Origin of the sequence: Streptomyces montanisoli, assembly GCF_017813245.1 — a bacterium.
GTDB lineage: Bacteria > Actinomycetota > Actinomycetes > Streptomycetales > Streptomycetaceae > Streptomyces > Streptomyces montanisoli.
This window is the reverse complement of the sequence record NZ_JAGIQL010000002.1, coordinates 1-55885: the sequence shown is the minus strand read 5'-3', so window position 1 is coordinate 55885 and position 55885 is coordinate 1. Positions and strand designations below refer to the sequence as shown.

The following is a 55885-nucleotide window of genomic DNA, read 5'->3' as shown; positions in this document are numbered from 1 at the left end:
CCGCCACTGGCGCGGGCGGCCTGGGTGGTGCGGGCGCCGCGGCTGGCGATCTGTGTGTGGCAGGCGCTGAGCGTGACCGTCGTCGTCTCTGCCGTGCTCGCCGGGCTGGCCCTGATCGTGCCGACCGTACCGGTCAGTGGCAGCCTGGCCGCGCTGCTCCAGGCGTGCGCCCTCATGCTGCGTGAGCGGTACGCGACACCGGGTGGCGCGGTGGTGGCTGCGAGCGGCATCTCCCTGGCGTTGGTGCTGTTGGGCCGGGTCGGCTGGTGCCTGGCGGCGGGCCTGCTGCGGGCCCGCGGCGCGCGCAGCCGGCATGCGGCGGTGCTGGCCATGGTCGGACGGACGCACGTCGATCCAGGGGTGACCGTGCTGGACGACGACCGCCCGGTCGCGTACTGCCTGCCCGGCCACGGTCACCGGATCGTTCTGACCTCCGCCGCGCTGGCCGTGCTGGAGCCCGAGGAACTGGACGCGGTGATCGCTCATGAACGGGCCCACATCCGTCAGCGCCACCATCTGATCCTGGTCGGTGCCGAGGCGCTGGAGCGCGCGTTTCCCCGGGTGCCGCTGTTCGCCGTGGCGGCGGAGCAGACGCGGCGGCTGGTGGAGATGGCCGCCGACGACGCGGCCATCGCCCGTACCGGGCCGCTGAGCTTGGCCGCCGCCCTGGTGGAGCTGGCCGGGTCGGTGGCGCCCGCGGCATCCCTGGCGGCCTCCGGCGGTCACGCGGCCGGCCGGGTGCGGCGGCTGCTCGCCGGTCACCGGCCGCTGGGGCGTGCGGCCGCGTGGGGCGGAGCCCTCGTGGCGGGCGCACTGCTGGCGTTCCCGCTCGTTCTGGCCGCCCAGCCCGCGGTGGCGGCGACCGGCATGAATAGCTGTCCGCTGCGTGAAGCGCCGCGGTCGCGCAGCGTCTCGCCTGAGTGTCCCGCGGCGTTTCGCGGGTGTCTGGTATGTTCGCCACCGTCACCTAAAGCGCATAGGTATTCGGGATGATCGGGCGATGACCACATCGGGCAGGGCTGGGAGCGGGCAGTGTCCCGCTCGCCGGGCTGCCCATCGCTCTTCGCCGCCTCCCGGGATCCACCGATATCAGCCCGGCGTGCTCCCCGGACTCCGCCGATGGCGCTGATGTCCGTACGCCGCCAAGCCGCCGCCCCGCAGCGCCGGCAAGGGCTTGCGGTCCGGGTGCTTTGCCTTGTCCTCGCCGCTGTGGCCACCGCGACTCTGGCCTGCGGGATCGTCGCGGCGTCTCCTATGACGGGCGTCGCGGGCACGAGCCACTCGGCCCCGAGCGTCTCGGTGCAGACACCGTGTGCAGGAGCCGCCAGCGCGGCCGCCGAGGCTGTCGCCATCGGGATTCCGGACAATGGCGCGATCTGCGGCACCTGTGTCGGTGACGGGCACTCCTCCTGCGACGAGTTCGTCCGTGACGCCGCGGCTACGACCTGGAGAGCGCCACATCAGCCTCCCGCCCCCGACCGTGGGGGGTCCTGTGCCGAAGTGCCGGGCACGTATCGTTCTACCACCGGCTTCCCGGCTGACGGTGTCTTCCGGCCGCCGGACCTTCATCTGCTGCAACGCCTGCTGGTGTAGGGCACCGCGGTGGAACAGGTGTCTCGCGCCCCGTTCCGCCTCGTGTTTTCGACCCTCACCGAACGAGCGACAGCATCGCCGCGCCGGAGCGCGCGGCGGCGGGAGGCCACACCCATGGGTTCCAATTCGAAAGCTACGAAAGCGGACCGCCGCGCCCGCATCCAGGAGATGCGCCGCGCCGAGCAGTCCCGCCAGAAGCGCAACCGCCTCATCACGATCACCGCCTCTGCGGTGATACTCGCCGGACTCGCTGGCGGAGGCTGGTATCTGAGCCATTCCGTCAACGAGAAGAACCAGGCGAAGTCCGCCCTGATCAGGGGCGAGAAGACCTGGTCTCACCTCAGCCGGACTCACGTACAGAAGACGGTCGACTACCCCATGAGCCCGCCGGCCGGCGGCGATCACAACCCGGTCTGGGTGCCCTGTGACGCGAAGGTCTACACCCGGGAAGTGCCCAAGGAGAAGGCCGTGCACTCGCTGGAACACGGCGCGGTGTGGATCACCTACACCAGCAAGGCGTCGAAGGCTGACGTCGGGCAGTTGAGCAGGAAGGTGGCGAAGACGCCGTATTCGTTCATGAGTCCGTACAAGGACCAGTCAGCGCCGATCACACTGACCGCCTGGGGCCACCAGATAGGCGTGAACAAGGCGTCGGACCCGCGGGTGAACGAGTTCCTGAAGAAGTACGTCCAGGGTCCGCAGACGCCTGAGCCGGGCGCGTCCTGCAGCGCCGGCGGAATGCAGTGACCGATGGCCGCGGCCTCATCCGCTGGCCGGCTCCGCCGCAGCGCCATCACGACATGGTCTGCAAGCGGTACGACGGCTCCCGACCCCCGACGCCGAGATGAATGAGCTGCGCAAGTCAAGTGCAATGCGGCTCGGGTTGTCCCGGAGCCGCACTCCGGGACGGCCGGGGTGCAGCTCCTGACGTGCTGGTGCGGCTCCTGGTTCACTCACCGGCCATGCCGAGAGCTTCGGCCCCCGCGCCCGGCAAGCAGCCGCCGGGCGTGGGAGCCGACCGGGTCAGCCCGTGCAGCGGTCGAGGAGAGGCGAGGCGGCCAGCACCGTCGCCGTGCCGCTGAGCGCCCAGGTCAGTCCGGCAGTGGCCAGGAGACTGGTGAGCACCGGCCGGGGGCCGATGCGGTCGAGGACAGCGGTGCCGGTCTCCAGCTGACGGATACGGGCGTCCAGGAGCCGGGCCGATCCCATCGCCGCGGCCGGGGCCATGGCCGCCCAGTCAGGGCCGTCCACCGTCTTGATCAGCGCACTGGCGACGAGCCCGGTGCCGCAGGCGCGGATTGCGCGGCGGTCTGCGGCCAGCTCCTGTCCGTCGGCGTACCGCTCAGTGAGCCGCCCCAGCACGGGCAGGAAAAAGTACCGTCCCGTCAGTACCCGGGCCAGAGCAGCCTTGAGCGGGTCCCGGCTGCGCACGTGGGCATGCTCGTGGATGAGCACGGCGAGCAGTTCTTCGGGCGAGAGCCGGGCCACCAGGCCGGTGCTCACCACGACCCTGGGGTGCAGCAGACCGTAGGTGAGCGCGAATGGGTGCTGGTCCGCCACGGCCGTGACCTCTCCGACCAGGCCGGTCACGTGGGCCGCGTGAAAAAGGGCCGCCGGGGCTTGCGTGTGGAACGTGAGCAGGGCGCGGCGGAGAGCGGCGGTGGCGCGGGCCGTGCGCGCCGCCGAGACCCCTGCCAGGGCCGCCCCGGCTATCAGCACGGTCAACAGTGCGGTGGCGGGCAGGCGGCTGGGGCTACCGGTCCACAGCCCAGAGACGCCGTGCTCGGCAATGCCGCGGATCAACAGGCCCGCCGCGCAGCAGGCGCTGAGCATGACGGCGGCCCGGATGGTGCCCGCGATGCCCACCAGCGTCCAGAACGCCCGGTTGCCGGCCGGCGGGCGCAGCGCGGTCAACGTCTCTCTTCCGGCTGATCCAGCAGGCGCCGCAGTCGCTTCTTGGCTTCCGGGTCGGCGGCGGAAGCGGTGACGAAGTGCGCGAAGGCGGCGTCTCCGTAGCGCCGCAGCACGTCCTGCACGGCGAGGCCTGCCTCGTCGTCGGCCACCGGCGCGTAGACGAAGCCGCGGCCACGGCGGATGCGTTTCAGCGCGCCCTTGCCGGTGAGGCGGGACAAGACGGTCATCACAGTGGTGTAGGCGAGTTCATTCTCGCGGGTCCGGTTCAGGGCGTCGAGCACCGTGCGCACCGGCAGGGGCTCGTTCGCCTGCCACAGCACGTCCATTACCTGTCCCTCCAGCGTTCCCCTGGTCAATGGTCCGCCCCTCCCTCCACCTGCTGCGCCTCTACCGTAGTCAAGCAGCCTGCTCACGGGTGCGGTCAGCCGTGGGGGTGGGGCTGCCGGCTCAGGCCCGGGGCTTGGTGGCCGTGCCGATGATGTGCGACGTGCGTGGCATGAGCGGCGAGGGCGCGAAGCCGAAGTGGTCGATTGCCTCGATGGTGAATCCGGCGGCGCGGATGGCCGCCTCGGTGTCCCGGTTGGGGTGACAACCGCCGCCGATCCGGCGCCAGAGCGGGGTGATGGCATCCTCCAGCAGCCCGCCGACGCGGTGCGGCGAGCGCACATGCTCGTAGAAGCGCAACTGGCCGCCCCGGCGCAGTACCCGCGAGCCTTCGGCCAGGGCGGCGGCCTGGCCAGGCACGCTGCACAGCACGAGCGAGAAGACAACGGCATCGAACCCGCTGTCAGTGATTGGGAGTTCACCACAGTGACCCGCGACGACCGTGACGGTTGCTGACGCCTTCGTGGCGGCTCGTAAGGCGGCGGCACGCAGGGTGTCGTCAGGTTCCACGGCGACGACCTCGGTGACGGCGTCCGGGTAGTGCGGGAAGTTGCTTCCCTGGCCGGCACCGACCTCCAGGACCCGGCCGGTCAGTCCGTCGAGCAGTCTGCGCCGGTGCGCGACGCCGCCCCGCCTGTCCGCCTGGACGGCGAGTTTGAGGTACTGACGCGCGAAGCGCGGATGTTGCAGTTCCTGTCGGGTGGCGGTCGCGTCCGTGTCCATGATGGATCCTGTACTGGCCGGTGGGTCAAGGGTGTGGTGACATCAGCGGCCGGAGGTGGGCGCTTCTGCCGGGCGGAAGTCTCAGTACTCCAGGTCGACCTTGCGTTGGAGGAACTCCTCCCGCTCGATCTCGCCGGCCGCATACCGCTTTCGCAGCTCCTGCTGAGCCCCATCCAGGGCGAAGGGGGGCGTCTTCGAGCCGGTGGCTGCGGCGGGCCGCGTTCGATGCCGACGGGTCGCCACCACGGCGGCCATGACGAGCACTGCCGCGAGAACAAGCCACGCGGCCAGAGGACCTGATGCATCGCACATGGTCTGCACCTCCTGCACCTCCCGCACGTTCTGAACCCGGTGCCCAGCCCGCGTCGAGATGAACCGAGCTGCGCGTAAGTCTATCTACTACGGTTACGTAGTAAATCACTTCCCACCAAGACGGACAAGAAGGTGGGTGGAGCGGGCGTCACTCACCGCCGAGCGTCCGGGCGCAGACGCTCCACGAGTCGCCGTATGCGGTCCGGCGCAGGGTGACGCACAATGAGTCACCGGACCCAGCGGGGGCAGTGCCCACCGGCAAGCGCAAGATTCCGCGCGGGCAAGGACATATCGACACGGACAATGAGAACGGTGGGACATGCGCGATGCGGCCGGCCGGGAGATGCCCGGATGGCGATGGCTGCCGTTGCGGGTGGACTGGCAGGACCGTGACCGGCACCGTTGGGCGGGGCCGCTTGCGGCGGCCGGCCTTGTGGCGGGCGCGGTGCTGGCGATCTTCGGACTGCCGCCTGTCGATCTGCACAGCCCGCTGCACTACGCGGGTGTGATGGCACCGACGTGCGGTGCCACGCGCGGTGTGCACGCGGCGATGCTCGGGCACTTCGACGAGGCGTGGCGCTACAACCCTTTCAGCCTCGTCCTCGTCGTCGCGGCCCTGGTGGCAGTGTTTCGTGAGGTTGCCGGTCGTCTCCGGGGCCGATGGCTGAACCTCCGGGTCATCCACCGCCGCGCCGCGGTCGTTACCGGCGTCTGCCTCCTCTTGGCGCTGGAGGCCAATCAGCAGGCGCATGCCGACCTGTTGCGCACTGGTCCTCCCGGCGCCGCACCGTCCGCCTGGCTGCTGCTGCCTGTCACGCTGGTGTCCGCCGGGGTCGTGCTCGTCCTGACGCTGGTGCTGGGCCGGAGGTCCGGTCGCACCTGACGGGGGGGACCTGTCGGCCGTCGCCGCGCCCAACGGGGCGCGTGAGCGTGCGCGGAGTGCCCCGCCGCCGGTAGTGACTGCCCGGTAGACGCGGTGACAGGACGCGGCGGTGGAGGACGGCATCTTCGTCAGCCGCGCCGCGCCGGGCCTGCGCTGCAGCTCAGTGACACCACGGACTGCCAGGGCGGGTGGCGACGAGGATCGGGCAGCCGGCGACGGTTGAGTCCGCGGGCCAGCGGCGATCGGTGGCCGGCTGGGTGAACGCGGCGGCGTTGGCGACGGCGTAGTAGTAGAGGAGTACGCCGATGGACGAGATTCCCAGTGGTGAAGTCAGGTCAGTGCGGTGACTGGCCGTGGGGGAGTCACGCTGCCGTAGCGAGGCACGTGGCCTGCTGACTTGAAAGGTTCGGTGGTCGCGTATCAGTCCGGGCGCTTGTATCCGAAGCTGCGCCGGTTGGAAGCCGACGGGCTGCTCGTCTCCGAGCAGCGGGTGGTCGACGGCCGTGCCCGCCGGGTGTACCGGGCCACGGACGCCGGAGAGCAAGCCCTGGAAGAGGACCGCAGGGCGCTGGCGGAGCTGGCCCGCGAGGTCCTCCGGTGGTGAGGACACCCCTGCCTGATGCGCTACTGCCGGCCGACGGATCGGTGGGTCCCGGATCGCCGCGCGGGTCGGACGGTCGTTGCCCCGCGTGACCGTCGCCACGCCGTGGTCGTAGCGCTCCACACGCGGATTCCTGAGTTGATGTGTTGTTCGACGCGCGGACCGAACCGGCTGGGTGCCGAGGCCCGCCACATCGCCCAGGCGAAGCGCGAAGCACTGTCAGTCGTGGGGCGGCAGATGCCGGAGCTGGTGGTCGGCGACGTTCAGCGCCTCGTCGACCAGGCGGCGCAGGTGCCCGTGGCGCAGTTGGTAGATCACCCGGCGCCCGTCCTTGTGGGTGGTCACCAGGCCGGCCAGGCGCAGCCGCGCCAGGTGCTGGCTGACCGAGGTGCGGCTGGCGCCGCACGCCCCGGTCAGGGTCGTCACGTCGGCCTCGCCCTCTCCCAGGCGGCGCAGCAGTGTCAGGCGGGTCCTGTCGGCCAGGAGCCCCAGCGTCTCCACGGCCACGGCCATACGCTCGCCGTCATGCCGCAGTTGCGAAGCGTGCGCATCTGATAGGTGCATGCGTGCGTCCATATGCACATAATGGGTTGAGAGGCGGGGCGAAGTCCAGTCCACCCCAGCCGCCCCGAGCCGAAAGGTGCGACCAGCCGTGAGCGAGCAGAGCGACAGCCACGGGCCGCACGGCCACGACCACGACCACCACCCCCACGACCGCGGCGAGCGTGGACACGACCACCGCGACGGCCGGTGGGCACGGGTGCGCCACCAGCTGAAGCACTTGGTCACTCCGCACAGCCACGAGACCATGGACAAGATCGACTCCGCGCTGGAGACCTCGCGTGAGGGCATGAGCACCCTATGGCTCTCCCTGGGCATCCTCGGCCTGACCACGGTCATCCAGGCCGGCATCGTGGTGTTGTCCGGGTCGGTGGCCCTGCTCGGCGACACCATCCACAACGCCGCCGACGCCATGACCGCCGTCCCGCTCGGCATCGCGTTCGTCCTCGGCCGTCGGGCCGCCAATCGGCGCTACACCTACGGCTACGGCCGCGCCGAGGACCTGGCCGGCATCGCCATCGTGCTGACCATCGCCGCCTCGTCCGCTCTCGCGGCCTACGAGGCCGTCGACCGGCTCCTCAACCCGCGCGACGTCACCCACCTGTGGGCGGTGGCCGTCGCCGCGGTGGTCGGATTCATCGGCAACGAGTGGGTGGCCCGCTACCGCATCCGCACCGGACGCAAGATCGGCTCCGCCGCGCTTGTCGCCGACGGCCTGCACGCCCGCACCGACGGTTTCACCTCTCTGGCCGTTCTTCTGGGCGCCGGCGGCGTCGCCATCGGCTGGCGCTGGGCCGACCCGGTCGTCGGTCTGCTCATCACCCTCGCCATTCTCCTGGTCCTCAAGGACGCTGCCCGCGAGGTCTACCGCCGCCTGATGGACTCCGTCGACCCCGCCCTCGTCGACGCCGCCGAGCAGGCGCTGCTAGGCGTGGACGGTGTGCTCGACATCGGGCAGGTCCGGATGCGGTGGATCGGCCACGCGCTGCGCGCCGAGGCCGACATCGTCGTCGACCCGCACCTGACCGTCGTCCAGTCCCACGATCTGGCCGTCGCCGCAGAGCACGCCCTCATCCACGCTGTGCCGCGCCTGACGGCCGGCACTGTCCACACCGACCACCTTCCGTACGGCAACGACCCGCACCGGGGCCTCGCCCACCACGGAGCCTGACCGGCGGCCGCCTCGTCATCAGTCGCCGTCGTCACCCCTCCCGTTGGCCGGTCTCGCCGGGCGGGGAGGACCTCGCCCGTCCAGCAGGCGAGGCGGCATGCGAGCAGGCAGGTGCCCCGCCGTCACATCCTCCCGGTACGGCGATCGGCAGGTAAAGTCAGTGCTCGTGGGGGCCGGGCCGGTGGACGGGGCCGTGGACGTCGTCGCAGTGCGGGTTCCGGTCGCCTTCGGTCGCGGCGCTGATCATCAGGTCAGGATCGCCAGCGGAAGGGGGCGGACGCGCCGATGCCGACGCGGCACGGCTGTCCGCAGGCAGTGGCGCCGGCCGCGCCGTCGAGCGGAAACCACCCCGAGCATGCTCCACCACAGGATCCACAGACCTACCGGACAGGGGCGGGCCCGCCGGTGCCGGCGGCTGACCAGGTCCGGGGTGTGACGGGACGGGACCGGGGGGGTGCGCGCCGACCCTGGACCTCACGAGCATACGTGGCAGACCTTGGCGGCGCGTAGCCGCCGGGCCAGCGTGTGCACCAGCAGCGCGACGGAGGCCACGGCCAATACCGGCTGCACCGGCGCGAAGTAGGACAGGGCTCCGCTGACGCCGATGGCCAGCACGACCAGCTTGTTGCAGATCGGGCAGCCGACTGCGAAGGCGGACAACAGGCCGGCGCCGAGGGCTCTCTTGGTGCGGGGACGCTCGCGCGCCGCCCCATCGGAGGCTTCGGGGGGTCGGCCGTCCACGCGCACATATGTGGCCACGAGGAGCCCCTCGAGTGCGGAGCTCACCAGCCAGACGGGGTAGTTTCACCACAGCACCGGAGTCATCCGCGTGTAGAAGGGGGTCGGCACCACGCCTGTCGGGACGCCGATGATGAACGCCACAATCACCGTGATCGCTGCCGCCGCGGCCCACCTGCGGGCTGGCCAGGTACGCAATGGAAGATCCTCCTGAGGATCGGGACGCCGCTCGGGCAAGCCGGACGGGTCGCCCAGCGACAGCTTCGGGCAGCGGCCTGATCTTACGTTAACTCGCTAAGTAAATTAGTAGCAATGGCGACTCGACCACTCGTGTCGTCGCGTCGTGCGAGGCCTCTGATCCGATGCCTTTCCTTCCAGGCGTCGGCTGACTGCTGTGTGAGTAGGTGTTTTTGAACCTTCACCACGGCGGTGACCACGGTGCCCGGCCCCATCCGCTACACGTACCTATGCTGGCCATCGCTCGTCGTGATGGGCGCTGCTCACTTCGACCACAGCACACGTCAGGTTTCCGAACGGGGCGCTGATGGCGTCGGGGAGGGGTTGGGGCATGTCAGCGAAGCTCTGCGCTGGTCTCCGTGGAGTGGTGAGAGGTGATGACGTTCAGGTAGGTGGGCAGGTCGGTGATGTGGGCAAGGTTGTCGCCGGCGGGGGCGAGGCTGTCGGGCCGGTGGGCGGGGGAGATCAGGACGGCGTGCATGCCGGCGGTGCGGGGGCCGGTGACGTCCTTGGTCGGGTTGTCGCCGGCGAAGAGGATCTCGTGCGCGGGGACGCCGCAGGCGGCGCTCACCGCTTGGTAGAAGTGGGGGTGGGGCTTGCGCAGTCCGAGCGTGCTGGACAGGACGAGGGCGTCGAAGCAGTCCTCGATGGCCGCGGCCCGTAGGGCGCTGCGGCGTGCGGTCTCGCTGTGTTCGGTGTTGCAGGCCAGTACGCATAGCAGGCCGGTGGCGTGTATCTGCCGGATGGCGCGGGCTGTCTGCGGCTCGATGGGAGGGGTGGGCAGGGCGGCGAGGACGGATGCGGCCGCGTCCACCGGATCGGGTATGACTGCCCCGCAGAGGGTGGCGGCGTGGCGGAGTGTGGCGGCGAACGGGGTGTGCCTGTTCACGGTCCGGTCGGTGTTGCGTGTGTGGCGGCGGACGGTGTCGAACACGGCTGGGAAGCCGGCGGGTATGCGGGTGTGAGGCAGGTCTGTCAGGACGGTGGCGGTGTGGGCGCCGTCGGGGTTGGGCCCTGCCGGTGCGAGGGTTCCGCTGAAATCCACCGCGAGAGCGCGGATGTCCATTCCGGTTTCCTTCGTGTGGTGGGTGCGGCTCGTCGGCGGGCGGCGCGTGCGGGTCAGTGCTCGTGCGGGCCGGGGCGGTGGACGGGGCCGTGCGCGTCGTCGCAGTGCGCATCGGGGTCCGTCTCCTGCGGCTGGCGGGTGATGTCACGGAGCGGGGCCTCGGTGTCCTGCGTAACGTGGTCGACCTGCAGCGTGGCGTGGCCGATGCCGTACTCGTCCAGCAGGAGGTGCTGCAGGGCGCGGCGCACGGCGTGGCAGTCGCCGCCGGAGGGGACCAGTACGTGCGCGGAGAGCGCGTTTTGGCCGGAGGTGATCTGCCAGACGTGCAGGTCGTGTACTTCGACGACGGTGTCCTGGGAGGCCAGGCGGTCGCCGAGTGCGTCAGGGTCCATGCCGGCGGGGGCGGCTTCGAGGAAGACGCGGCCGGAGTCGCGGACCAGTCCGTAGCCGGCTCTGAGCATCAAGGCCACCACCAGCAGGGACGCGATGGCATCCGCCCGTCCGAAACCGGTGAACAGGACGACGGCGCCGGCGATGGCGGTGGCGATGAAGCCGAACAGGTCGGTGAGGATGTGCTGGTAGGCGCCCTCCACGTTCATGCTGGTGCGGTTGGCCTTGGAGATCGCCCAGGTCGCCGCCAGGTTGATCACCACGCCGACCAGGGCGGTGATCAGTACGAGGCCGCCGGTCACCTCGGGTGGGGCAAGGAGCCGGCGAATCGATTCGTAGGCCAGCCATACCGACAGCAGCAGCAGGGTCAGGCCGTTGGCCTGGGCGGAGAGGATCTCCACCCGCTTGAGGCCGTAGGTGTACCGGCCCTTGGCGGGGCGAGCGGCCAGTCGCATCGCGACCAGCGCCAGCACGATCGAGGCGACGTCGGTGAGCATGTGCGCGGCGTCCGAGACCAGGGCCAGGGAGTTGGCCAGGACGCCGACGATGACCTCGGCGCACATGAACACCGCGATCAGGGTCAGGGCGAGCGTCAGCCACCGCCGGTCGGCATCTGCCGCCACCCCGTGCGCGTGCCCGCTGTGCCCGCCGCCGTCCGGGGCGGCAGAACCTTCGCCACCGTGGTCGTGGTCGTGCGTGTGGTCGGCCATGGCAAGCCCCTGGAATCGTGGTCGTGGTGCGACTGAGCGCTCAAGTCAACCGCGCCATTGCGGCTTTCGCCAAAGGCTGCAATGGACACCGTTACCACTGTCACCTGCGCGGATGCTCAGGCTGCTCTTGACGGGAGCCGATGCCACAATCCGAGAGTCCTGCTCACGCGATGTTGCTGTTGGCAATGGTCACCAGTGCAGCCTTTGCCCCGGGGAGCGCAGGTATGGTTCGCTCCCCTCAACCACGCCGAAGCAGCTGCGGATCACCGATCACCCCCGGGGGGGGCCGGGACGACGACGCAGAAGGCATCCGCAGGCCCGTCCACCGCCCAGGACCCCACCAGCACCGACATCCGCGTTATCCGCCACACGCTCCTCCTTACGACAGGAAGCACTTTCCATGACGCCCGACACCGGCTACCACGGGCCGCCGGAACTGACCGTCTCCCGCATGCTCACCACCTGGCACCCCGATCCGGCCGTGTTGCTGGCCCTCGCGGTGATCGCGGCCGGCTATCTCATGGCCGTGGTCACGGCACGCCGCCGCGGCCGTGCCTGGCCGCTGCGCCGCAGCACCGCGTTCGCGGCCGCACTCGCCACTACCGCGCTGGTCACCGTGTCGTTCATCGGCGTCTACGCCGACACCCTCTTTTGGGTACGGGCCGTCCAGCTCACCACCCTGTTCATGATCGTTCCGCTGTTCGCGGCGCTGACCCGGCCCCTCACCCTGGCCGCCGCCCTGCTCCCGGCCCGCCACACCGCCCGGGCCCGCAGCGCCTTTTACAGCCGTCCGGTGCGGGCCCTGGCCCACCCGGCCACCGGCGCCGTGCTGTTCATGGGACTGCCCTGGGTGGTGTTCTTCACCGGCTGGCTGCCCGCCATGCTGCAAAGCCGCACGGTCGACATCGCCACCGCCGTACTGCTGGTCGCCGTCGGCTTCCTCTACTACTGGGGCCGCCTGCAACTGGACCCGGTCCCCAGCCGCTACTCACCGCTGGTCTCCCTCTTCGTCGCGTTCGCGGAAGTCCTCCTCAACGCCGTCCTCGGGCTCCTCCTCATCTACGCGATGGGCGCCGGCATCGCCCACGGCTACTACGCCGGCCTCAACCGCCCCTGGGGCATGTCCCTCTCGCTCGACGAGCAGACCGGCGGCGGGGCCTACTGGGTCCTGGGCCACGCCATCGGCATCCCTTACCTCGCCATCGTCTTCCGCCGGGCCGTGCGTCACGACCAGCGCGCCGCCGCCGCCATCGACGCCACCCTCGACCGCCACGCCCCCGCGCACACCCGGGAGGACGCCTCCAGCGAGATGATGCGCCCCTGGTGGGAAACCGACCCCGCCGTGGCCCACCTCGGACTGAACACCCCCCGCAAAGTGACCGGCACCGCTCCCAGGTCCCCCAGCTGAACCACCCCACCGGGCATGTACAGCTTTTTCTGAATTCAGAAAATCCTGTACAGTCGTGGGGTGCTGACTGTTGCCACCGACATCGAGGTGCTGGCCCGCTTCGGCCGCGCGCTCGCCGACCCGATCCGCTGCCGGCTGCTGCTCGCCCTACGCGACGCCCCCGCCCACCCCGCCGACCTCGCCGACACCCTCGGCATTTCCCGCACCCGATTGTCCAACCACCTCGCCTGCCTGCGCGACTGCGGCCTCGTCGTCACCGTCCCCATCGGCCGCCGTACCCGCTACGAGCTCGCCGACGACCGCCTCGCAGCCGCCCTCGACCACCTCCGCGCCGCGGTCGTCGCCGTCGAAGCGGACCGCACCTGCCCCGACGCCGACGAGAAGGGCTGCTGCTGAGATGACGGCCCTACCCCTCGAGCCCTCCCCGGCCCGTCGCGACACCCTCGCCAGACGGGTAAGGCTGCTGGTCGCCGCGACCATCACCTACAACGTCATCGAAGCGATCGTCGCCATCGCCGCCGGCACCGCCGCCTCCTCCACCGCACTGGTCGGCTTCGGACTCGACTCCGTCATCGAGGTCTCCTCCGCCACCGCCATCGCCTGGCAATTCTCCGCCCGCGACCACGCGGTACGCCAAGCGCGGGAGAAGACCACGCTGCGGATCATCGCCCTCTCCTTCTTCGCGCTCGCCGCCTACGTGTCCGCCGACGCCCTGCGGGCACTGACCGGCACCGCGCAAGCGGACCACTCCATCCCCGGCATCATCCTCGCCGCCCTGTCACTGGCCGTCATGCCGCTCCTGTCCAGCGCCCAGCGCAAAACCGGACGGGAACTGGGCTCCGCGTCCGCGGTCGCCGACTCCAAGCAGACCCTGCTGTGCACCTACCTCTCCGCCGTGCTCCTCGTCGGCCTCATCCTCAACGCCACCCTGAACTGGACCTGGGCCGACCCGATCGCCGCTCTGGCCATCGCCGTCATCGCGGTGAAGGAAGGCCGCGACGCCTGGCAGGGCAAAGGCTGCTGCGTACCGACCGCCACCACAGTGACCCCCTCCACCGGCCTCGAGACAGACACGTGCGGATGCCGCCGTGGCTGCGACTGCTGCGACTGAACCAGCACCGGTCGCCCGCAAGAACGCTTGCCGTGCGTCCGAGACGCCGGCGTCTCGGACGCAGGTGCACCACCGTCCGCTTCGCCGTTGCAGCAGGGAGGTGAAGCTGGAGGCAGCCCGACCCGAGGGGTCGCCGGTAGGCAGATGGGGTGATGGCTGCCCTCCGTTCGGGTGACTCTGACTGCGTGGCACCCCGCAGCGCGCCGATCATTGCCGTGACGGTTGCCCATTCAGGGTGCCGCGCGGCAGGGATGGGAGGGCGAGCACGGCATGCGGATCGGCTCTGCTGTCCCTGCCTGCCGCACGATGTGCGCTGCGCTCATGCTGGGCCTTTTGGTGTTGCTGCACGCCCAGCTCACTGCGGGCGCCCGGCATTTGGCGCTGGAAGAAACTGCCTGCCCGCATCCCGTGCTGACGGCGGCTGCCCCCACTGATGCGGGCGACCACAGTCCCCAGCAGGCGGTCACCATCCCGCTGGGAGCCGGACATCACGAGCACGATCCCGCCCTGCGGGACTGTCCAGAATCCGCCGGCACGCTCGCCCCGCGTTCCCCGGATCGCGCCGCGTTGTCGACTGCTTCTCTCCTGCCTGTCACCCCGCTCCCCTCCCACGGGCCTGCCCCTGAGCACCGCTGCGCTCCTGAGGCCGCCGACGCCCGCCCGGCGCCGACTGGTCCCCGGCAGATCCTGCGCTGCTGACCGGTCCTGGCCTCGGCCCGCGGCTGGTTCACCACGCGCGCAGGGTCGGTGTCGCCGCGCCTACAGACCGCTGCCCCACTCGCAGGAGCATCATGCCTATCGACCCCCACCAGGCAATCACGGCGCTGGTACGCGCTGAAGCCGTCAGAATCGCCAGCCACACGGCCACCGAGCCACCAAACACCACCGTCGCCCCCGCCGCAGCACCCACACAGCACGGACCGGATGCCGCGGCGTCCATCTCGCCGGCGGCCATCGCGGCCACCTGGTCACGCCTGCTGCGCAGGGTCTGGCCTGCCGCCCCGCACTGACCAGCCGGCGACCGCCCGCACCCTCACGATCGGGCCCGGCCGCCATCCTTCTCAGCTCACTTACTCCCCGCACTCCGGGGCCCTTCGCAGCGAGCTACCCACGCATTCCCCGCCTTTGCGGGGCCGCGCCGCGGCCCAGACCGGCTCGCGGCATCCTCATCCCACCCTTTCCCCCGGCAGGCCGATGACACCCCGGGGGTGATCTACGGAGAAGTCACCCGTGTACCGCGTTCTCTACCAATTCGACCCCATCGCCGTGGCGACCACGCGGCCGGCACAGATGTGGCGGAGCATCGACTCCCGACTCCCCAAGGACATCGCCCGCGCCGAGACCGGGCCCCGCGTCCTATGGCGCCGTGAGGACGAGTCCACCATCCAGGTCCAATACCCCACACGGCCGAAGCCGGCCTGGCTCCTTCCCGGTACGCGCGCCTTCCCGCAGGTCGTCGACATGCACGTCCTGCTGGCCTCCCTCGCCCAAGGCCAGGTCTGGGTCTTCGACCTGGCCGCTCAACCGGTCCACCGCGTCAGCAAGCCATCCCACCCGACGGGCCATGTCGACCAGCGCGTCCCGGCAGGCCAGTGGCTGACGGCGAAAGACGCCGAGGGCACATCGCGCGCCAGCCGCTCGGGTTTCCGCGTGCTGCACCTCGCCGAGCAGAACACACTGCGGCGCGGCAGCACCACCATGCCCAGCCTCACCCGCATCCGCGGCATCTTGGAGGTTGAGGACACACAAGCGCTGCGCGTCGCCCTGGAGGAGGGCATGGGCCGCGGGAAAACGCAAGGAGCGGGAATGCTGTCGCTCACCTACCCGCCCCGGAAGCTGCGACGCCCCCGGGCAGCAGGAAATCCGACACGACGAGCGCCTGCAACACCGTGAAGAGCGCGATCAGCCGGCTGCGATGTGCCGCGCAGCCCCAGTCGCCCCCGAACGGGGACAGAACGCCCGATCCGCCTACCGCACTCACCTCTCACGGGGCGGCCACTCGGAGGCGGGCAGGGTGGACGCCGCACGCAGGTGTCAGCGGTCTTGTAGTTCTCCCTGGAGGTGGCCTGGAGAAGTCCCCACGTGTGCGGTCCGGGGGATGCTCGACAGCTCGGTCCCGGGACTTGGTTGACGGTGTCTCTCGTGATGCTTGGCGGCCCCAGGTGATGGTTGACGATCAGCGGGGATCGGCGACGTAGCGGGTGGCGGGACCGCCTTTGAGCGGGTGGGTGGAGATTTCGAACTCGCCGTCGAGGACACGGAAGCAGGTCTCCTCGATGACTACGGTGACGGTCTTGCCGGCGTGCGCGATGCCAGGGCGGAGCTTGTGCCGGGCGACGACGAAGGTGCCGTCGGCTCCGACGCGCCGGACGGCCCGCCGCGGCTGAGCGGGAGGCGGTGGCAGCGGTGTGGTGGCAACCCGGGCGCCGATGGGTTTTGCGCGGCGCTGGTGCGGAATCGGGGTGGCCAGTGTCTTGACCAGGAGTCCGGTATGAATCACATACATCAAGATGCCGTCGAAACGCAGGGTGACGTGCTTGCCGATCAGATCGGTGCCAAGAGCGACGGGCATCTGCCCGAGCGAGACCACGCCGTCCTTGGTGGTCTTGCGATCGACTTCGACCACGGTCGCGGGAGCCAAGGGCTTGTCTGCGCTGACGCCGCCCTGCGGTTCGGTTCCGCCGAGGCGGCCGCCCCGCACGACCAGCCCTTGCAGGTCGGCGTCAGTGAAGATCCCAGACGGTGACGGTCCGACCGACCAAGGCCGGGCTGAACTTCAGGCTCCGTGCCTGCGGCAGCATCACGCCCCGGCTGGGGCTGATCACGGCCTCGCGGTGCACGCTTCGAGCAGGAGCCAACGGGCCGGTCAGGGCAGCAGGGGTCCGGTTGTGAGCGGGAGGAGGGCCCCGCCGGCGATACCGAGGAGCAGGGAGAGCGTGGCGGCGGTGTAGGCGCTGGCAGCCGCCCACCGGCCGAGGACGGTGTGATCGCCGACGGTTGCGGGCCGGCTGATGGAGAACACGGGAGCGAGCCAGCGCAGGTAGTAGAAGAGCGAGGCGACGGTGTTGGCGACGGCGAGAGCGGCCAGCCAGGTGTAGCCGCCGTTGACAGTGGCGGTGAAGACCTCCAGTTTGCCGAGGAAGACGCCGGTGGGCGGGGTACCGACCAGGCCGAGCAGGCAGACGACCAAGACCCCGGCCAGGCCCGGGCGGTCGCGGGCGAGGCCGCGGTAGTCGGCCAGAGTGTGGGCGTGAGGGAGTTCGGTGGCGACAGCGAAGACCGCGATGTTGGTGGCGGCGTAGGCGGCCAGATAGACGAGCAGTCCCCTTTGGGCCACGTCGGTGCGGGTGGCGACTGCCAGGGCCATGAGCAGGTAGCCGACCTGGCTGATGGTGGAATACGCGAGCAGGCGTTTGACGGAGGTCTGGAAGAACGCGGCGAGATTGCCCAGCGTCATGGTGACGGCGGCGAGGATCGCGAGCAGCAGGGGCCAGTTGACGCCGCTGCCGGCGAGGGCCTGGTGCAGGAGGCGGTAGACGGCGATCAGTGCGCCGATCTTGGGCAGTGTCGTGACGTAGGCGGCGATGGGCGTGGGCGCACCGTCGGTGACGTCCGGCACCCAGAAGTGCGCGGGTACAGCACCGGCTTTGAACAGTAGTCCTGCCAGCGTGGCGATCAGGCCGACGGCGACGAGTCCGTACGGGGCGGCGGGTAGTGCGGCGCGGAGTTGTCGGTAGAGGGTGGCGTGGCCGGCGCCGTAGAGCAGCGCGGTGCCGGCGAGCATGGTGGTGCCGAGCAGGGCGCCCATCAGGTAGTACTTGAGCGCCGCTTCGGTGCCTCGGGCATCTTTCGCGAAGCCGGCCAGCGCGTAGGCGGGGATGCTGGCGAGCAGGTAGGCGGCGAACAGCATCAGGAGGTCGTTGGCGCCGATCATGGCGAGGGTGCCGCCACCGCTCAGCAGCAGCAGGACCCAGTACTCGGCTTCACGGCGGTGGCCCCGCACCGTTTCCACGGACATGGCGATGACCAGCAGCAGGGCGCCCAGAACGATCAGGCGGCCGACGTCGGTCGCCGTGTCGATGGCGAAGGTGTGGGAGAAGACTGTTTGTTCCCTGCCACCGGTCATGGTGAGGGCGGTCGCGATCAGCGCGGTGGTACAGGCCGCGGCGGCCAGTACCGCGACGATCCACTGGCGGCGGCGCGGCAGCCAGGAACCGGCGAGCAGGCCGAGAACGGCGGTGCCCAGCAGAGCCATTTCGGGGATGAGCGCGGTCAGGTTCTCGTTCACCGCGCCACCAGCCCGATCACGGCGCGGCTGGCCGGTTCGATGACATCCAGCAGCCAACGCGGTACGACACCGATGGCCAGCGCCAGGGCCAGCAGGCTCACACTGGAGATCGCCTCGCTGCTCCGCAGGTCCGTTACCCCGGCGGCGGAGATCGCCTGCGGCAGGCGCGGTGCGCCGAGGAACATGGCTCGCAGAGCGCGCAGGAACAGGGCGGCGGTGATCAGGATGCCGGTCACGGCGATGGCGGTGGCGATCGCTTGGGAGGCCAGCGAGCCGGTGAAGATCTGGAACTCTGCGATGAAACCTGAGAATCCGGGGATTCCGAGGCCGGCGAACGCGGCGACGGCGGTGACCGCCGCGAACCGCGGGGTGTGTGCCGCCAGACCGGAGTAGGCGCCGATCGCGTACGTCTGCCCGCGGTCGTACAGCACGCCGCTGAGCAGGAACAGCGCTCCGGTGATCAGTCCGTGGCTGATCATTTGGGTGACCGCGCCTGTCACGGCCAGGGAGCGGGCTTGGGCATCGCTGCCGGCGAGTGTGCCGGCGGCGCCGATCGCCAGGACGATGTAGCCCATGTGGTTGACCGAGGTGTAGGCGATCATGCGTTTGAAGTCCGTCTGCGCCAGGGCGACGAGCGCGCCGTACACCACCGACACGACACCGATGATGGTGATCACCAGGGCGTAGTGGCGCCAGGTGCCGGGCAGCAGGGGCATGGCGATCCGCACGAAACCGTAGGTGCCCATCTTCAACAGGACCCCGGCGAGGATCGCCGAGCCGGTGGCGGGCGCGTCCGTGTGGGCGGGGGGCAGCCAGGTGTGGAACGGCACGGTAGGTGTTTTGACCGCCAGTCCCACTCCGATGGCCAGGAGCACGAGGCCCGCGTACAGGCCACGCCCGGCCAGCGGGTCGGTACGGGTGAGATCGACGATGTCGAAGGTGTGCGGATCGGCGGCCAGGTAGAGGCCGATGAAGCCGAGCAGCAGGGCGAGGGAGCCGGTGAAGGTGTAGAGGAAGAACTTCAGCGCCGCCGCCCGCGCGCGTTCGCCGTGCCCCCAGCCGGCGATGACGAAGAACATGCCGACGATGGACAAGTCGAAGAAGACGAAGAAGAGGATCAGGTCAAGGGCCACGAACAGCCCGAGGCTGACGGTCTGCAGGAACAGGAACAGGCATACGTACGGGCGCACCCGCCGGGTCTCGCGCAGCGAGTACACGGCGACGGCCAGGAACAGCAGGCAGGTCAGGGCCACCAGGGGCAGGGACAGGCCGTCGACGCCGACGTGGTAGCCGACCCCGGCGCCGGGGATCCAGCGCACCCTCTGTTCGTACTGCATGCCGCCGTGGCTGTCGAAGCCCACCCACAGGACGATGACCAGGGCAAGATCGACGGCAGCGGTGACGATCCATGCCCAGGTGTACGCCAGGTCGGGCAGTGTGCGAGGCCACAGCAGCAGCGCCGCGCACACCAGCAGCGGCAGGAAGGTGACGATACTCAGCACAGGAATTACCTCACCAACAGCACGATCAAGGTCAGCGCCGCGAAGCCGACGGCGGCTTGGGCGTAGTACTGGTGCAGCAGGCCGGTCTGCGGGCGGCGCGCCAGGCGGCCCAGGTTCCGGGCTCCGGCCGCGACCGCGTGTACGGCGGCGTCTACGCCGCCGTCGTCGAGCCGCTGTGCGATCCGGGCCGCGGCGAGAGCGCAACGGGCGATCTGCCGCACGGCACCGTCGACGACCCGGTCGTCGAAGACGGCCAGCGCACGCGCCAGGCCGAGCAGCGGCCGCACCACCACGACGTGTGCGGCTCGCTCCAGATACAGCCATTGCCTCGCTCCACGCACCACGGCGTGCCAGACCGGTACCGGGCGGGAGCGGGCCCGCCACCTCCAGGCCAGGCCGGCTGAGGCGAGCGCGACCGCGGCGGACACGCCCAGTTCCCACGGCGCGGGCGCCGGCTCGTGGGGCGCTGCGAGCAGTCCCTTGAGCCATGCTGCGGGACCGGGCAGGGAAAGGACCCCCAGCACCGCCGCGGCCATCGCGAGCACGCACAAGGGCGCCGCAACCGCGCGTGAGACGTGCCGCGTGCCGGGTTGCTCGGTGTCGTAGCCGGCCTCCACCTCATCGGGCAGCGGCCGTGTGACATACCAGGCTGCCTTGACGCTGTAGACGGCGGATACGGCCGCGGCCGCGAGCCCCACGACGTAGAGGCCCGTGTTGTCGGCGCGGGCGGCGGCGAGGACGCCGTCCTTGGACGCCCACAGCGACAGCGGGGGCAGGCCCGCCAGCGTCAGAGCACCGATGAGGAAGCAGGCGCCCACCAGCGGGTAGCGGCGGGCGGCGCCGCGCAGCGCGGGCAGCTGTTTGGTGCCCAATGCCGTCAGCCACGCCCCGGCGGCCAGGAACAGCCCTGCTTTGGTGGCGGCGTGTGCGACGAGCTGCGTGGTGCCCGCGGCGATGCCACCGGTGCCGGCGGCCAGGACCATGAACCCGATCTGCGCGGACGTCGAGGCCGCGAGCAGCTGCTTGAGGTCGCGCTGGGCGACCGCGACCACACCCAGCAGCAGTGCGGTGGCCGCACCCGCCCATGCCACGAATGGGCCGGCCCAGCCGGTGACGGTCAGCAGGGGGTGCAGACGCAGCAGCAGGTAGGCTCCGGCGACGACCATGGTCGCCGAGTGCAGGAGTGCGGAGACCGGGCTGGGGCCCCGCATGGCACGCGACAGCCAGAACGAGAACGGCAGTTGCGCCGACTTGCCCAGCGCCGCGGCGACCACGCCCGCGGTGACGACGTGCAGCCAGGGCGAGGCCGTGCGCGGCAGCGCGTCCAGACGCAGGGAGCCGATACCGCCGGCCAGAGCGGCGCCGGCCGCGAGATACAGGCCGAGGTCGGCTGCGCGGGTCGTCAGGAACGCGACGTCAGCCGAGCGCACCGGCTCGGACCGGCTCCACCAGTGGCCGATCAGCGCCCAGCTGGTGGCGCCCATGACCTCCCACGCCATGAGCAGTACCGGCAGGGTGGTCGCCGTGACGGTGACCAGCATGGCTCCGGCGAAGAGGAGCATCAGCCCGAAGAATCTGCCCCGGTTCTCCTTGGTGCTGAACTCGCCCGCTGTGAAGGCCAGGACAGCCGTGGTGATCGCGGCAACAGTGACCACCATGACCGCGGACAGACCGTCCACTGCCAGTCCCGCCCGCATCCCGGCGAACAGCGGCGCACTCGCCCGCGGCCGTGTCACCGCCGAGGCGACGGCCAGGCCCAGCGTCGCCAGGGCCGCCGCCGTTCCGAGGGCGGGGGCCGACCGGTTGACGCGTGTTCCCGCCGAACCGAGCAACGCACCTACGCCGAGAGGGAGGGCGATCAGCAGCCAGAGCAGCACGCTCATCCCTTCAGCTCCTCGGCCATATCGGTCATGTCGACCTGCCGGGAGCGGTAGATGGCGGTGGTGACGGCGAAGCCCATGGCCATCTCCACCGCCATCGCCACCACCGCTGAGACGATCACCACCTGGCCGCTGGGGGCGGCCGGGGCGAGGAAGCGCCAGAAGTCGGCGCCTGCGACGATGATGCCGCCGATCATCAGCTCGATACCCATCATGATCATGACGATGGACTGCTGGGACAGCGCACCGAACAGGCCGACGCAGAACAGTCCGGCGGCCAGGACTAGGACCAGCTCGAAGGTCATCGGCCCACCCCGCCACCGGCCGGGTCCCGGGCGGGCCGCTGGTCGAGGTCGTCGCCGAAGCGGTCGTAGCGGCCCCGGCGGGTGGCGAGCACCGTAGCGCCCACCATGGTGGCCAGCAGTACGAACCCCAGTGTGACCATCGTCAGCATCTGAGGGCCCATCAGCGCCATGCCGGCCTGGAACGTCGTGTCCCGCGGCAAAGCTCCGGCATGTCCGGGCCATGGCACCACAAAGATCCCGGCCACCAGCGCGGCGAAGACGACGCTGCTGATGACGAGGGCGCCGCGCTTGTTGTGCAGCATCGACATCGGCATCAGGCCCGCGGGATTCATCATGTAGGCGATCATGAATACGGCCATGATCACCATTTCCATGACCATCATCAGCACGATGACCATGCCGAGATACGGCAGCCCCAACACGGTCACCACACCCCCCACGCACACCAGGGACGCGAGCAGGGCGAAGGTCACCCGGGCCATGGAATTCAGCGTGAAGACCAGGACACCGAAAACAAGGGCCGGCACACCCAGGAACACGAGCAGAACCGTGCTTGTCACATCCATGACGTGAACCCTTCGTTCCTCATCGGGCCAGGTCGACCAAGGCCGGCACCAGCGTTTGTGCGATCGTCAGCGGAATGAGCACCACCCAGGCCAACTCCACGTACCGGTCCGCCCGAACCAGCGGCAGGCGCCTCACTGCCACCACCAGGACCGCGAGCACGGCCAGCGTCTTGATCAGTGACCACGCCCACGCGGGCAGGAGGGGGCCGGCGCCGCCGCCGAGGAAAAGCGGCACAGCCATCGCCGCGCCCGCGGCCAACCACAGCCACCGACCGGCCTGCAGCAGCAGCCACTCCACCCCCGAGGCATCGCTGAGCACCCCGCCGGCCAGGTCGCGGCCGGTGGGATAGGCGAACGGGCCCAGGAACCCGAAGGCGAGCACCCCGGCCAGGTAGACGACGAAGGCGACCGGCATCCACACCGCGTACCACAGTCCCTGCTGGGCGGCGGCGATGTCGCCCACCCGCAGAGACTGCGCGCCGGTGGCCGCGGAGATCAGCGCGAACATCAACGGCAGCTCGTAGGCCAGGCCAAGGGCGAGGAAGCGGTAGCCGCCGACGAGGGAGAAGGCCGCGTTGGGCCCCCAGCCGGCCAGCCACAGTCCGGCCCAGGTCAGTACCTCCATGGCGTTGAACCACAGGACCCCGACCGACAGATCGGCCACCGCCACATTGCCGAAGGGGATCACCAGCGTGGAGAGCACAGCGGCCACTGGCACGATGGCAATACCCGCCCTCCACAACAGCACATCAGGGGCCGGCAGCCGCCGCGGCTGGGTCAGCAGCGCCCGGGGCAGAGCGAGGAAAGGCCGCATCGCGGCCGCAGGGCCGGCGCTCCGGCCCGCGTCGCGGGCATCGAGGACCGAGTTGGCGGCCACCGCGAGCGCCGCCAGGCAGAAAAGCATCGCCGGAGCGGCCAGCAGCGTCCACCATGCTCCCGACTCAGTCATGGGGTGCCCTCACCTCCCGTCGGGTGGGCAGCAGTTCGTCCATGTCGGGGTCGAGACTGGCCACGATGAGGCGGGCCGCGGCCAGTTCCGCACCGGTCAGCAGCGCAGGCAGCACAGTGACCAGCGCGGCCGATGGCGGGTGCTGCGCCCTCCATCGGCCGCGGGGGCTCTCCTCTGCCTCTGCCGCCTGGAGGCGCGCCGGTTGGTCCAGACGTCCCAAATCGCGGCGGATGTCGGCCAGCCACTGGCGGTACCGGTCGGTGACATCCCCGCCGGCCCGGGCCGCCGGGCCGCTGACCCCGGCCTGCTTCCCGCCCTGGGTACTCAACTCGCCGATTCCGCGGGTCGCCCAGGCCAGAGTCCGGGATCGGCCGACCCGGCGGGTGAAGCGTTCGAGCCGGGGCGCCATGGCGGGCCCGGGGGCGCCCGCGAGCAGGTCGTCGCGCAACCGCCGGGCGACGACGGTCTGAGCGGGCCAGCCGGCCACCGACAGCAGCCGGGAGAGGCTGTCCAGATGCGCGGCCGACCGCCGACGCGCCGCCTCTCCCGCCGTCACCGGCTCACCGGCGTCCGCTTGTATCCATGGCTGCGCCCAAAACGGTGCGGCCCCCTCACCGCCGGGTGCAATGGGATCCGCGAGGTTCGCCTGCTGGATGACATCGCCCTGAAGCACCAGATGAACGGTCAGCCCGCTCGGCCAGTCGGCCAGGAACGGCCCGAGTGGCAGGTGGAGCTGGTCAAGTGTCAGGCCGTCGCGGTCCTCGCCCACTCCGGCCATGGACAGCCCGCCCGGCATCTCCATCCCGCCGTGTCCGTGAGGGCCATGCCCGTCGTGAACACCGCCGGGGCCCTCTTCGCCCTTCGCAGGCCGGCCGCCGTGCCGGTGCGCGCCGGCAGACGCGCGGATCCGATCGAGCTGTCCCTCCCGGGAACCGAGCTGAGCCCGGCCGGAGTCGAGCGCGGCCTGGACGGCGTCCGCGCCGGGGGCGCTGACTCTGGCAGCGGGCGTGGGCAGGTCCTGCCACAGCCGCTCCAGTGGCGCCCGCAGGCCCGGGCAGTCCGGGCCTGCGACGAGGAGGAGATCGGCCTGCGCGGGGCTCGCCGCGAGCGGCCAGTCCCGCAGCCGGAGTTGCCGTTCGGCAGCCAGCCGTGCTGCCGTCCCACCCGGCAGGACGGTCAGCAGTACACGCGGTCGCGCGGCAGCGGCACGCAGAGACATGGCGGTCACGTCCACCGCAACGCCCCCTCTCGCCAGGCGTAGACCACCCCGGCGAGCAGAATCGCGAGGAAGACGAACATCTCGATCACCGCGCTCGTCCCCATCACGGAAATCACACGGGTCCACGGATACATGAACACCATCTCCATGTCGAAGGCCAGGAACAGCATGGTCACGGTGTACCAGCGCACATGGAAACGGCTCACCGCGTGCTCCACCGGCTCCAGCCCCGAGCCGAACGGTGCGGCATCCACTGGCGTCGAGGACAGGCGCACCGCCCAGGACGCCCCGTACACGCCGAGGACGGCGATCACCGCCACACCGAGAAGAGACAGTGCCGCCGTGACGCCGTTCATCCGGGCATCCCGCCCCAGCCATCGGTATTCAGACGCCCGCCGCGCCCCAGGATTGGCTGCGCGGTTTCGCCAGCGCTGCCTGCGGCACGACCCCGCTCCGTCATATCCGCCGCCCCTTCCGTTCGTTGCCGGACCCGTCACGTACCCCTCGGGACACGCCTGCGCCCACTGAGGTTCTCGGCTGCCCTGCCCACGAGAGGGGTGGCACGCCCGCGCGCGGACAGAAAAGTCACTGCGGACACGGACGAATCGGGACGTTCATTCGAGCCCGGCGACCACGGGCGAGGTCCGTCAGGTGCGACCGACGAGCTCGTAGCCCGCCTCGTCCACGGCGGCGCGTACCGACTCGTCGTCCAGCGGTCCGTCGGAGGTAACGGTGACCTCGCCGGAGTCCGCGACAGCCTTGACCGCGTTGACACCGCCGAGTGCGGAGATCTCCTGAGAGACCGCGCTCTCGCAGTGGCCGCAGGTCATTCCGGACACCTTGTAGACGGTTGTCACGCCACCGCTGTGCGTGTCGGTCGCGGCCTTGCTGGTGCAGGAACCGTCCGAGCTGCAGCAAGAGCCGGTGCTCGCCTGAGAAGTCATGGCTACTCCATGGCATGTGAAGTGGGCAGGGCAGAGGAGACCGATGCCGACGGTCTCCCCGTCTCGGGTGAACGTTATACCCCTGCGGGGTATAACGCGACCCCGCTCGGCTCAGAAGTCGGCCGTGGTCGCCGGCGCTCGACCCTCGTGGGCAGCCTGCATCCAGGAGGTGGGCAACGGGCGATGGTGCGGGGGAGTGCGCGCTGCCGGCGTCGTGCTTGCGAGCCGATGCGGTGGCGGTCTTTGTGCGGCGGACTTTGTCGGGCATCTGTGCGATGACGAGAAGCTTGTATGGCGCCGGCGCCTACAGTGATTGAGGGGCGCGGCCCGATGAATTGCGAGTTGCGCGCGCAACGGTCCGAAACACCGGCGCGGCTTTCACTCCAATGGCTTGCCGGTTGTGACGGGTGGTCAATATCCGGGTACGATCACGGCATGGTCACGGTGCGGCTGCCATTCGGTGCGCGGCGTACCCGCTATTCGGCGGGCGCGCGGCGTTCACTGTGGCTGTTCGTGGCGCTGCTCGGTCTGCTGTATACACATGGCTTGAGCCCCGAAAGCGCCGGCGTTCATCTCCTCCCCACCACAGCGGTCGTCGCGGAAGCGAGGGCCGGGGCTGTGACGGTCGGCGATTCCGCGCAGTCGACGCTTCCGGTCCATGAGCCCGGCAGCCACGGAGCCGGCCATGCGGACGGCACCTGTGTGTCAGGGCAACCGCCCCAGGGCGCACAGCTCGAAGCGCCTTGTGCGTCGCCCCTGGACCTGAGCTCCGCGGGCTTCGTCAGCCGTATGCCAGATTGCCACCGCCTCTTCGGCATCACCCCCGCGCTTCTCGCGCGGTCCGCGCCTGCGCAGTCAGTGATCCTCCTGATCTAGCCCTGAGCGCATTTCGAACTGGTAGTCGTTTTCTGTGGTTGCTCGACGCTGCGCTTCTTTTCGCTCTCGAGCGCCCGGCCACCGGTTCCTGGCGCACCCTGAAACGTTGCCCCACCGTGTCATGCGCGATCGCGGGCGACTGGCGGCGCCTGAATCATTCTCGCCAACGGCTTCGCGGGACTTCTGCCTGTCCACGTCAGGACGGTTCAGCTCGGAGGAATTGTGTCATTCGCTGCGCACGCCATATTTGTCATGCCCCGGCGCCTCGCCTCGTGCGGCTTTGGTGAGGCGCTACCTACGGCTTTCTTATGTCCGGCGCGCTCAACGAAGCGCGGCATGTCGCCGGAACATTGCCGGCACGTCCCGCGCTTCACCTTGCCTCTCCCATGCTCCGGTGCACGCCCGAAGCCGCACTGTTCCGGCCCCTGCGCACGAAGGCCGGCCGCCGCATGCCCACCAACACCGGCCAGTGGCGCAACTAGAGGCCGCGAGAGCGGCTGGACGCAACGACCCCCGCGTCACCAGGCGCGGCGCTGCCGCTTTGCCATCCGCACCGCCGGCAGGCAAGCAACCACCTCGACCGAACGGAAACCATGCACTCCCTCATCGCCACCGATGTGGCTCAGTCGGCTTCTCGAGCCGACCTGTCCGGGCTCGTCGGCAACACGCCCCTGCTCCGCGTGTCCGAGCCCCTGTGCCCGCCCGGACGTGGCTTCTGGGCGAAGCTGGAAGGCTTCAACCCCGGCGGTATCAAGGACCGTCCCGGCCTCTACATGGTCGAGCGGGCACGGGCTCGCGGTGATCTCCTCCCGAACGGCATGATCATCGAATCGACCAGCGGCACCCTCGGACTCGGCCTCGCCCTGGCCGGCCTGGTCCACGACCACCCGGTCACCTTGGTGACCGATCCGGGTCTCGAGCCCTCAATGACCCGGCTCCTGACCGCTTACGGCGCGCGGGTGGACACGGTCGCCGAGCCGCGCCCGACGGGCGGTTGGCAGCAGGCCCGCCGTGACCGCGTCGAGCAGTTGCTGTCCGAGCATCCCGGAGGGTGGTGCCCGGACCAGTACAACAATCCCGACAACGTGGCCGCCTACACCCCACTCGCCCTCGAACTCGCCTCTCAGCTCGGCCACATCGACGTACTGGTCTGCAGCGTCGGCACCGGAGGCCACTCCGCTGGTCTGTCCGGTGTGTTGCGCCAGCTCTACCCGGACCTGAAGGTCGTCGGCGTGGACACGGTCGGCTCGACGATCTTCGGGCAGCCTGCCCGGTCCCGCCTGATGCGTGGCCTGGGCTCCAGCATCTATCCGCGCAATGTCGCCTACGAGCGCTTCGACGAAGTGCATTGGGTCGCGCCGTCCGAGGCCGTGTGGGCGTGCCGTCAACTGGCGGCCTCTCACTACGCCACGGGGGGCTGGAGTGTCGGCGCCGTCACCCTTGCGGCGAGCTGGCTGGCACGCACGCACGATCCGCGGACCCGCATTGCGGCGATCTTCCCCGATGGCCCGCAGCGCTATCTGGGAACGGTCTACGACGACGAGTACTGCGCCTCGCACGGCCTGCTCGACGCGCCGTCCCCGGTCGAACCCGAGGTGGTGGGGCGGCCCGACGAGAAGGAGGTCGTCCGCTGGTCGCGCTGCACCACGGTGCTCGACCCCCTGGCCCGGAGGGACGCCGCGGACGCGGAGTCCCTCCGTCTCGTGGACCCTGCCGCTCCCGACCCATTCCTCACGCGGGACGGAACCACGATCACCGGAGCCAGGACGGAGGAGCGGTGAAGTCCGTGCTCACGCAGGCGCGTTCCTACGACCGCAGCGTCCAGCTGCTGCTGCTGAACCAGTTCACGATCAACCTCGGCTTCTACATGCTGATGCCCTATCTGGCCCAGCACCTTTCGGGAGCCCTCGGACTGGCCGGATGGCTGGTCGGACTGGTCCTGGGTGTCCGCAACTTCAGCCAGCAGGGCATGTTCCTCATCGGGGGAACGCTGGCCGACCGGCTCGGCTACAAACCACTGATCGTCGCGGGCTGCGTCCTGCGTACCGTCGGCTTCGCCGCTCTCGGGTACGTCGACTCCGTGCCGGCGCTCCTCGCCGCGTCCGCGGCCACAGGGTTCGCGGGTGCGTTGTTCAACCCGGCCGTCCGCGCCTACCTCGCAGCCGACGCGGGGGAGCGCAGGGTGGAGGCGTTCGCTCTGTTCAACGTGTTCTACCAGGCCGGTATCCTGCTGGGCCCGCTGGTCGGGATGGCGCTCACCGGCATCGACTTCAAGATCACGTGCCTGGTATCCGCCGGGATCTTCGCGGTGCTCAGCGCGGTGCAGATCCGCTCCCTGCCTGTACGCCGCGCCGAGGCCGTCAGCCGGATGGGCGACAGGACGAAGGAGACCGTTCGGGCCCAGTGGCGCCGCGTGCTGGCCAACCGGCCCTTCCTGCTGTTCTCCGCTGCCATGATCGGAGCCTACGTCCTGTCGTTCCAGGTCTACCTGGCGCTGCCGTTGGAGGTCCGGCGCGTTGGCGGCGACGGGGAGTTCGGGACAGTGGCCGTGGCACTGCTGTTCGCTGCGTCGGGACTCGCCACCATCGCCGGGCAGACGAAGCTCACCGCCTGGTGCAAGGAGAACCTCGTCCCGGGCCAGGCACTGGCATGGGGCCTGGCGACGATGGGCGCGGCCTTCCTCCCCCTTCTCGCCGCGACCGCCCTTCCCGTACCAGAAGGCGGCGTCGGACGGTGGGCGCTGGCCGCAGTGCCGCCGACGCTGGCTGCCCTGCTGCTGGCTCTCGGCACGATGATCACCTATCCGTTCGAGATGGACACCATCGTGCGGCTCTGCCGTGGACGCCTCGTCGCCACCCATTACGGCTTGTACAACACCATCTGCGGCATCGGCATCACGCTCGGCAACCTGCTCACCGGGGCGGCACTCGACACCGCGAGGGCCGCCGGCATGTCGGCGCTGCCGTGGATCGCCCTGTCCGCCCTGGGCTTGGCCTGCGCAGCCGCTCTGCACGGCTTGCACCGCACCGGCCGACTGGTAGCACCCGCCTCTGAGGCACAGCCCGCGACGGCCTGACCCGAGCGGCCGGTCGGTTGGGGCGGGACCGGCGCGATGCGTCCTCCCCGCCCCGACCGACCGTGCTCACCGATTTGGAGCGCGCATGTCCCTGCCTGGCCTCCCCGCCCACACCCCCGTGCCTCTGCGGCCCTTCCGAGGAGTCCGCTACGCCCCAACCCTTCCCGGCACGCTGTCTTCGGTCGTCAGCCCGCCGTTCGACGAGATCGGGCCGGCCCAAGCGCGTGCTCTGCGCTGCCGACCGCACCACATCGCCCGCCTGCTGCACGACCGCGATCCGCTCGCGGCAGCCGACCAGCTGACCCGTTGGCTGCAGAGGGGAGTACTTCGCCGCGATCCCCGGCCGGCCCTGTACGTCTACGAACAACACGCCGGCCGGCGCAGGGTGCAACGCGGCCTGATCGGGGAACTGGACTGGGCCGGCCACACGCCCGGTCCAGTGCTGCCCCACGAGGACGTCGACGCTCACCTGGTCGTGCAGCGCGCCTCCATGCTGCGGGCGCTGCGGGCCCAGCTGGAGCCACTGCTGCTCACGCACCGCACCGCAGACGGCACCGGAACGCAAGCCGCTGACCGCCTCACACAACGGCCGCCCACGGCCACCGTCCGGATCGGAACCATGACGCACCGGCTGTGGGCGTGCACCGACCCGGACGAACAGACGGCTCTGACAGTCGGATTGGCGGGCAGGCGCTTCCTGATGGCCGACGGGCATCACCGCCACGCGGCCTGCCTGCGGCTTCACGAGCAGGAAGAGGATCCGTCGCCCTGGCGTCATGCCTTGGCCCTCCTGGTCGATTCCACGAACCTTCCGTTGCGGCTGACCGCGATCCATCGGGTGATCCCCGGCCTGGAGGTGGACAAGGCCGCCGCTGCCGCGGCCGATATCGCCCGTGTTAGGCCGCTGCCGGCCGGAGCGTTCTGGCCCGCACCCGGCGAGGTGGTCATTGCCGGAGCCGGACGGGCGTGGGCCGTCACCGAACCCGACCCGACAGCCCTCCAAGGGGCATTGGCAGGCTGCCCACCGCAGTGGCAACAGCTTCCCACCGCCGTAGCGGACAGGCTCCTGCTGGCTCACGCATGGTCGGTATCTGATCTGGGGTGCGCCGTACAGTACGTGCACGATGCCGAACAAGCGATTGCTGCCGTAGCCGCGAACGGCAGCGGCACCGCTGTCCTGCTGCCGTCGATCACCGAGGACACGGTGCGCGGCTTCGCGACTGCCGGCGTGTGCCTGCCGCGCAAGACCACATCCTTCTGGCCGAAGCCCGCGGCGGGACTCGTGCTGCGCGTACCCGAGTGCGGGTGACCGACCGGCCGACTCCCGGAGCCGGCACCCGAGAACGCGGCGGTGAACGCATCCCCCACACATCTGCTAAATCACTTAGCAGTATCGTGTTGCTTCGTCAGGGTCCCCGTAAGGAAGTGAGAGGCCGTGTCCGTGAAGGCAGAGAAGGCGAAGCCTGCCGTGCCGGTGATGGGCAGCCCGTTCGAGAACGCCGCGGCGGCGCCGGCCCACACGTGCCGGCGGGCGCTGCTCGCAGGCGGTACCGCCGCCACCGTCATGTCATTCCGCCGCCAGTGAGTAGCCGCAAGACGCTGGTCCGGCGGAGCGCTCTCGGCGTGGGAGTCGGCGCGCTGCTGCTCGCCGGCTGCGGTACCGGCACGACGGATGCAGGCGGCGGGTCAGGCACCAAGGGCGCCGCCGCCGATCCTGGATCGGCGGCGGTCACCAAGTACCCCGTGGGCAAACGTCCGTCGGCCCCCACGCTCAGTGGGACGACCATCACCGGCAAGCGGCTCGACACGGCCGACTGGCGCGGGCGCGTCATAGTGATCAACGTATGGGGCTCCTGGTGCGCCCCCTGCCGCGCCGAGGCCCCTGGCCTGCACCGTATAGCGCAGGAGACACGGAAACTCGGGGTGGAGTTCGCCGGCATCGACACCCGCGACAACAATCCGGCCGGGCGCGCCTTCGAAGCCACGTACAAGATCCGCTATCCCAGCTTCGCCGACCAGGACGGGCGTCTGGTCGCCCACTTCAACGGCATCATCCCCATCAGCGCGGTGCCGAGCACCGCGGTCATCGACCGCCACGGACGGGTCGCGGCCAGCATCGTCGGGGGAGTCAACTACACCACGCTGCGTTCCGTGGTGACGGCCGCAGCCAACGAGGGAAAGCCGAAAGGGACAGGCAAGTGATACTGGCCGGCGCGATCGCGAACACCGTGGGCTCCGGTCCACTGCTACTGGCGCTCCTCTTGGCCCTGGCAGCAGGAGCGCTCTCGTTCTTCTCCCCATGCTGTCTGCCGCTGGCCCCCGCCTATCTCTCGTACGCGGCGGGTCTCAGCGGAACGGACGGGAACGAGCGGACAGGTTCGCGCGGCCGCGTTCTGGCCGGCAGCGTGCTGTTCACAGCGGGTTTCGGCGCAGTGTTCGCGAGCTACGGAGCAGCCTTCGGGGGGATGGGCGCACTCCTGGTGCGGCAGCAGCGGCCCATCGCGATCGTTCTCGGCTCTCTGACCGTACTGCTGGGTCTCAGTTTCTCCGGCCTGCTGTGGCGCGTCCCCCTACTCGGTGGAACGTTCCGGCCGCGCTGGCGTCCTCGTGCGGGCCTGGCCGGAGCCCCACTGCTGGGTGCGCTGTTCGGGATCGGCTGGACGCCCTGCATCGGCCCTACCCTTGCCGCCGTGCTTTCGCTGTCCGCCACCAGCGCCAGCGCGAGCCGGGGAGCGGCGCTCTCCCTCACATACAGCCTGGGGCTCGGGTTGCCCTTCCTGATCGCCGCGCTTTCCGTCGACGGCGCGGTCCGCCGCTTCGGGTTCGCGCGCCGCCATGCGAGAACACTCACCCGCGCCGGCGGCGTATTTCTCGTCCTTCTTGGCATCCTGCAGATCACCGGCCTGTGGACCGACCTCATCTCCCGCCTGCAAGGAACCATCACCGGTTTCCAGCTACCGCTCTAACGGCACGACACGACCTCACGTAGGGGAAGCTCCGCTCACCCGGTTTCGAGTGCCTACTCGCAGTCACCCCGGACTCCACGCGCTCAGGTGCCCTCGTTCTGGCATCGGGCCCGCGTGGTTACACCCCCGGCGGGTATCCTGATCGACGACGAGAGAGCAGTGCGACAGGAAGGCGGGACCGACATGCGGGGAGCGGCGGGAGGCGACGCGCCTCGCACTGCCGCGCTCCGGCGGCCCGCGGCACTGCTGGCCCTGCTGTGGCTGCTCGTCGCGGTGGTCGCACATCACAGTCTTGCCAGCCCGTCGATGACGTCCGCGATGCACCACGGCGTCGTCGCCTCAGTGACTGCTGAGCCGGCGACGCATACCCCGGACGATCACTCCCACTACTCCCACCACGAGACGGACCCCACCGCATCGTGCGCGCCGTCGGACGCGGGGCATCCGGCGGGCGGCATGGGCCACTGCTCCTCGTATGACATCCGGGCCGGTCAGCACCTCGCGCCACCGCCGCTCCTCGGGCGCGGGCAGCACCTTCGAGCGGTCGCACAGCCAGCTGCCCCGCCCGCCTCCTTCGTCGGTGAGCGTTCGCCGCCCGATCTCTTCGTCCTCTCTGTTCTGCGCACTTAGGCCGGGCCTCACCCCCACGGTCACCTTGGGCTGCGATGGCCCTGCCACACGGCGTGATGCGCCGCGCACACAGAGGACACGAATCCATGAACGCGATCAACCGACGCTCCGTGCTGCTGGCCGGAGCGGGTACGGCGGGAGCAGGCCTGCTCGCCGCCTGCAGCGGTAAGAAACCGGGCAGCCAGGGCGGGAAGCCCGAACTGGTGAGCCCGTCGGGTTCGGCGGTGGCCGCCGCCGCTGACAAGCGGACCGGCACCGGTAAGGAACGCACGGTGCGGCGCACCGCCACGGCCGGCACCGTCGACCTCGGCGGCAAGACGGTCCAGACCTGGAGCTACGACGGAGAGCTTCCGGGTAAGGAGATCCGGCTCACCGCCGGTGACACGCTCGTCGCCCACCTCGCCAACCACCTCCCGGAGAAGACCTCGATCCACTGGCACGGCGTCGCCCTGCGCAACAACATGGACGGCGTGCCACCGATCACCCAGCGGGCGGTGGCGCCCGGTGCGTCCTTCACCTACCGCTTCGTCGCGGACGAGCCCGGCACGTACTGGCACCACCCGCACGTCGGCGTGCAACTCGATCGGGGCCTGTACGGGCCGCTTATCGTGGAGGACCCGCACGAACCGCTCAAGTACGACGACGAGTGGGTCGTCGTACTGGACGACTGGCTCGACGGAGTCACCGGCACTCCCGCCCAGGCGCTCGCCGCTCTGCAGAAGGGCATGGGAGGCAGCGGCTCCCCTTCCCCCTCCGGCAGCATGGACGGCATGGAGGGCATGGACCAGGGCGGCATGGGCGGCATGGACATGGGCTCCGCGTCGCCTTCCCCGTCCATGTCCTCGCGGATGCCCGGCATGGACGGCAACCCCTTCATGCTCATGGGAGCCACCAGCAAGCTGCTGGGCGGTGACGCCGGTGACGTGAAGTACCCGTACTACCTCGTCAACGGCCGCACACCAACCGACCCGGTGTCCTACCGGGGCAAGCGGAACCAGAAGGTGCGGCTGCGGATCATCAATGCCGGTGGCGACACCGCGTTCCGGGTCGCACTCGGCGGGCATCGGCTGACGATCACGCACACCGACGGCTATCCGGTCGAGCACGAGCAGGTCGACGCGCTGCTCATCGCTCCTGGGGAGCGGTACGACGCGCTGGTCACCCTGAAGGATGGCGTGTTCCCGCTGGTTTCGCTGGCGGAGGGGAAGAACGCCTCCGGAATGGCGCTGGTACGCACCGGCTCGGGCCGGACGCCGTCTCCCACGGCGCGACCCAGGGAGCTCAACGGCCGCATCCTGGCCTCCACCGATCTGCGGGCGGCGGACAGCGTCCGGCTGAAGGCGCGGAAACCCGACGTCACGCATCGTGTCGAGCTGACGGGAAGCATGGGGAAGTACGACTGGGCGATCAACGGCAAGCGCTTCGATATCAACAAGGCGGCCGCCAACGCCTTCCTGGTGCAAAGCGGTCAACGGGTCCGCCTGCAGTTCGTGAACGGAACGGACATGTGGCATCCCATGCACCTGCACGGTCACACCTACCAGGTGGGTAGTTCAGGGCCACGCAAGGACACCACGATCGTTCTGCCACGGAAAACCGTGACCTGCGACTTCGATGCGGACAACCCGGGCCGATGGCTGATGCACTGCCACAACGTCTACCACGGCGAGAGCGGGATGATGGGGCTGGTTGCCTACGAGGCGTAACAGTGCTGGCGAGGCTCAAGGGACCGTCTTCGCGCCCGTCCGGCTCCGTTGCGCGCAGCGGTAGTTCCTGCAACGTCCCGCCGCGTTGTACTAAATACCTTAGTGCAATACGGTAGCGATCTGTCGTCGGCTGAGCGTCTCACCCGTCCCCCCGGCGGGCGGCGCTCGGTCGACGGCTTCACCGGCGCGGGCGGCTGGGCTGCCTCGTCGGGCCGCTGTCCGGCGGGTGGTTGCGTTGTCAAGATGGCATGCGCTGAATTACTAATTTACTTAGCGGTTTCGTCTATACTTCACGCATGGAATTCGCGTATCTGCCCAGCCCGCCGACTGGCGTCGTCCACCTGGGTCCGATTCCCTTGAGGGCGTACGCCTTCTGCATCATCGTCGGTGTCTTCGTGGCCGTATGGGTCGGCACCCGCCGCTGGACATCGCGCGGTGGCAGCAAGCACACCATCGGCGACGTCGCAGTGTGGGCAGTGCCGTTCGGGATCGTGGGCGGTCGGCTCTATCACGTCGTCACCAGCCCGGACGCCTACTTCGGCGAACATGGGGACCCGATCCGCGCGCTCTATGTGTGGCAGGGTGGGTTGGGCATCTGGGGAGCGGTCGCGTTCGGCGCCCTGGGCGCATGGATCGGCTGCCGACGACTCGGTGTGCCGCTCCCGGCTTTCACCGATGCCATCGCCCCTGGCTTGGCGTTCGCCCAGGCGATCGGGCGCTGGGGTAACTGGTTCAACCAGGAACTGTACGGAAGGCCCACCCATCTGCCGTGGGGGCTGACGATCGACCCGGCACACAGGCCGGCTGCGTCCCTCGACGTGGCGACTTACCACCCCACGTTCCTGTACGAGTCCCTCTGGGACATCGGAGTGGCTCTGCTGGTGATCTGGGCGGGTCGTCGCTTCGCTCTGGGCCATGGCCGGACGTTCGCCCTCTATGTAGCGGCATACACCGCCGGCCGCTTCTGGATCGAGTACTTGCGGATTGATCAGGCCCATCACTTCTGGGGTCTGCGACTCAATGACTGGACTTCGATCCTGGTGTTCACCGGAGCGGTGATCTGCCTCATGGTCTCGGCTCGGCGGCACCCGGGCGTGGAACGGCTGCCAGAAGCACACGTGGAGACGGCGGCCCCTCAAAGAGAAGAGGTACACACATGAGCGACGGCAAGGCCAAGAGCACCCAGCTCAAGATCGCGAAGATCCACACCAAGTCCCGGCCGGTGCGGATCGTTGGATGGTCCCTGTTCTGGCTCAGCGCTGTCGTGGTGGTGCTGAACTGGATCGAGGAGTTCAGCACTCTTGAAGCCCTCCCGGGCGGCCACTCTGCTTACTACCTGATGGCGGGGATCGCCGGGGGAGCTGCAGGACTGTGGGCGACCGGCGTCTTGGACGCCAAGTAGCGACCCGCTGGGCGATCGCGGTCCGTGACACACCGACCGCGGTGAGGGGCTGATGGCTGTATGCGTGGTCGAAACCGTCTCCGTCTCTCGAGACGCCGCACTCCGCACCAGTGGTCGGCGAAGACCAGGGTCGGTGCCGGACACATCGGTCAGACGCGGGCACCGCAGGTGACCCATGCCGCAACGACGACGCTGCCTGAACCCGCAGCGTCCGGCTACTATGGGCCTGCGTACAGCGGCGGACAGGGAGCAGGCATGCGGCGTTTGGGGGATCTTGAGGCGGAGATCATGGACCGTCTGTGGACATGGAAGCGCCCAGCCACCGTCAGGGAGGTCGTCGACGACATCAACAGGCAGCGGCCGATCGCATACACCACGGTGATGACCGTGGCGAACATCCTCTACAACAAAGGATGGCTGCTTCGCAACAAGCAGGGGCGTGCATGGCTGTACGCACCCGTCCGCAGCCGTGAGGCATACACGGCGGCCCTGATGGAGGACGCGCTCGGGACGAGCGAAGACCGCCCGGCGGCCTTGGCGCACTTCGTCGAGCAGATGCCGGACGACGAGGTCGCCGCGTTGCGCAAGGCCCTTCGAGCAGCAGGGCGGCGGACCAGGCCATGAACGCCGTCTCGGCGCTCATCGGCTACGCCGGTGTTATCGGCTTCCTCGCCCCCCGGCTGCTGCTGCGCAGTAGCTGGCCGCACCGGGCTCCCGTCCTGGCTGTCGCCGCGTGGCAGGCACTTGCCATGTCGTTCGTGGTGGCTGTGTCCGTGGCGGTGTACGAATTCGCCGAGCCCACGGGGCATGAGCATGCCGGAGTGCTCGGTCTTCTGCAGACCTGCGGTCTGGCGGCCGTCGCGGACCATGCGCACACCACTTCGGCGGATCTTCTGGCTGTGGCTGTACCGGCAGCGCTGACGGTGCTGCTGCTCGGAGTGTTCTCGCGCGAGGTCGTGCGCGCCCATCAGGCCCGCTCCCGGCATCGGGCAGTCCTGGATCTCGTCGGCCGGCGCTCGTCCACCCTGCGTGCCACCATCATCGAGCACGCCCTGCCTGCCGCCTACTGCCTGCCGGGGCGCTGTCCACGGGTCGTCGTCAGTCAGGGGGCCCTGCAGCTGCTGTCCGCCGATCAGCTGGACGCGGTCCTGGATCACGAACGTGCGCACATCGCGGGACGCCACCATCTCGTCCTCGCTGCCGCGGAAGCATTCGCCAAGATCTTCCGCGGGCTGCCGCTCGCCCGCCATGTCAGGGAGCAGACCGGCCTGCTGCTCGAGATGATCGCGGACGATCGTGCCCTGCGGTGCCACTCTCGTGATGTACTCGCCACCGCCATGTACGAGATGGCGGCGGCGAAGACGCCGCGAGGCGCGTTCGCCGCCGGTGGCCCCAACGCGCTCCTGCGACTGCGGCGCTTGCTGACTCCGCAGCACCAGCCGCATCCGGCGTTTTCGGGGTCGATCGCAGCCGTCGCTGTCACGGTTCCTCTCCTGCCGCTCCTGGCCGCCTGCGCCCCGAGCGCCGGATAGTTCGGCCGTCCGTTCGCGGCTGGTCCGACCGTGACTTGCCACTGAAACTACGAAGCTACTAAGTTGTGACGGGACGACACGATCAACGCACTGGAGCTGCGGTCCGCGTGCCCCGTTGGACAGGGCAGTGAGACGGTTCTGTGCGGCCTAGCGAAGGAGAACAGTCGCAGGATGGCAACGCACCGTCGCCCCAAGCCCCCTGGTCGTGCGCGCGTGACTGTGCTGACCACAACCGCCGCCGCGGCCGTCGCGCTGACCACGCACGCCGCGCAGGCGAATCCCTCGCAGGAGAGCCCGAGGAGCCCGAGGACAGCCAAGGCGAAAGTCGACGCTCTCTTCGAGCAGGCTGAGATCGCCACGGAGAACTACGACGGCGTCAAGGCGAAGCGGCAGACACTGCAGAAACAGGTCTCCGACCTCCAGGACCAGGTGGCTCGCGAACAGGGGGATCTCAACACATCGCGGGAGCAACTCGGCTCCCTGGCCACTGCCCAGTACCGAAGCGGCGGGCTCGACCCGACGGTTCAGCTCTTGCTGTCCTCCAGTCCTGGCGACTACCTGGAGAAGGCCTCTCTGCTCGGCAGACTGAGCGACCACCAGGCAGCCGCACTCCGCCAGATCGCGGCGCAGAAGCGAACTCTGGAGCAGCAGAGGGCCGAGGCAGCGGTCAAACTCGACGAGCTGAACAAGACACGCAAACAGCTCGGGAAGAAGAAGCAAGAGGTTCAGGCCAGACTCAGGGCTGCCCAGGAGCTCTACAACTCCCTCAGCGCCGCCCAGAAGGCGAAGATCAAGGCCGGCCAAGCACGCGCCGACCGATCGAACAGCAGAACCGATCTGGGCAACGCGCCACCGGCCTCCTCGCGGGCGGCTGCCGCTCTCGCGGCAGCCAAGTCGAAGATCGGCACCCCGTACGTCTGGGGGGCCACCGGCCCGAACTCCTTCGACTGCTCCGGCCTCACCTCATGGGCATACGCGCAGGCGGGCGTCTCCATACCGCGCACGTCCCAAGCACAGGCCGGAGCCGGCACACGCCTGACGCGCAGCCAGCTCAAGCCCGGCGACCTGGTCCTGTTCTACGGCGACCTGCATCACATCGGCCTCTACGCCGGCAACGGCATGGTCCTTCACGCCCCCCGCACGGGGCAGAACGTGAAGATCGAGCCCGTCAGCGACATGCCGTTCGAGTTCGGCGTCCGGGTCTGACCGGAGCGCGCCACGTCCCGGATCACAGTGTCTGCCGCTCGGCTGCCCGGGTTGGGCAGTTGCCCCGCGCAGATTCATGACGAGCGCAGTCGACGGACCATCTGGACCATCTCGATCGGGAGCGCCGGTGTCCGCCAGTCGTGACGACCAGGGTGGGACGGCGTCAGTCTGGCGCTCCCGGCGCCGACTGATTTCCGCAACCGGTCGGGCGGCCCGACGGGTTCTGTCACCGCCGAAAGGGATCTGTTACCCGGTCGCACTGGGATCTTGTTGCGGTGCCGGCGGAACTTCCGGGCCCTGGGCAGAGCTCCGGCTTCATTCGTCGCACGCACGAGGCGAGTTCGGCGAGGTCCACAGCCGACTGCACGGGAAGGCTGGCTGGTTAGGCCCGCGGGCGGTGCCGAGGGCGGTACGGAGCCATCCTCGCCCAGCCGGCATAGGCGACTGCGGCGGACCTCGTCCGGAATGATCGGTCGGACGGGGCAGGCGCGACCGGCAGTCGAGAAGAAGCCGGCGCGCGCCTCGCCCTGCTGTCAGACGCCCGCGTAGGAGTGCAGCCCGGTGATGAAGATGTTCACGCCGTAGTAGTTGAAAACGAACGCGGCGAAGGCGACCAAGCCGATCACAGCGGCTCGGCGTCCCTTCCAGCCGGCAGTGGCGCGAGCATGCAGGTAGGCGGCGTAGGCGACCCACGTGATGAACGCCCAGGTCTCCTTCGGGTCCCAGCCCCAGTAGCGGCCCCACGCGGCCTCGGCCCAGACGGCACCGGCGATCACCGCGAAGGTCCAGAGCGGGAAGACCAGGGCTGTGAGGCGATAGGACAGCTTGTCCAGCGTCTGCGCGGAGGGCAGGCGCTGCCACACCGTCGCGAGTCGCCCTCCACTGCGGCCGCTCGCGATGGCGGCCTCCCATCGTTCGCGAGCCAGGAACAGGACGGTGACCACGGCGGCGGTGTGGAAGATTCCGCCGGAAATGATGGCTGCGGACACATGGATCCACAGCCAGTACGAGTGCAGGGCAGGCACCAGTTGGGCGTCGTTCACGTAGAGGACCGAGACAGCGAGCCCAAGTGTCACGAGAACGGAGAAGAGTACCGGTACTCCCAGCCAGCGGACCGGCTTTCGGGCGGCGAGCAGTCCCAAGTACGCGCCCGTCGCCATGAGGGCGAAGGCAGTGGAGAACTCGTACATGTTGCCCCACGGAGGGCGGCCCACGGCCAGACCACGCACCACGACAGAGGTGAGGTGCAGGAGAAACGCCAGTGCGGTGAGCGAGACTGCGATCCGGCCCACCAAGTCGGCCTTGGGAATGTCGCCGGCAGCTCCCGGCCCATCGGTGGGGGCACCTGGCTTTTCCGGCCGCTTCGGGGGAGCGGACGCGGGTGGCGTCAGAACGGTCGTACCGCCGCCACTGGTCTCCCGCGCGGCCGCGTTCCCGGTCCGACTGTGCCGTTCGGCAGCCTCTGCCGGCTCCTCGAGCCTGATTGCGGCAGCGGTCTTCGAGTCCTTCTCGGAGACGCGAGCGATGGCCCCTCTGGTGCCGAACGTCCACTCGGCGCAAGCGGCGAGGAATGCCAGCAAGTACACGGCGATGGCCGAGTACATGGCCCAGTTGGAGAGCTCGGCGAGACTCTGGTTCGCAAGGGAGATGGGATTCACCACTGCTCCTGGTGTGGTTTCCGGAATGTGCTGTCTTTTGCGTTGAGTTCCGTTGTGGGTATTTTGTCTCGTAGCTCGGCGGCGATCGTCGCCAATTCCTCGGCCATGCGCTCGGAACCCGTGCGGTCCAGACCGGCGGCTTCGATCCGGCTGCCGCCGCCAGGCATCGGAACGGCACGAAGCCACACCCTGCGGCGACGAACGAAGAGCGATGCCATCAGTCCGAGGCCCATGGCGAGCGCGCTCCCGAGGGCGGTGCTGTTGCTGGGGTTGTAGGCGATCTGGAAGCTTGCCCACTGCTTGATTCCGTCGAAGCTGAGGGAACCCGCGCCTCCCGGGAGCTTCATCCGATCACCGGGCCGGAGAGCGCGTGCGAACGGAGACCCGTCGCTGTCCTTGAACTGGGTCATGTTCTTACTGTCCAGTTGGTAGACGTTCTGCGGCACACCGCTTCCCAGCCCGAGATCGCCGTGGTAAGCGGTGAGGACCATCGTCGGCTTGTCGGGAGCGGGAAAGGAGGAAAGCCAGCCCTTCCGGGTCAGCCGAACGGTGGGCAGGAAGAGCCCGGAGAAGCCCAACTGGTCAGGCTTGCCCTGTGCGTCTACGGCGTCAGGGGCCTTGATGACTCCGACCGAGCGCAGGTTGCTGTCCTGAGGAAGGAAGGGGACGGGCCCCGACCAGGCGACCTTTCCTTTGCCGTCGCGCACCGTCACGACGGGTGCGTAGCCGTGGCCGAGGAGGAAGACCTTGGTGCCGCCGACGTTCAGCGGGTGGTTGACCTCGACGCGTACGTTCCGTGCGGGGGCGTCGGTGCCTTTGGTGAAGCGCAGGCGGGCAACGTAGGAGTTGGCGGTTCCACGTTGTGGCCCGCTGCGCTGGTAGGTGGCGGAGAAGCCGAGCAGCCGGAAGCCGAACGGCTCGAGATCATCACCGGATGCCAGGGTGCCGGGGTTGAAATCGTCGTACTGGGTGACGGTGTTCGTGAACCCATCGCCCTCCAGGACGAGTTTCTGACCCGTCGTGCTGAACAGGCTGCCGACTGCGAGTGCGACGAGGAGCCCGAAGAGCGCCGCATGGAAGACCAGGTTTCCCGCTTCCCGCAGGTAACCCTTCTCGGCGGCGATCGGGCCATTCGTACCCGGCTCGAACGACACCCGGAAGTGGCGGCGGCGCAGTACTGACGCCGCTGCGGACATCCCTTCCTCGGGCCCGGCCGCGCTGTGCCACGACTCGTGGTGAGGCAGCCGACTCAGATTGCGGGGCACCAACGGCGCCCTGGTGCGCATCGCCCGTGCGTACTGCACGCAGCGGGGCACGATGCAGCCACCCAGCGAGATGAACAGCAGAAGGTAGACGGCGGCGAACCACGGCGAACTGAAGACGTCGAAGAAGCCGAGTTTGTCCAGAATCGGGGAGAGCCAAGCATGGCGAACACGGAAGGCGGCAGCCTCAGTGGGTTGCCGTCCCGCCTGAGGGACGAGCGAGCCGGGGACGGCTGCCAGAGCGAGCAAGAGCAGTAGGACCAGTGCCGTGCGCATGGAAGTGAGGGAACGCCACAGCCAGCGCAGCCACCCCACGACGCCGAGACGTGGGCCACCCGCGGTCATCCGCTCCTCCGTCGGGGCGCTCGACATGGTGCTGCCGTCGTCATCGGCCGCCGAACGGTGGTCTGAAGTCTCGCCGCGTGTGGGAGAATCGGAGAGACTACGAAATTTATTAGTAGCCACGTGAGGGAGTGTGCCACACCCTGTTTCCTGGCCACCGGGCACCCCCAGGGTTGTGCGAATGCGCACTCGCTCCGTGTCTCTACGAAGCAGCTTCGCTTGAAGAACGGAGGTTCGACTCCATGCGAAAGAACGCGATAGGCAGGGCGGGTCGCCGGTCGACTCGTCCTCTGGCTCTGGCCGCGGTCGCCGCGGTCGTACTGACCGGATGCAGCGCCTCTCGACAGGACTCGAAGAGCGGGGACGCGGGACATGCCGCCGGCGATGCTCGTGCCACACTCTCGATCACTCCCGCGGAGGGCGGGGGTAAGGTCCCTGTGACGAAAAGGGTGGTTGTTCGTGCCGACGGCGGCACACTGGCATCCGTTGACGTGACATCGCCTGGACCGGGCATGATGAAGGGCACCCTGTCCGAAGACAAGACCACATGGACATCCAGCAGCGCCTTGGCGCCCGGGGCGGTCTACACGGTGAAGGCCAGTGGCCACGGTCAAGGAGAGAAGCTCTCCAAGAGCAGTACGTTCGCCACTCAAGAGGCGACACACACCGTGGTCGGCACGTACAGCCCCGACAAGGGCACCACTGTCGGAGTCGCCATGCCGGTCTCCATCACCTTCAACAAGCCCATCAGCGACAAGGCCTCAGTCGAGCGGAAGCTGTCGGTCAGCGCCTCACCTGCGGTCGAGGGCGCATGGAGCTGGATGAAGGACCGCAACGGCAAGGACCGTATCGACTACCGGCCCCGGGAGTACTGGAAACCGGGAACCAAGGTCACTTTGCGCATGACGCTGGCGGGCGTGAACGCGGGGGGCGGACTCTACGGAACGCAGGACAGAGAGGTCCACTTCACGGTCGGAAGCGCGGTCCGCACCACTGTCGACGTGGCGAAGAAGACCATGACGGTCGCCAAGGACGGCCGCGTAATCAGGACGATGCCGATCTCGGCCGGCAAGAAGGGGTTCGAGACGTGGAACGGAACCATGCCCGTCCTTGGCAAAGTACCCACCATCCGGATGAACTCGTCCACCGTCGGCATCTTCGGGCCCGAGGCGTACGACCTCGGCGCAGTCAAGTGGGACGTGCAGCTCACCCCATCCGGCACGTACGCACACGCGGCGCCCTGGAACGACGGAAAGTTCGGAAGGATCAACAGCAGCCACGGCTGCATCGGGCTCAGTACGAAGGACGCCAAATGGTTCTACGAGCAGGTCCACCTCGGCGACCCGGTCACGGTTGTCAACTCCAAGGGCACGGTGGCCACCAACAACGGCTACGGGGACTGGAACGTCGCGTGGAGCACCTGGAAGGCGGGCAGTGCCACTGACTGATGGGGATGCTTTTGGGCCGAAGGGCGAACGCCCCTTCGGCCCGGATGGGCGCATTGCTGTGCCAGCGTCTTCGACAAGCCGTCCGCCGGCTCGACCTGCCAGGCGTTACCCCACCCGGTTCCTGCTTGGCCGGATCAACCCTCTGCGCCGGCGTGCTGGACGGAGAGAACATGCTGCTCTACAGCGGCGCTGACTACAACACCACCTGGAAGGCCGTCTCATGAAACCGTCGCCGACCGTCGAAGGAGGCGGCCACGACACCGCCCCCGGCTTTACCCGGGGCCCGTCGGCCGCGACGAGGCGATCCGTGCTTCGGAAGCCCGCCGTGCTGTCCGCGGTGAGTGCCGGTGTGGTACTGCTGGCCCTGGCCACTGCTGGTGCGGTTGCCCTCGGCAGTCAATCCGGCGGCGAGAGTAGGACCGCCGTCGGCCCAACAATGGATACAACCGGATCCATGCCCATCGCGCCCACCCCCCAAGTGCGGCCAGTACACCAGGCCCTGCATGACATCGGGGCCAAGTGCCCGCCCGACGCAGGAAGCAGCTCTGCAACGTCGCTCACCCGAGACGTCGACAGGATTCTCGCCTTCGCCCACGCGTACCCCCATGCGCGTTTCGCCGTCGACGACGAGACGGGGAGCACGTTGTCGTTGCTCCTGGTCACCCGGCAGGCCATGCGTACCTGCGCGCCCGCGGAAGCGGGCCGCGTGAACCAGGCACTTCCGGTGGCCTACCGGGAGGCCACCGCGGCATCACCGTGATCTGTTCGCACCCGGCAGTACTTCGCCCGTGGCCTGCCTCACCATCCGGAGAGTGGACCTTCTCCTCCCGGTCCCTGCACTCGGTGCGGGTTCTGGGCCGCGTCCTTGTCCGGGACGGACTCGGGAAGGGCGTCTGGAGTGCGAGGAAAATCTCGCAATGCGGCTGATGCGCCCGACCAGATCTGGTAAGCCACCATGAGGACCGTGACCACAACCAGCAGGCTGAATGCAGATCCTCGCGCGAATCGCACGACGAGGTCCGTCAGGAGGGCCGCGGCAAGAAGACGACCTATCCAGGCCGCTGCCCGAACGGAGAGAACGGAACGACCGGTTGCCTTCCACAGCCCTGCCCGCAGTATCCAGCCGCCGTCGAGCGGCAGGCCCGGGAGCAGGTTGAAGGCCGCCAGCAGAAGATTGACAAGCGCGAACTGGGCAATCAGCAAGCTGGTGAAGCCCTCCGGTGACATCCAGATCTGCGCTGCGTAGCCGAGCGCTGACATCAGTATGGACGCGGCCGGGCCACTGGCCGCGATCAGCGCTTCGCGGCCGGCTGTCGGTGCGTCCCGGTCGAACTCCGTTTCGCCACCGAGGACGTCCAGGGTGATCCGGGTCGCCGGGATGCCTGCGAGTCGGCCTGCGAGCAGGTGTCCCAGCTCGTGGCCGAACACGGAGAAGGCGATGAGGGCGGGCGCCACCAGGGCGACGACGTATCCGAATGCGTCGATACCGGGAAACTGCGTGCGCACCACCGGCGTGTAGAGCAACGCCAGCACGGCGAAGAAGATCAGCGCTGAGGGACGCACGTACAGCGGCACGCCGAACGCTCGCCCCACCTTCCAGCCGGAAGGCGACGAACGCTCTGCTGTCGACGGCTGGGCGTCAACGCGGCCATGTTCAGACATGCCGTCATGGTACGTGACGTTACGAACATACGAAGTAGGATAGTAGTAAGGAGTGTCACTGACAGTGCCGCGCCCCTACCGTCGGTGTTCAGGCTGATTGGGTATCTGCGACGGACCGTTCTGCTGGTGTTACCGCCGGTGCGGGCCGCTCGGCCTGGGCCGGCACGCGTCCGGCATGAACGGCCTCTTGCATCCGAGGCGCCCGTCGAGAGACGGCTCGACTGGTCGTCCTGCGGTGCTTCGTATCACTTCAGGTAGGTCCCCGTCATCACGTACGGCAGGTAGGCAGTCAGGATGACCGGGCGATGAGCGCATCTACTGTGGCTGAGGCCATGGGCGCCGCCCCCACTTGCCACACGGCCCTTTGTTCGACTCTTCCAGTCATCCACTCTGGCCGACCCTACTGTGCCCCCTGGACCCGTCCGATGGAGCTGAGAACTGGCCGCCGCCCGTTTGCCGGACCCTGCCCTGGCGGTGCGCGCTCGCCGGGCTGTTCGCCGTGCTCCTCGCTGCCGTAGCGCTCACTGCACTGGCATGTGCTACTGCCCCCCGTCGCCCATGACAAGGGCGAGGGCGCCGGGCGCCCGGTACCAAGCACTTCGGTACTGGCGCCCACCGCGGTGATCAACGCCACGGACGACGAAGCTGCAGCCGCGGATTCGCCGGATGGCGAGGCATAGTGGGGCCACTGCGTCGTTGACCGACGCGCATCCTGCGACAAGCGCCGCCTTGGTGTAATGGGTGGCAGCGCAGGGGTATCACCACAACCGGCCACCAGCGCCAGCCGCGGACGAACTCTGCGCTGCGGCCCACCGGCACCCGTCTGCGGCCGGCTTGTCGGACGCGGCAGGAGGGGCTGAAGGTGTGAAGGCCGAGGACATCCGGCGGGTCGGCGGGGCCGGGGCCGTCGGCCCCGCGGCCTTGTGGCGAGGGCTGGATGACGACGACGTCGGCGTGTTCGCAGGCGTGAGGCGGCCGGCGGCCCGCACGCCGGCCGAGGCGGTCAGGGATGTGCGGAGGTCGGCGAGTTGGCCGGCGTGGTCCAGGCCGGGTACCTGCCGCAGCAGCAGCCGAGGCAGACCGTGACGGTGCAGCAGGCCCCCCTGCTGCCGAGGGGGCGGGGACAGGCTGGGGGTTGCGTCGGCTCACTGGCCGTTCCCGGTGCGGGCACGGCGCCAGGCGGCATTCGCGAGCAGGCGCAGGCCGTTGATGCCTACGATGACGGTGGAGCCCTCGTGGCCCGCGACACCCAGCGGCAGCGGCAGGGTGCCGGCCAGGTCCCAGATCACCAGTGCGGTGATGAACACCGAGGCGATGATCAGGTTCTGCACCACCAGGCGCCGGGCTTGTCGGGAGAGCGCGACGACGGCAGGGATGGTGGCCAGCTCGTCGCGCACGACGACAGCATCGGCGCTCTCCAGGGCCAGATCGGATCCGGCACGGCCCATGGCGATGCCGGTGTGCGCGGCGGCCAGGGCGGGGGCGTCGTTGACGCCGTCTCCGACCACCAGAACCTTGCGTCCGGCCTGCTCCAGCTCTGTGATCGCGGTGACCTTGTCCTGCGGCAGCAGACCGGCGCGGACGTCGGTGATGCCGACCTCGGCAGCGAGCCGGGCAGCGGCGCGCGGGTTGTCCCCGGTGACCAGCACGGGCGCGGTGCCGGTAAGCGCGGTCAATGCGGTGACGGTAGCGGCGGCATCTACGCGGAGTCCGTCGGCGATGCCGAGCACGCCGACGGGGCTGCCGTCGACCTCGACCAGCACCGCGGTGCGTCCCTCGCCCTCCAGCCGTTCGGCCATGGTGACGGCCGGTTGGGCTGGGCCACCGCGCAGTCGGGCGGGGCTGCCGACCGCTACACGGCGGCCGTCGACGGTGGCGGTGACGCCGGTGCCGGGGGCGGAGTTGAAGTCCTCCACCGGCGGGATGTCCAGGCCGCGAGTTCGGGCGGCGTCCACGATGGCGCGGGCCAGGGGATGTTCGCTGGGGTGCTCGGCCGCCGCAGCCAGCCGCAGCAGGGCGGCCTCGTTCAGGCCCGGGTCGGCCAGCGGGCGCACATCGGTGACCTGCGGGGTGCCCTCGGTCAGGGTGCCGGTCTTGTCCAGCGCCACGGCGTCGACCTGCCCCAGCTGCTCCATGACCACGGCGGACTTGATCAGCACGCCGTGGCGTCCGGCGTTGGCGATGGCGGACAGCAGCGGCGGCATGGTCGCCAGGACCACCGCGCACGGCGAGGCGACGATCATGAAGGTCATCGCCCGCAGCAGGGTCGACTGCAGGGCAGCGCCGAACACCAGGGGCAGCGCGAACAGGGCAACGGTGGCGGCCACTATGCCGAGGGAGTAACGCTGTTCGACCTTCTCGATGAACAGCTGGGTGGGAGCCTTGGTCTCGGAGGCTTCCTCCACCATCTTCACGATGCGAGCGATCACTGAGTCCGAAGGGTCGCGTTCGACCTTCACCCGAAGCGCCCCGGCGCCATTCAGAGTTCCGGCGAACACTTCGTCCCCGGGCTGCTTGGTGACCGGCAGCGGTTCGCCGGTGATGGTGGCCTGGTCGACGTCGCTGGCTCCCTCCAGGACCCGGCCGTCGGCGCCGATGCGCTCGCCCGGCCGCACCAGGATGGTGTTGCCGACCACGAGCCGGTCGGTGGCCACCGTCTCCTCGCTTCCGTCATCGGCGAGGAGGGTGGCGGTGGTCGGGGCGAGGTCGAGCAGGCCGCGCACCGAGTCCGCGGTGCGGGCGGTGGCGACGGCCTCCAGGGCGCCGGAGGTGGCGAAGATGACGATCAGCAGCGCACCGTCCATCACCTGCCCAATGGCGGACGCGCCGATCGCGGCGACCACCATCAGCAGGTCCACATCCAGCGTCTTCTCCCGCAGCGCCTTCAGTCCTGCCCAGCCCGGCTCCCAGCCGCCGGTGACGTAGGTCAGCGCATACAGCGGCCCCCATACCCATGCCGGGCCACCGAGCAGCTGCAGCGGCAGGGCGACCAGGAACAGCGCCAGGGCGGTTGCGGCCCAGCGGGCCTCGGGCAGCGCGAAGATCCGCGTGCGGCGCCGGGGAGCCACCGTCTCACGGGCGGCAGGCGGAGCGGGGCGGGTCAGGGTGGAAGGCATGCGGTGGTGATCCTCACGCAAGGGTTCGCTATGGGCCGACCCCACCACCGTACAGGAATAAATGAACACTCTTTCATGCATTGGTTGTGGCCGGTACCCTGGGAGCTATGGGTCACGGAGCCGCACCATCGCAGAGCAGCGTCCCGCGCACGCGCCTGGACGCGTCGGGCGCCGCGAAGGTCGCCACCACGCTGCAGGCGCTGGCGACCCCGTCCCGGCTGCTGATTCTGGCCCGGCTGCGCGAAGGCCCGCTGCCCGCCACCGAACTGGCCGCCGAGGCCGGCATGGAGCAGTCCGCCTGCTCTCACCAGCTTCGCCTGCTGCGCAACCTCGGCCTGGTCACCGGCACCCGAAAGGGACGCTCCGTCGTCTACGCGCTCTACGACCACCACGTCGCTGAACTCCTCGACCAGGCGCTGTACCACGTCGAGCACCTCCGGCTCGGCCTGACCGACACCCCCGCCCCCGCCAAGGCCGACGCGGAGCCGGATCTCCTGACCGCGGCAGCCCCGGGCACGGACAGCGTGTAGCTACAGGTCTCCAGCCCACCCGGGCGGAGCGCGGCAAGCACCTGGCACCTTCGGCGGGTCTCGTAATGCGTAGGTCTCGGGTTGGGGTGCCGACGGGGGCTCTGGCCGGAGCCTCGGCTTATGCCTAACCGGGCTCGGTTTCGATGCGCTGGAGCATCGTAGAGGCAGACAGCGGCTGTGGACCGCAGTCCTTCAGCTCCGAGGCCGTCTGAGCAACCTCACTGAGACGGGTACGTACGTCTGTTGGCGCAAGTCCCGAAGTCTCGAACCTCAGCAGATGGCGGCCGCATGCCTTGCCGTATCACCGCAGGACGGCCACACCAAATCGTTCATTCTCCGGATTCTGACCCTGCTCGCCAGCAGTTGGCCGTGCGGCTTCGCCGCGCGGTGGGCGGGAGAACAGAACATCCGCTGCTTGGGCAGCGCTTACCCCGGAGGCACGTGATGCGTAACCAGTCCAAGCCTGCCGTTGAGGCTGCGTTCCTGAACGTTCAGACCGCTGCGCAGTACATGGGCATATCGGTGAACACTCTCTACGTCTGGCGCCACCGCCGGCAAGGGCCGCCCAGCTTCCGGATGGGTCCCGGAGGGAGGGTCATGTACCGCCGAGATCTGCTCGACGCGTGGCTCAGGGAGCAGCAGCGGGCTGACTCGCGGTCGAACCCGGCTCTCAATCCGCTGAATAAAGCGCCGCAGCAGCGCGAACGGCGTCGGGCTTCCTGACCTGGGGAAGCGGGTGCGAGGAGTTCAGCTGCACTCGGAATTTCATGCGCACGGAGATCGTCTGTGTGTCTGGTCGCGCCGTAGCTCGCGGTGCGAGGACCACGACCAGGGCAAGGGAAGAGGCGCATGGCGGGTTACATCGAGGACCGGTGGCTCAAGAAGCGGCCGAACAAGAAGACGGGCAAGCGTGAACGCACGGGTCTGTGGGGCAAGTGCACGCGCTACCGCGTCAAAGGGATACCGGGAGTCCGCGACCGGTCCTTCGATGCGGTCGCGGACGCCAAGGCGTGGCTGGCCGAGACGCAGACCGACTCGCGACGAGGGGACTTCGTCGACGAACGCGATGGTGCGATCAGCCTATGTGAGTATGTAGAGAAGCACTGGTGGCCGTCCCAGGTGCATACTGCCCAGACGCTGGAGAGCATGAGGCACCGGATCTGGGGGCACGTGCTGCCGCAGCTCGGGGAGCTGGCGCTCAAGGACATCGGGGTCGCGGAACTACGCAAGTGGTCGGCCGATGTGCAGCGGGCGGTGGCATCGAGCACGGCCTACGTCGCCTGGGTGTACCTCAAAGCGATCCTGGAAGCCGCAGTCGAGGACAAGCGGTTGTACCGCAACCCGTGCAAGGGCAGCAGTTCGATCAAGCCGCCGAAGAAGCCGGAGCGCAAAGCTCGTGCCTGGCAGCAGGGCCGTGTTGATGCCGTACGGGAAGCGCTGGCCGACCGGTACCGAATCGCGCTCGATCTCGGGGTCGGATGTGGGCTTCGGCAGGGCGAGGCTTTCGGCTTCAGCCCTGGTGACGTCCGCGGTGACTCTGTGCATGTAGAGCGGCAGATCCTCAGGTACAAGTCGCAGCTGTACTTCGGCCCGCCCAAAGGCGGCAAGGAACGCGACGTGCCCATGCCGAAGGTGCTCGCGAAGCGCCTCCTTACGCACCGGGAGCACTTCGAACCGGTCGACGTGACCCTGCCGTGGCTGGATCCCGAGGAGCCCGACCTCGCGCGCGAGGACCGGCGCAAGGTGACCGTCCCGCTGCTCGTCTACACCGGGCGACGTGGTGCGATCAACCGCACCACCTGGAACACCAAGGCGTGGAAGCCTGCGCTTGCCGGTGCGGGAGTCATCATGACGCCACCGAAACAGCGGCCTGGCGAGAAGCCGTCGCGAGTCTGGGAGCCCAGTCGCGAGCACGGCTTCCACGTCCTGCGCCATACATACGCCTCGGTGATGCTGGAAGCCGGCGAGTCGATTGTGTCGCTAGCGAAGTGGCTGGGACACTCGGATCCGGCGTTCACGCTGCGGACGTACACGCACTTCATGCCACAGGCCGGGGCCCGCGGGCTGTCCGCGATCGAGGCGTGGTTCACGGATCTCGACTGAAAGTCCCTGAGAAGTCCCTGACGGCGCAGCAGCGAGTCGAATGTAGGTAAAGACGCAGGTCAGAGGGCTGGTGCTCTCTGAGCAGGACAAAACCCGGCGTACAGGCCGACTCGTCTGCCCCTACCTGCGGCCTTGCCTTGGGAAGGGCCTGCTCGGCCGGCTCGGTCACCGGATCTCGCACGTGCCGGATAAGGCCTGTTTGCCTTACTTCATGCCGGTGACTCGGTTGGTGCAATGCAACCGGATGGGGTGAGGACATGTTCTTGCTGGGTCTACTGCTCATGGGGTGCGCGGCTGCCTTCGTGGGGCTTCTGATCGCGTACAACCTGTCCGGAGGGCCGGACTACACGGTGACGCTGTTCGGCAGCCAGCCGTTCACGATCAGTACGCTCGGCGCTTTCCTCGGAGGTATCGCCCTCACGCTGATCTTCGGCATCGGCCTCTGGCTGCTCCTCGGTGGCACCGTTCTCGCCCGGCACCGGCACAAGAAGCAGCGCTCCGCCCGCCAGGACGCGGACCGGGCCGCCGCCGAACGCGACGCCATGGCAGGCCAGTTGAACAACGGAAGTGCCAGGGGCGTCACGCGGGACGATTACACGCCCTCCGGGCGACGCCCGTCGACCGCAGGTGCCCGGCACTCTCACCGGCTTCACCTGCCCGGCCACTGACCAGAGCGTTCCGAACGGCTGCGTCTGCGGCTGTCCTCCGCTGCCGCCCCGATGGTCATCACGGGCATCGCCGCTGGTTCCGCTTCACCACCCGATGCCAGGTCTTGGAGCGCAACGACGAAGCCGGCCGGCTCCCGTTTGCTGCGGCGTGCGGGACGGTCGGAGCCTGACAGCCGCCACACGCTCCGCAGGCGCCGGTGAAGACGCAGGGGGCGGGCGCCCCTCTGGCTGCTTTCCGAACCAGAGGGGCTGGCCACCGTTCAGGGCGCGCCCCGCAGTCACGGCGGTTGGAGGTTGGGGTGTCCGCTCTACGCAGCCCGAAACCGGTCATTCACTCGGGTGGCCGAAAGTATGCAGACGGTCGCTCAGTGCGCCTCGAAGGCGATTGTCGAAGCGGCCTGTGCGGGCGCCTTCGATCACCAGGTGGGCCACGTCGCGCAGCTTGATGTTCGTGTTCATGGACACCTCGCGCAGTACATCCCAGCCCTCCTCGGGGCTCATCCGCCCGATGGCGATCAGCGCCCCGATCGCCTGATCGACAGGAGCGTGGGCGCGAACGGCCTGCTGGAGCTGGCCAACCTGCTCGCGCAGCGCCTCCATGGTGTCGGCAGGCTGCTCGGTCTCTCTCGGGCACTGAGCGGGGGGAGTGTCCATACCAGCATTTTTGTACTTTGCGGCAACATGTGCCAAGGGGAAACAATTCGCTCTGAGTGCTGCTTTCGTCACACCCGTGGAACCGACGCACCGGCCGCGCGCCGTGAGGAGCTGGTGATGCCATGGCCGAGGGCGTCGACGTCGAGTCGGCGCACCGCGCGGCGCAGCGGCGGCAGCTCCTTGGCGGTCGCCTCGGCCGGTGGTGCGGGGCTTCGGCCAGTGGTGCGGGGCTTCGGCCAGTGCTCCGGCGCGAGGATCACCGCATTCCGGCCGCGTGGGACCGGATGCGAGGATGGGCGGTATGGACGTTCGTCGCAGGAACAACGTGTCGATCGCTGGTCCGGTCGATGGGCCGGTGGTGGTGCTGGCGCATGGGTTTGGATGCGATCAGAACATGTGGCGTCTGGTCGTGCCGGCTCTGGCCCAGCAGTACCGGGTGGTGACGTTCGATTACGTGGGTTCCGGCGGTTCGGACCTGTCGGCCTGGAGCCATGAGCGGTACTCCTCGCTGGAGGGCTATGCCAGCGACGTGGTGGAGGTCTGCGAGGAACTCGACCTCAAGCGGGCCGTGTTCGTGGGGCATTCGGTCAGCGCCATGATCGGGGTGCTGGCGGCTCGGGCAGCGCCGGAGAGGATCGGAGCCCTGGTGATGGTGGCCCCCTCCCCCCGCTACATCAACGACGACGGTTACCGCGGCGGGTTCAGCGCGCAGGACATCGATGAGCTGCTCGCGTCGCTGGAGTCGAACTACCTGGGCTGGTCGGCGACCATGGCGCCGGTGATCATGGGCAACCCGCAGCGGCCGGAGCTCGGGCAGGAACTGACCAACAGCTTCTGCGCCACGGACCCCGACATCGCCCGCGTCTTCGCCCGCACCACGTTCCTGTCCGACAGCCGGGAGGACGTCAGGACGGTGAGCGTGCCGACGCTCGTGCTCGAATGCGCCCAAGACGCCATCGCACCCCGCGGAGTCGGCGCCTACGTCCACGCCGCGATCCCCGGCTCCCGTCTGGTCACGCTGGATGCCACGGGCCACTGTCCGCAGCTGAGCGCCCCGGAGGCCACCGCGGAAGCGATCGTCGACTTCCTGAGGAGCCTGACGTGATGTGCCGCGCGAACGAGGAGTCGGAACCGTCCGGGGCGGAGCACGAGGTGGGCACCGACGCGGCGTTCACCGCGCTGCTGGAGGACAGTGCCGAGGAATTGTACGAGTCGGCACCCTGCGGCTACCTCTCCACGCTGATGGACGGCACGATCGCGAAGATCAACGCCACGCTGCTCGACTGGCTCGGCCTGCAGCGCGCAGCCGTGGTGGGTTGCATGCGTTTCGCCGACCTGCTCACCGTCGGCGGGAAGCTGTACCACGAGACCCACTTCGCCCCGTTGCTGCGGATGCAGGGTGAACTGCGCGGCATCGCTCTGGAGATGAAGACCGCCGATGGCGGCCGGCTGCCGGTGCTGGTGTCCTCGATGGTCAAGCACGGCAGCGAAGGGGAACCGCTGCTGATCCGCACCACCCTCTTCGACGCCTCCGACCGCCGCGCCTATGAAGAGGAACTCCTGCGCCGCCGCCAGGAGGCCGAACAAGCCCGCGCCGAGGCTGAACGCGCCCGGACGGAGGCCGAAGAAGCCCGCCGGCAGGCTGAGACGGGTCGGACGCGGTTGGCTGATGCGCTCGCCGTGCTCCAGCAGTCGCTCGTGCCCGCGTTTCTGCCCGCCGTGCCCGGCCTGGAGACCGCCGTGTACTACCACGCGGCCTCCGCCGAGCATCTCGGCGGCGACTTCTACGACCTGTTCCCCGTCGACGGCAAACGCTGGGCATTCTTCCTCGGCGACGTGTGCGGCAAAGGCCCCCAAGCCGCGGCCCTCACCTCACTGACGCGCTACACCCTGCGCACCGCCGCCCTCCACGATCCGGAACCGGCTACGGCCCTGACCACGTTGAACGCCGTCCTGCACGAGCGGTACGCCGCCGGCGGCGACCCCCGCTACTGCACCTGCATCTTCGGCATCGTCGAACCCACCGCGGAGACCGGCCACGCCACCGTCCGCCTCGCCTCCGGCGGTCATCCTCCGGCCCTCGTCCTGCGCGCCGACGGCCACGCCGACTTCCTGCCCACTCCCGGTGGGCTACTCGTCGGCATCCTGCCCACCGCACCCTTCGTCACCACGGAGACCATCCTCGCTCCCGGCGAGACGATGCTCCTGTACACCGACGGTCTCACGGAGGCACGCACCGGCCCCACCCGCGACCACCTGTACGGCGACGACGCGCTGCACGCCTTCGCCACCACTCACGCCCCCGCCACGCCCCAGCAAGCGATCACCGCGCTGACCGGCCTCCTGGAAAGCTTCGGCGACGGTCTCGACGACGACACCGCCCTCCTCGCCCTCGGCGCCCCCACCACCCACCACACTCGCACCGACCCGGCGATGAACCCACCGCGATGAGCCCGCTGAACATCAGCCACCACAGCACCGACCGCGGGCCCGTGTTGCGCGTGGTCGGCGATCTCGACCACGCCCAGACCACCGCTCTACGCGAACGGATCGACGACCTCGTCCTCGGCCCGGGCCGGCGTCTGGTCATCGAGCTGTCCGGGCTGGACTTCTGTGATTCCACCGGCATCACCGCACTTCTCGCTGCCCGCCGGCATGCGCAGGCCGCCGGAGCCGACATGGTCCTGACGGGTGTCCCCGCCGACACCATGCGTGTTCTGACCACTGCCGGCCTGGACCAGGTCTTCACCATTCGCTGACAGCGCCCCGACGCTCGCGGGCCTCGGTCAACGGCCTGCGGAGCCGGGCTCGTCGGCCAGGGCGATGGTGGCGGTGATGCCTTTGCCGACGGGTTCACTGTCCCCCAGGGTGATGTTGACGGCCACCGTCGCTTTTATGCGCCGGCTCTCGCGGGAACGCAACGTCAAGATGCGCGAGGGGCCGACGGGCCGGGAGCGGACTGTTCTGCCCCCGGCCCGTCGCACGCCAGTTATCAGCAGCCGCGTCCTCGGGCGACCCGGGGGGCGGACTTCTCCGTACCGGTTGCTGGTTCTCTTCGAGGATGGCTCACTTCGGTGACATGCGCCGTGTGCGCGGAATACAGAATCGTTTCGTCGGGACATGCCTTCCCGTATGACATTTCCTTTACGAGCCGCATGCCGCGTGCTGGTGGCCACGGTGCCGGTCACGTCTCACGCGTTGCCGGAGCCGTCGTCGAAAGGAGCCACGCTTGTGGATGCGGCGGCGGTAGCACTTGCGGTTCGTCTCCGGCGCGGGCCGCGGGGTTGCGCCCCGCTGAGCTGCGGAAGGCGAGGGCGGGTTGGTGGGCCAGGCTGCTCCCGGCCGAACGGTGCCGGGCAGAGACACGTCATCGTGCGACCAGTCCCGCAGGCAGCGGCACGGCGCCGGTTGCGCCGTGCCTGGTTGAGCGGCGCCTCCATCCATCAGCCTCGGCCCCAGGACCGGCCCCTCTCTGTCAGCCTTGGGTGAGACGTTCCGCTTCGGCGGGTTAGCCTGAGAGGGCACGACAGGAGAACCACCCCTCATGACCAGCACCAAGCCCGCCGGATCCGATCCGGCTCCCAGGCCGAAGC

General features: G+C 69.2%; 57 protein-coding genes (1 of these 57 cut by a window edge). 33 read left to right on the top strand and 24 right to left on the bottom strand.

What is annotated here, in order from left to right; genetic code table 11:
* Together JFN87_RS01015 and JFN87_RS01010 are read left to right on the top strand one after the other, a co-directional pair.
* Positions 1 to 993, top strand: partial view of a M56 family metallopeptidase gene (locus tag JFN87_RS01015; RefSeq protein ID WP_209337866.1) — the 3' portion only. It extends 54 nt beyond the left edge of the window; only the last 993 of its 1047 coding nucleotides appear in the window; its start codon lies beyond the left edge, outside the window; its stop codon occupies positions 991 to 993.
* Between the two features lie 714 nt (positions 994 to 1707).
* Positions 1708 to 2340, top strand: coding sequence for a thioredoxin-like domain-containing protein (locus JFN87_RS01010; RefSeq protein WP_209337865.1), 633 nt, complete (start codon positions 1708 to 1710; stop codon positions 2338 to 2340).
* Positions 2341 to 2616: 276 nt separating this feature from the next.
* Here JFN87_RS01010 and JFN87_RS01005 read toward each other — a convergent pair whose 3' ends face one another.
* From JFN87_RS01005 to JFN87_RS00990, 4 genes are all read right to left on the bottom strand, one after another.
* Entirely contained in the window at positions 2617 to 3507 is an 891-nt protein-coding gene (locus JFN87_RS01005; protein ID WP_209337864.1) for a M56 family metallopeptidase, read from the bottom strand.
* A complete protein-coding gene (locus JFN87_RS01000; RefSeq protein WP_372449161.1) occupies positions 3504 to 3920 on the bottom strand; it encodes a BlaI/MecI/CopY family transcriptional regulator in 417 nt (138 codons plus the stop codon). Before JFN87_RS01000 ends, JFN87_RS01005 begins: the two co-directional genes overlap by 4 nt.
* A 34-nt stretch (positions 3921 to 3954) precedes the next feature.
* The gene (locus JFN87_RS00995; protein ID WP_209337862.1) at positions 3955 to 4614 is read right to left on the bottom strand and encodes a class I SAM-dependent methyltransferase; all 660 of its coding nucleotides are present in this window, start codon (positions 4612 to 4614) and stop codon (positions 3955 to 3957) included.
* Between the two features lie 81 nt (positions 4615 to 4695).
* Complete coding sequence (locus JFN87_RS00990; RefSeq protein ID WP_209337861.1) at positions 4696 to 4926, bottom strand: SHOCT domain-containing protein; 231 nt, start codon at positions 4924 to 4926, stop codon at positions 4696 to 4698.
* Positions 4927 to 5245: 319 nt separating this feature from the next.
* On the opposite strand from JFN87_RS00990, the gene JFN87_RS00985 reads away from it, so the two are divergent.
* Positions 5246 to 5809 carry a DUF2752 domain-containing protein gene (locus JFN87_RS00985; RefSeq protein ID WP_209337860.1) on the top strand — a complete coding sequence of 188 codons (564 nt, stop codon included), beginning with the start codon at positions 5246 to 5248 and terminating at the stop codon, positions 5807 to 5809.
* Positions 5810 to 6218: 409 nt separating this feature from the next.
* Complete coding sequence (locus JFN87_RS00980; protein WP_307865247.1) at positions 6219 to 6413, top strand: PadR family transcriptional regulator; 195 nt, start codon at positions 6219 to 6221, stop codon at positions 6411 to 6413.
* A 216-nt stretch (positions 6414 to 6629) separates the two neighbouring features.
* Here the strand turns inward: JFN87_RS00980 and JFN87_RS00975 are convergent, their stop codons facing one another.
* Positions 6630 to 6986, bottom strand: a complete 357-nt coding sequence (locus tag JFN87_RS00975; RefSeq protein WP_209337858.1) for an ArsR/SmtB family transcription factor — start codon at positions 6984 to 6986, stop codon at positions 6630 to 6632.
* Between the two features lie 76 nt (positions 6987 to 7062).
* On the opposite strand from JFN87_RS00975, the gene JFN87_RS00970 reads away from it, so the two are divergent.
* Positions 7063 to 8142, top strand: coding sequence for a cation diffusion facilitator family transporter (locus JFN87_RS00970; protein WP_307865246.1), 1080 nt, complete (start codon positions 7063 to 7065; stop codon positions 8140 to 8142).
* A gap of 474 nt (positions 8143 to 8616) precedes the next feature.
* On the opposite strand, the gene JFN87_RS33370 is transcribed toward JFN87_RS00970, so the two are convergent.
* The 3 genes from JFN87_RS33370 to JFN87_RS00955 all read right to left on the bottom strand — a co-directional run bounded on the left by JFN87_RS33370 (position 8617) and on the right by JFN87_RS00955 (position 11283).
* On the bottom strand, positions 8617 to 8901 hold the full coding sequence (locus tag JFN87_RS33370; protein ID WP_245178539.1) for a hypothetical protein: 285 nt from the start codon (positions 8899 to 8901) through the stop codon (positions 8617 to 8619).
* Between the two features lie 550 nt (positions 8902 to 9451).
* Positions 9452 to 10183 carry an HAD family hydrolase gene (locus JFN87_RS00960; protein ID WP_209337857.1) on the bottom strand — a complete coding sequence of 244 codons (732 nt, stop codon included), beginning with the start codon at positions 10181 to 10183 and terminating at the stop codon, positions 9452 to 9454.
* A gap of 53 nt (positions 10184 to 10236) precedes the next feature.
* On the bottom strand, positions 10237 to 11283 hold the full coding sequence (locus JFN87_RS00955) for a cation diffusion facilitator family transporter (protein WP_209337856.1): 1047 nt from the start codon (positions 11281 to 11283) through the stop codon (positions 10237 to 10239).
* Between the two features lie 400 nt (positions 11284 to 11683).
* Between JFN87_RS00955 and JFN87_RS00950 the strand changes: the two genes are divergently transcribed.
* From JFN87_RS00950 to JFN87_RS00930, 5 genes are all read left to right on the top strand, one after another.
* Entirely contained in the window at positions 11684 to 12691 is a 1008-nt protein-coding gene (locus JFN87_RS00950) for a cytochrome c oxidase assembly protein (RefSeq protein ID WP_209337855.1), read from the top strand.
* Between the two features lie 60 nt (positions 12692 to 12751).
* The gene (locus JFN87_RS00945; protein WP_209337854.1) at positions 12752 to 13087 is read left to right on the top strand and encodes an ArsR/SmtB family transcription factor; all 336 of its coding nucleotides are present in this window, start codon (positions 12752 to 12754) and stop codon (positions 13085 to 13087) included.
* 1 nt (position 13088) lies between these two features.
* Positions 13089 to 13802, top strand: coding sequence for a cation efflux transmembrane domain-containing protein (locus tag JFN87_RS00940; RefSeq protein ID WP_209337853.1), 714 nt, complete (start codon positions 13089 to 13091; stop codon positions 13800 to 13802).
* Positions 13803 to 14593: 791 nt separating this feature from the next.
* The gene (locus tag JFN87_RS00935) at positions 14594 to 14812 is read left to right on the top strand and encodes a hypothetical protein (protein ID WP_209337852.1); all 219 of its coding nucleotides are present in this window, start codon (positions 14594 to 14596) and stop codon (positions 14810 to 14812) included.
* 220 nt (positions 14813 to 15032) lie between these two features.
* Positions 15033 to 15695 (top strand): type I-E CRISPR-associated protein Cas6/Cse3/CasE, encoded by a 663-nt coding sequence (locus tag JFN87_RS00930; protein WP_209337851.1) that lies wholly within the window; start codon positions 15033 to 15035, stop codon positions 15693 to 15695.
* A gap of 283 nt (positions 15696 to 15978) precedes the next feature.
* On the opposite strand, the gene JFN87_RS00925 is transcribed toward JFN87_RS00930, so the two are convergent.
* From JFN87_RS00925 to JFN87_RS00880, 10 genes are all read right to left on the bottom strand, one after another.
* The gene (locus JFN87_RS00925) at positions 15979 to 16503 is read right to left on the bottom strand and encodes a hypothetical protein (protein ID WP_209337850.1); all 525 of its coding nucleotides are present in this window, start codon (positions 16501 to 16503) and stop codon (positions 15979 to 15981) included.
* Between the two features lie 165 nt (positions 16504 to 16668).
* The gene (locus JFN87_RS00920) at positions 16669 to 18090 is read right to left on the bottom strand and encodes an NADH-quinone oxidoreductase subunit N (RefSeq protein ID WP_307865245.1); all 1422 of its coding nucleotides are present in this window, start codon (positions 18088 to 18090) and stop codon (positions 16669 to 16671) included.
* Positions 18087 to 19592 carry a complex I subunit 4 family protein gene (locus tag JFN87_RS00915; RefSeq protein ID WP_209337849.1) on the bottom strand — a complete coding sequence of 502 codons (1506 nt, stop codon included), beginning with the start codon at positions 19590 to 19592 and terminating at the stop codon, positions 18087 to 18089. The genes JFN87_RS00920 and JFN87_RS00915 overlap by 4 nt, the downstream gene beginning before the upstream one ends.
* A 5-nt stretch (positions 19593 to 19597) precedes the next feature.
* Positions 19598 to 21475: an NADH-quinone oxidoreductase subunit 5 family protein gene (locus JFN87_RS00910; protein ID WP_209337848.1), complete on the bottom strand. Its 1878-nt coding sequence runs from the start codon at positions 21473 to 21475 to the stop codon at positions 19598 to 19600.
* Positions 21472 to 21777, bottom strand: coding sequence for an NADH-quinone oxidoreductase subunit NuoK (locus JFN87_RS00905; RefSeq protein ID WP_209337847.1), 306 nt, complete (start codon positions 21775 to 21777; stop codon positions 21472 to 21474). The genes JFN87_RS00910 and JFN87_RS00905 overlap by 4 nt, the downstream gene beginning before the upstream one ends.
* Entirely contained in the window at positions 21774 to 22343 is a 570-nt protein-coding gene (locus JFN87_RS00900) for an NADH-quinone oxidoreductase subunit J family protein (RefSeq protein ID WP_209337846.1), read from the bottom strand. The genes JFN87_RS00905 and JFN87_RS00900 overlap by 4 nt, the downstream gene beginning before the upstream one ends.
* Positions 22344 to 22362: 19 nt before the next feature.
* Positions 22363 to 23292 carry a complex I subunit 1 family protein gene (locus tag JFN87_RS00895; RefSeq protein ID WP_209337845.1) on the bottom strand — a complete coding sequence of 310 codons (930 nt, stop codon included), beginning with the start codon at positions 23290 to 23292 and terminating at the stop codon, positions 22363 to 22365.
* Positions 23285 to 24526, bottom strand: a complete 1242-nt coding sequence (locus tag JFN87_RS00890) for a hypothetical protein (protein ID WP_209337844.1) — start codon at positions 24524 to 24526, stop codon at positions 23285 to 23287. Before JFN87_RS00890 ends, JFN87_RS00895 begins: the two co-directional genes overlap by 8 nt.
* The gene (locus JFN87_RS00885) at positions 24517 to 24867 is read right to left on the bottom strand and encodes an NADH-quinone oxidoreductase subunit A (RefSeq protein ID WP_209337843.1); all 351 of its coding nucleotides are present in this window, start codon (positions 24865 to 24867) and stop codon (positions 24517 to 24519) included. Before JFN87_RS00885 ends, JFN87_RS00890 begins: the two co-directional genes overlap by 10 nt.
* A gap of 291 nt (positions 24868 to 25158) precedes the next feature.
* The gene (locus JFN87_RS00880) at positions 25159 to 25455 is read right to left on the bottom strand and encodes a heavy-metal-associated domain-containing protein (protein ID WP_209337842.1); all 297 of its coding nucleotides are present in this window, start codon (positions 25453 to 25455) and stop codon (positions 25159 to 25161) included.
* 435 nt (positions 25456 to 25890) lie between these two features.
* Here JFN87_RS00880 and JFN87_RS00875 point away from each other — a divergent pair, with 435 nt between their 5' ends.
* The 14 genes from JFN87_RS00875 to JFN87_RS00815 all read left to right on the top strand — a co-directional run bounded on the left by JFN87_RS00875 (position 25891) and on the right by JFN87_RS00815 (position 38849).
* On the top strand, positions 25891 to 26331 hold the full coding sequence (locus JFN87_RS00875; RefSeq protein ID WP_209337841.1) for a DUF6153 family protein: 441 nt from the start codon (positions 25891 to 25893) through the stop codon (positions 26329 to 26331).
* Positions 26332 to 26924: 593 nt separating this feature from the next.
* Positions 26925 to 28112, top strand: a complete 1188-nt coding sequence (locus tag JFN87_RS00870) for a PLP-dependent cysteine synthase family protein (protein WP_209337840.1) — start codon at positions 26925 to 26927, stop codon at positions 28110 to 28112.
* Positions 28109 to 29407 (top strand): MFS transporter, encoded by a 1299-nt coding sequence (locus JFN87_RS00865; RefSeq protein WP_209337839.1) that lies wholly within the window; start codon positions 28109 to 28111, stop codon positions 29405 to 29407. Before JFN87_RS00870 ends, JFN87_RS00865 begins: the two co-directional genes overlap by 4 nt.
* Positions 29408 to 29492: 85 nt before the next feature.
* On the top strand, positions 29493 to 30716 hold the full coding sequence (locus JFN87_RS00860) for a DUF1015 domain-containing protein (RefSeq protein WP_209337838.1): 1224 nt from the start codon (positions 29493 to 29495) through the stop codon (positions 30714 to 30716).
* Between the two features lie 126 nt (positions 30717 to 30842).
* Positions 30843 to 30992, top strand: coding sequence for a hypothetical protein (locus JFN87_RS00855; RefSeq protein ID WP_209337837.1), 150 nt, complete (start codon positions 30843 to 30845; stop codon positions 30990 to 30992).
* Positions 30989 to 31609, top strand: coding sequence for a TlpA family protein disulfide reductase (locus JFN87_RS00850; protein WP_209337836.1), 621 nt, complete (start codon positions 30989 to 30991; stop codon positions 31607 to 31609). The genes JFN87_RS00855 and JFN87_RS00850 overlap by 4 nt, the downstream gene beginning before the upstream one ends.
* Positions 31606 to 32373 (top strand): cytochrome c biogenesis CcdA family protein, encoded by a 768-nt coding sequence (locus tag JFN87_RS00845; RefSeq protein ID WP_372449160.1) that lies wholly within the window; start codon positions 31606 to 31608, stop codon positions 32371 to 32373. Before JFN87_RS00850 ends, JFN87_RS00845 begins: the two co-directional genes overlap by 4 nt.
* Positions 32374 to 32556: 183 nt before the next feature.
* Entirely contained in the window at positions 32557 to 33003 is a 447-nt protein-coding gene (locus JFN87_RS34455) for a DUF6153 family protein (RefSeq protein WP_372449159.1), read from the top strand.
* A gap of 86 nt (positions 33004 to 33089) precedes the next feature.
* A complete protein-coding gene (locus JFN87_RS00840) occupies positions 33090 to 34709 on the top strand; it encodes a multicopper oxidase family protein (protein ID WP_209337835.1) in 1620 nt (539 codons plus the stop codon).
* Between the two features lie 296 nt (positions 34710 to 35005).
* Positions 35006 to 35869, top strand: a complete 864-nt coding sequence (lgt, locus tag JFN87_RS00835; protein ID WP_209337834.1) for a prolipoprotein diacylglyceryl transferase — start codon at positions 35006 to 35008, stop codon at positions 35867 to 35869.
* Positions 35866 to 36111 (top strand): hypothetical protein, encoded by a 246-nt coding sequence (locus tag JFN87_RS00830; protein WP_209337833.1) that lies wholly within the window; start codon positions 35866 to 35868, stop codon positions 36109 to 36111. The genes lgt and JFN87_RS00830 overlap by 4 nt, the downstream gene beginning before the upstream one ends.
* A 255-nt stretch (positions 36112 to 36366) precedes the next feature.
* Positions 36367 to 36735, top strand: a complete 369-nt coding sequence (locus JFN87_RS00825) for a BlaI/MecI/CopY family transcriptional regulator (protein ID WP_209337832.1) — start codon at positions 36367 to 36369, stop codon at positions 36733 to 36735.
* Entirely contained in the window at positions 36732 to 37643 is a 912-nt protein-coding gene (locus JFN87_RS00820) for a M56 family metallopeptidase (RefSeq protein ID WP_209337831.1), read from the top strand. The genes JFN87_RS00825 and JFN87_RS00820 overlap by 4 nt, the downstream gene beginning before the upstream one ends.
* A 171-nt stretch (positions 37644 to 37814) precedes the next feature.
* Positions 37815 to 38849 carry a C40 family peptidase gene (locus tag JFN87_RS00815; RefSeq protein ID WP_209337830.1) on the top strand — a complete coding sequence of 345 codons (1035 nt, stop codon included), beginning with the start codon at positions 37815 to 37817 and terminating at the stop codon, positions 38847 to 38849.
* Positions 38850 to 39382: 533 nt separating this feature from the next.
* On the opposite strand, the gene ccsB is transcribed toward JFN87_RS00815, so the two are convergent.
* Both ccsB and resB read right to left on the bottom strand, forming a co-directional pair.
* On the bottom strand, positions 39383 to 40507 hold the full coding sequence (gene ccsB, locus JFN87_RS00810) for a c-type cytochrome biogenesis protein CcsB (RefSeq protein WP_209337829.1): 1125 nt from the start codon (positions 40505 to 40507) through the stop codon (positions 39383 to 39385).
* A complete protein-coding gene (gene resB, locus JFN87_RS00805) occupies positions 40504 to 42045 on the bottom strand; it encodes a cytochrome c biogenesis protein ResB (RefSeq protein WP_209337828.1) in 1542 nt (513 codons plus the stop codon). The genes ccsB and resB overlap by 4 nt, the downstream gene beginning before the upstream one ends.
* Positions 42046 to 42353: 308 nt before the next feature.
* Between resB and JFN87_RS00800 the strand changes: the two genes are divergently transcribed.
* The gene (locus JFN87_RS00800) at positions 42354 to 43559 is read left to right on the top strand and encodes a L,D-transpeptidase (protein WP_209337827.1); all 1206 of its coding nucleotides are present in this window, start codon (positions 42354 to 42356) and stop codon (positions 43557 to 43559) included.
* A gap of 454 nt (positions 43560 to 44013) precedes the next feature.
* Positions 44014 to 44319, top strand: a complete 306-nt coding sequence (locus tag JFN87_RS00795) for a hypothetical protein (RefSeq protein ID WP_209337826.1) — start codon at positions 44014 to 44016, stop codon at positions 44317 to 44319.
* Positions 44320 to 44357: 38 nt separating this feature from the next.
* Here JFN87_RS00795 and JFN87_RS00790 read toward each other — a convergent pair whose 3' ends face one another.
* Positions 44358 to 45221 (bottom strand): site-2 protease family protein, encoded by an 864-nt coding sequence (locus JFN87_RS00790; RefSeq protein ID WP_209337825.1) that lies wholly within the window; start codon positions 45219 to 45221, stop codon positions 44358 to 44360.
* Positions 45222 to 46366: 1145 nt separating this feature from the next.
* The gene (locus tag JFN87_RS00785; RefSeq protein WP_209337935.1) at positions 46367 to 48337 is read right to left on the bottom strand and encodes a heavy metal translocating P-type ATPase; all 1971 of its coding nucleotides are present in this window, start codon (positions 48335 to 48337) and stop codon (positions 46367 to 46369) included.
* Positions 48338 to 48444: 107 nt separating this feature from the next.
* Between JFN87_RS00785 and JFN87_RS00780 the strand changes: the two genes are divergently transcribed.
* The 4 genes from JFN87_RS00780 to JFN87_RS00765 all read left to right on the top strand — a co-directional run bounded on the left by JFN87_RS00780 (position 48445) and on the right by JFN87_RS00765 (position 51638).
* Entirely contained in the window at positions 48445 to 48867 is a 423-nt protein-coding gene (locus JFN87_RS00780; protein ID WP_209337824.1) for an ArsR/SmtB family transcription factor, read from the top strand.
* 288 nt (positions 48868 to 49155) lie between these two features.
* Positions 49156 to 49590: a helix-turn-helix domain-containing protein gene (locus tag JFN87_RS34230; protein WP_307865244.1), complete on the top strand. Its 435-nt coding sequence runs from the start codon at positions 49156 to 49158 to the stop codon at positions 49588 to 49590.
* A 126-nt stretch (positions 49591 to 49716) separates the two neighbouring features.
* Positions 49717 to 50970 carry a tyrosine-type recombinase/integrase gene (locus JFN87_RS00770; protein WP_209337822.1) on the top strand — a complete coding sequence of 418 codons (1254 nt, stop codon included), beginning with the start codon at positions 49717 to 49719 and terminating at the stop codon, positions 50968 to 50970.
* Between the two features lie 257 nt (positions 50971 to 51227).
* A complete protein-coding gene (locus JFN87_RS00765) occupies positions 51228 to 51638 on the top strand; it encodes a hypothetical protein (RefSeq protein ID WP_209337821.1) in 411 nt (136 codons plus the stop codon).
* 327 nt (positions 51639 to 51965) lie between these two features.
* Here JFN87_RS00765 and JFN87_RS00760 read toward each other — a convergent pair whose 3' ends face one another.
* Together JFN87_RS00760 and JFN87_RS00755 are read right to left on the bottom strand one after the other, a co-directional pair.
* Positions 51966 to 52292 carry an ANTAR domain-containing protein gene (locus tag JFN87_RS00760; protein WP_209337820.1) on the bottom strand — a complete coding sequence of 109 codons (327 nt, stop codon included), beginning with the start codon at positions 52290 to 52292 and terminating at the stop codon, positions 51966 to 51968.
* 68 nt (positions 52293 to 52360) lie between these two features.
* Positions 52361 to 52552, bottom strand: coding sequence for a hypothetical protein (locus JFN87_RS00755; protein ID WP_209337819.1), 192 nt, complete (start codon positions 52550 to 52552; stop codon positions 52361 to 52363).
* Positions 52553 to 52593: 41 nt separating this feature from the next.
* Between JFN87_RS00755 and JFN87_RS00750 the strand changes: the two genes are divergently transcribed.
* Genes JFN87_RS00750 through JFN87_RS00740 form a run of 3 tightly spaced genes read left to right on the top strand, consistent with a single transcriptional unit; the run spans position 52594 to position 55051 of the window.
* On the top strand, positions 52594 to 53397 hold the full coding sequence (locus JFN87_RS00750; protein ID WP_209337818.1) for an alpha/beta fold hydrolase: 804 nt from the start codon (positions 52594 to 52596) through the stop codon (positions 53395 to 53397).
* Positions 53397 to 54743 carry a PP2C family protein-serine/threonine phosphatase gene (locus JFN87_RS00745; protein ID WP_209337817.1) on the top strand — a complete coding sequence of 449 codons (1347 nt, stop codon included), beginning with the start codon at positions 53397 to 53399 and terminating at the stop codon, positions 54741 to 54743. The genes JFN87_RS00750 and JFN87_RS00745 overlap by 1 nt, the downstream gene beginning before the upstream one ends.
* Positions 54740 to 55051: an STAS domain-containing protein gene (locus JFN87_RS00740; protein WP_209337816.1), complete on the top strand. Its 312-nt coding sequence runs from the start codon at positions 54740 to 54742 to the stop codon at positions 55049 to 55051. The genes JFN87_RS00745 and JFN87_RS00740 overlap by 4 nt, the downstream gene beginning before the upstream one ends.
* Positions 55052 to 55885: the final 834 nt, after the last annotated feature.

Coding starts and splice junctions, on each gene's coding strand:
- JFN87_RS01010 (WP_209337865.1), top strand. CDS start 1,708: ATGGGTTCCAATTCGAAAGCTACGAAAGCGGACCGCCGCGCCCGCATC.
- JFN87_RS00995 (WP_209337862.1), bottom strand. CDS start 4,614: ATGGACACGGACGCGACCGCCACCCGACAGGAACTGCAACATCCGCGC.
- JFN87_RS00990 (WP_209337861.1), bottom strand. CDS start 4,926: ATGTGCGATGCATCAGGTCCTCTGGCCGCGTGGCTTGTTCTCGCGGCA.
- JFN87_RS00985 (WP_209337860.1), top strand. CDS start 5,246: ATGCGCGATGCGGCCGGCCGGGAGATGCCCGGATGGCGATGGCTGCCG.
- JFN87_RS00975 (WP_209337858.1), bottom strand. CDS start 6,986: ATGGACGCACGCATGCACCTATCAGATGCGCACGCTTCGCAACTGCGG.
- JFN87_RS00960 (WP_209337857.1), bottom strand. CDS start 10,183: ATGGACATCCGCGCTCTCGCGGTGGATTTCAGCGGAACCCTCGCACCG.
- JFN87_RS00955 (WP_209337856.1), bottom strand. CDS start 11,283: ATGGCCGACCACACGCACGACCACGACCACGGTGGCGAAGGTTCTGCC.
- JFN87_RS00950 (WP_209337855.1), top strand. CDS start 11,684: ATGACGCCCGACACCGGCTACCACGGGCCGCCGGAACTGACCGTCTCC.
- JFN87_RS00940 (WP_209337853.1), top strand. CDS start 13,089: ATGACGGCCCTACCCCTCGAGCCCTCCCCGGCCCGTCGCGACACCCTC.
- JFN87_RS00935 (WP_209337852.1), top strand. CDS start 14,594: ATGCCTATCGACCCCCACCAGGCAATCACGGCGCTGGTACGCGCTGAA.
- JFN87_RS00910 (WP_209337848.1), bottom strand. CDS start 21,475: ATGAGCGTGCTGCTCTGGCTGCTGATCGCCCTCCCTCTCGGCGTAGGT.
- JFN87_RS00905 (WP_209337847.1), bottom strand. CDS start 21,777: ATGACCTTCGAGCTGGTCCTAGTCCTGGCCGCCGGACTGTTCTGCGTC.
- JFN87_RS00900 (WP_209337846.1), bottom strand. CDS start 22,343: ATGGATGTGACAAGCACGGTTCTGCTCGTGTTCCTGGGTGTGCCGGCC.
- JFN87_RS00895 (WP_209337845.1), bottom strand. CDS start 23,292: ATGACTGAGTCGGGAGCATGGTGGACGCTGCTGGCCGCTCCGGCGATG.
- JFN87_RS00885 (WP_209337843.1), bottom strand. CDS start 24,867: ATGAACGGCGTCACGGCGGCACTGTCTCTTCTCGGTGTGGCGGTGATC.
- JFN87_RS00880 (WP_209337842.1), bottom strand. CDS start 25,455: ATGACTTCTCAGGCGAGCACCGGCTCTTGCTGCAGCTCGGACGGTTCC.
- JFN87_RS00875 (WP_209337841.1), top strand. CDS start 25,891: ATGGTCACGGTGCGGCTGCCATTCGGTGCGCGGCGTACCCGCTATTCG.
- JFN87_RS00870 (WP_209337840.1), top strand. CDS start 26,925: ATGCACTCCCTCATCGCCACCGATGTGGCTCAGTCGGCTTCTCGAGCC.
- JFN87_RS00860 (WP_209337838.1), top strand. CDS start 29,493: ATGTCCCTGCCTGGCCTCCCCGCCCACACCCCCGTGCCTCTGCGGCCC.
- JFN87_RS34455 (WP_372449159.1), top strand. CDS start 32,557: ATGCGGGGAGCGGCGGGAGGCGACGCGCCTCGCACTGCCGCGCTCCGG.
- JFN87_RS00840 (WP_209337835.1), top strand. CDS start 33,090: ATGAACGCGATCAACCGACGCTCCGTGCTGCTGGCCGGAGCGGGTACG.
- lgt (WP_209337834.1), top strand. CDS start 35,006: ATGGAATTCGCGTATCTGCCCAGCCCGCCGACTGGCGTCGTCCACCTG.
- JFN87_RS00830 (WP_209337833.1), top strand. CDS start 35,866: ATGAGCGACGGCAAGGCCAAGAGCACCCAGCTCAAGATCGCGAAGATC.
- JFN87_RS00825 (WP_209337832.1), top strand. CDS start 36,367: ATGCGGCGTTTGGGGGATCTTGAGGCGGAGATCATGGACCGTCTGTGG.
- JFN87_RS00820 (WP_209337831.1), top strand. CDS start 36,732: ATGAACGCCGTCTCGGCGCTCATCGGCTACGCCGGTGTTATCGGCTTC.
- JFN87_RS00815 (WP_209337830.1), top strand. CDS start 37,815: ATGGCAACGCACCGTCGCCCCAAGCCCCCTGGTCGTGCGCGCGTGACT.
- resB (WP_209337828.1), bottom strand. CDS start 42,045: ATGCGCACGGCACTGGTCCTACTGCTCTTGCTCGCTCTGGCAGCCGTC.
- JFN87_RS00800 (WP_209337827.1), top strand. CDS start 42,354: ATGCGAAAGAACGCGATAGGCAGGGCGGGTCGCCGGTCGACTCGTCCT.
- JFN87_RS00795 (WP_209337826.1), top strand. CDS start 44,014: ATGCCCATCGCGCCCACCCCCCAAGTGCGGCCAGTACACCAGGCCCTG.
- JFN87_RS00790 (WP_209337825.1), bottom strand. CDS start 45,221: ATGTCTGAACATGGCCGCGTTGACGCCCAGCCGTCGACAGCAGAGCGT.
- JFN87_RS00785 (WP_209337935.1), bottom strand. CDS start 48,337: ATGCCTTCCACCCTGACCCGCCCCGCTCCGCCTGCCGCCCGTGAGACG.
- JFN87_RS00780 (WP_209337824.1), top strand. CDS start 48,445: ATGGGTCACGGAGCCGCACCATCGCAGAGCAGCGTCCCGCGCACGCGC.
- JFN87_RS34230 (WP_307865244.1), top strand. CDS start 49,156: ATGCCTTGCCGTATCACCGCAGGACGGCCACACCAAATCGTTCATTCT.
- JFN87_RS00770 (WP_209337822.1), top strand. CDS start 49,717: ATGGCGGGTTACATCGAGGACCGGTGGCTCAAGAAGCGGCCGAACAAG.
- JFN87_RS00765 (WP_209337821.1), top strand. CDS start 51,228: ATGTTCTTGCTGGGTCTACTGCTCATGGGGTGCGCGGCTGCCTTCGTG.
- JFN87_RS00760 (WP_209337820.1), bottom strand. CDS start 52,292: ATGGACACTCCCCCCGCTCAGTGCCCGAGAGAGACCGAGCAGCCTGCC.
- JFN87_RS00750 (WP_209337818.1), top strand. CDS start 52,594: ATGGACGTTCGTCGCAGGAACAACGTGTCGATCGCTGGTCCGGTCGAT.
- JFN87_RS00745 (WP_209337817.1), top strand. CDS start 53,397: ATGTGCCGCGCGAACGAGGAGTCGGAACCGTCCGGGGCGGAGCACGAG.
- JFN87_RS00740 (WP_209337816.1), top strand. CDS start 54,740: ATGAGCCCGCTGAACATCAGCCACCACAGCACCGACCGCGGGCCCGTG.